The organism is Paenibacillus sp. FSL F4-0125, from assembly GCF_038008565.1.
In the GTDB taxonomy this organism is placed as follows: domain Bacteria; phylum Bacillota; class Bacilli; order Paenibacillales; family Paenibacillaceae; genus Paenibacillus_AQ.
On record NZ_JBBOZJ010000001.1, the window covers coordinates 3,863,991 to 3,921,661 of the forward strand.

Annotated in this window: 55 protein-coding genes, 1 pseudogene and 1 other annotated feature (2 of these 57 cut by a window edge); of the genes and pseudogenes, 6 read left to right on the forward strand and 50 right to left on the reverse strand. The window is 43.1% G+C overall.

Features of this window, described 5'->3' with window-relative positions:
- Together NST74_RS17045 and NST74_RS17050 are read right to left on the reverse strand one after the other, a co-directional pair.
- On the reverse strand, positions 1–604 hold the 5' portion of the coding sequence (locus NST74_RS17045) for a carbohydrate ABC transporter permease (protein WP_042128541.1). 296 nt of this gene lie to the left of the window's left edge; only the first 604 of its 900 coding nucleotides appear in the window; the start codon lies at positions 602–604; its stop codon lies beyond the left edge, outside the window.
- A gap of 24 nt (positions 605–628) precedes the next feature.
- The gene (locus tag NST74_RS17050) at positions 629–1,597 is read right to left on the reverse strand and encodes an ABC transporter permease (protein WP_341113436.1); all 969 of its coding nucleotides are present in this window, start codon (positions 1,595–1,597) and stop codon (positions 629–631) included.
- A gap of 250 nt (positions 1,598–1,847) precedes the next feature.
- Here NST74_RS17050 and NST74_RS17055 point away from each other — a divergent pair, with 250 nt between their 5' ends.
- Both NST74_RS17055 and NST74_RS17060 read left to right on the forward strand, forming a co-directional pair.
- A complete protein-coding gene (locus NST74_RS17055; RefSeq protein ID WP_341113438.1) occupies positions 1,848–3,287 on the forward strand; it encodes a response regulator in 1,440 nt (479 codons plus the stop codon).
- Positions 3,274–5,052, forward strand: coding sequence for a cache domain-containing sensor histidine kinase (locus tag NST74_RS17060; RefSeq protein WP_341113439.1), 1,779 nt, complete (start codon positions 3,274–3,276; stop codon positions 5,050–5,052). Before NST74_RS17055 ends, NST74_RS17060 begins: the two co-directional genes overlap by 14 nt.
- A 73-nt stretch (positions 5,053–5,125) precedes the next feature.
- Here NST74_RS17060 and NST74_RS17065 read toward each other — a convergent pair whose 3' ends face one another.
- The 5 genes from NST74_RS17065 to NST74_RS17085 all read right to left on the reverse strand — a co-directional run bounded on the left by NST74_RS17065 (position 5,126) and on the right by NST74_RS17085 (position 9,725).
- Positions 5,126–6,523, reverse strand: coding sequence for a sulfatase (locus NST74_RS17065; protein ID WP_341113440.1), 1,398 nt, complete (start codon positions 6,521–6,523; stop codon positions 5,126–5,128).
- A gap of 107 nt (positions 6,524–6,630) precedes the next feature.
- On the reverse strand, positions 6,631–7,464 hold the full coding sequence (locus NST74_RS17070; RefSeq protein ID WP_341113441.1) for an AraC family transcriptional regulator: 834 nt from the start codon (positions 7,462–7,464) through the stop codon (positions 6,631–6,633).
- Between the two features lie 39 nt (positions 7,465–7,503).
- Positions 7,504–8,481, reverse strand: coding sequence for a formylglycine-generating enzyme family protein (locus tag NST74_RS17075; RefSeq protein ID WP_341113442.1), 978 nt, complete (start codon positions 8,479–8,481; stop codon positions 7,504–7,506).
- Between the two features lie 36 nt (positions 8,482–8,517).
- On the reverse strand, positions 8,518–9,051 hold the full coding sequence (locus NST74_RS17080) for a chromate transporter (protein WP_341113445.1): 534 nt from the start codon (positions 9,049–9,051) through the stop codon (positions 8,518–8,520).
- 11 nt (positions 9,052–9,062) lie between these two features.
- Positions 9,063–9,725, reverse strand: a complete 663-nt coding sequence (locus tag NST74_RS17085; RefSeq protein WP_341113447.1) for a chromate transporter — start codon at positions 9,723–9,725, stop codon at positions 9,063–9,065.
- Positions 9,726–9,911: 186 nt separating this feature from the next.
- On the opposite strand from NST74_RS17085, the gene NST74_RS17090 reads away from it, so the two are divergent.
- Positions 9,912–11,111 (forward strand): ROK family protein, encoded by a 1,200-nt coding sequence (locus NST74_RS17090; RefSeq protein WP_341113448.1) that lies wholly within the window; start codon positions 9,912–9,914, stop codon positions 11,109–11,111.
- Between the two features lie 64 nt (positions 11,112–11,175).
- Here NST74_RS17090 and NST74_RS17095 read toward each other — a convergent pair whose 3' ends face one another.
- The 3 genes from NST74_RS17095 to tyrS form a co-directional block, all read right to left on the reverse strand.
- Positions 11,176–12,420: an anaerobic sulfatase maturase gene (locus tag NST74_RS17095; protein WP_341113450.1), complete on the reverse strand. Its 1,245-nt coding sequence runs from the start codon at positions 12,418–12,420 to the stop codon at positions 11,176–11,178.
- A 213-nt stretch (positions 12,421–12,633) separates the two neighbouring features.
- Positions 12,634–12,921, reverse strand: coding sequence for a hypothetical protein (locus NST74_RS17100; RefSeq protein WP_042128555.1), 288 nt, complete (start codon positions 12,919–12,921; stop codon positions 12,634–12,636).
- A 230-nt stretch (positions 12,922–13,151) separates the two neighbouring features.
- Positions 13,152–14,411 (reverse strand): tyrosine--tRNA ligase, encoded by a 1,260-nt coding sequence (tyrS, locus tag NST74_RS17105; protein ID WP_042128557.1) that lies wholly within the window; start codon positions 14,409–14,411, stop codon positions 13,152–13,154.
- A 100-nt stretch (positions 14,412–14,511) separates the two neighbouring features.
- Positions 14,512–14,741 (reverse strand) — a binding site (T-box leader).
- 152 nt (positions 14,742–14,893) lie between these two features.
- Between tyrS and NST74_RS17110 the strand changes: the two genes are divergently transcribed.
- Positions 14,894–15,340 carry an Lrp/AsnC family transcriptional regulator gene (locus NST74_RS17110; protein WP_042128559.1) on the forward strand — a complete coding sequence of 149 codons (447 nt, stop codon included), beginning with the start codon at positions 14,894–14,896 and terminating at the stop codon, positions 15,338–15,340.
- An 83-nt stretch (positions 15,341–15,423) separates the two neighbouring features.
- Here NST74_RS17110 and NST74_RS17115 read toward each other — a convergent pair whose 3' ends face one another.
- The 6 genes from NST74_RS17115 to NST74_RS17140 form a co-directional block, all read right to left on the reverse strand.
- Positions 15,424–16,974 carry an acetamidase/formamidase family protein gene (locus NST74_RS17115; RefSeq protein WP_341113453.1) on the reverse strand — a complete coding sequence of 517 codons (1,551 nt, stop codon included), beginning with the start codon at positions 16,972–16,974 and terminating at the stop codon, positions 15,424–15,426.
- Between the two features lie 277 nt (positions 16,975–17,251).
- On the reverse strand, positions 17,252–18,061 hold the full coding sequence (locus NST74_RS17120) for a DNA alkylation repair protein (protein ID WP_341113454.1): 810 nt from the start codon (positions 18,059–18,061) through the stop codon (positions 17,252–17,254).
- Positions 18,062–18,170: 109 nt separating this feature from the next.
- Complete coding sequence (locus NST74_RS17125; RefSeq protein ID WP_341113456.1) at positions 18,171–18,854, reverse strand: Crp/Fnr family transcriptional regulator; 684 nt, start codon at positions 18,852–18,854, stop codon at positions 18,171–18,173.
- An 80-nt stretch (positions 18,855–18,934) separates the two neighbouring features.
- Positions 18,935–19,990, reverse strand: coding sequence for an LLM class flavin-dependent oxidoreductase (locus NST74_RS17130; protein WP_341113457.1), 1,056 nt, complete (start codon positions 19,988–19,990; stop codon positions 18,935–18,937).
- A gap of 331 nt (positions 19,991–20,321) precedes the next feature.
- A complete protein-coding gene (locus tag NST74_RS17135) occupies positions 20,322–21,440 on the reverse strand; it encodes an acyltransferase family protein (protein WP_341113459.1) in 1,119 nt (372 codons plus the stop codon).
- A gap of 27 nt (positions 21,441–21,467) precedes the next feature.
- Positions 21,468–22,412 (reverse strand): NAD-dependent epimerase/dehydratase family protein, encoded by a 945-nt coding sequence (locus NST74_RS17140; protein ID WP_341113461.1) that lies wholly within the window; start codon positions 22,410–22,412, stop codon positions 21,468–21,470.
- A gap of 190 nt (positions 22,413–22,602) precedes the next feature.
- Between NST74_RS17140 and NST74_RS17145 the strand changes: the two genes are divergently transcribed.
- Positions 22,603–24,249 (forward strand): glycosyl hydrolase family 28-related protein, encoded by a 1,647-nt coding sequence (locus NST74_RS17145; protein ID WP_341113463.1) that lies wholly within the window; start codon positions 22,603–22,605, stop codon positions 24,247–24,249.
- A gap of 4 nt (positions 24,250–24,253) precedes the next feature.
- Here NST74_RS17145 and NST74_RS17150 read toward each other — a convergent pair whose 3' ends face one another.
- The 15 genes from NST74_RS17150 to NST74_RS17220 form a co-directional block, all read right to left on the reverse strand.
- A complete protein-coding gene (locus tag NST74_RS17150; RefSeq protein ID WP_339286930.1) occupies positions 24,254–25,420 on the reverse strand; it encodes an aminotransferase class I/II-fold pyridoxal phosphate-dependent enzyme in 1,167 nt (388 codons plus the stop codon).
- A 59-nt stretch (positions 25,421–25,479) separates the two neighbouring features.
- Positions 25,480–26,586, reverse strand: coding sequence for a GNAT family N-acetyltransferase (locus tag NST74_RS17155; protein ID WP_341113467.1), 1,107 nt, complete (start codon positions 26,584–26,586; stop codon positions 25,480–25,482).
- Between the two features lie 78 nt (positions 26,587–26,664).
- Positions 26,665–27,474, reverse strand: coding sequence for a GNAT family N-acetyltransferase (locus tag NST74_RS17160; protein WP_341113468.1), 810 nt, complete (start codon positions 27,472–27,474; stop codon positions 26,665–26,667).
- Complete coding sequence (locus tag NST74_RS17165) at positions 27,471–28,097, reverse strand: sugar transferase (RefSeq protein WP_341113470.1); 627 nt, start codon at positions 28,095–28,097, stop codon at positions 27,471–27,473. Before NST74_RS17165 ends, NST74_RS17160 begins: the two co-directional genes overlap by 4 nt.
- Positions 28,098–28,121: 24 nt before the next feature.
- Positions 28,122–29,240, reverse strand: coding sequence for an LCP family glycopolymer transferase (locus NST74_RS17170; protein ID WP_081954113.1), 1,119 nt, complete (start codon positions 29,238–29,240; stop codon positions 28,122–28,124).
- Positions 29,241–29,243: 3 nt separating this feature from the next.
- Complete coding sequence (locus tag NST74_RS17175) at positions 29,244–31,154, reverse strand: polysaccharide biosynthesis protein (protein WP_042128579.1); 1,911 nt, start codon at positions 31,152–31,154, stop codon at positions 29,244–29,246.
- Between the two features lie 62 nt (positions 31,155–31,216).
- Positions 31,217–32,530: a glycosyltransferase family 4 protein gene (locus NST74_RS17180; protein WP_341115914.1), complete on the reverse strand. Its 1,314-nt coding sequence runs from the start codon at positions 32,528–32,530 to the stop codon at positions 31,217–31,219.
- Complete coding sequence (locus tag NST74_RS17185; RefSeq protein ID WP_341113475.1) at positions 32,463–33,725, reverse strand: O-antigen ligase family protein; 1,263 nt, start codon at positions 33,723–33,725, stop codon at positions 32,463–32,465. Before NST74_RS17185 ends, NST74_RS17180 begins: the two co-directional genes overlap by 68 nt.
- A gap of 35 nt (positions 33,726–33,760) precedes the next feature.
- Positions 33,761–35,029 (reverse strand): oligosaccharide flippase family protein, encoded by a 1,269-nt coding sequence (locus NST74_RS17190; protein ID WP_341113477.1) that lies wholly within the window; start codon positions 35,027–35,029, stop codon positions 33,761–33,763.
- Positions 35,002–35,709, reverse strand: coding sequence for a CpsD/CapB family tyrosine-protein kinase (locus NST74_RS17195; RefSeq protein WP_341113479.1), 708 nt, complete (start codon positions 35,707–35,709; stop codon positions 35,002–35,004). The genes NST74_RS17190 and NST74_RS17195 overlap by 28 nt, the downstream gene beginning before the upstream one ends.
- Positions 35,657–36,415 carry a YveK family protein gene (locus NST74_RS17200; protein WP_341113482.1) on the reverse strand — a complete coding sequence of 253 codons (759 nt, stop codon included), beginning with the start codon at positions 36,413–36,415 and terminating at the stop codon, positions 35,657–35,659. Before NST74_RS17200 ends, NST74_RS17195 begins: the two co-directional genes overlap by 53 nt.
- Before the next feature lie 262 nt (positions 36,416–36,677).
- Entirely contained in the window at positions 36,678–37,649 is a 972-nt protein-coding gene (locus tag NST74_RS17205) for a permease prefix domain 1-containing protein (RefSeq protein WP_341113484.1), read from the reverse strand.
- A gap of 6 nt (positions 37,650–37,655) precedes the next feature.
- Complete coding sequence (locus NST74_RS17210) at positions 37,656–37,982, reverse strand: PadR family transcriptional regulator (protein WP_042128594.1); 327 nt, start codon at positions 37,980–37,982, stop codon at positions 37,656–37,658.
- A 249-nt stretch (positions 37,983–38,231) separates the two neighbouring features.
- Complete coding sequence (locus NST74_RS17215; RefSeq protein ID WP_341113486.1) at positions 38,232–38,951, reverse strand: SDR family NAD(P)-dependent oxidoreductase; 720 nt, start codon at positions 38,949–38,951, stop codon at positions 38,232–38,234.
- A gap of 148 nt (positions 38,952–39,099) precedes the next feature.
- Positions 39,100–39,885, reverse strand: coding sequence for an SDR family NAD(P)-dependent oxidoreductase (locus NST74_RS17220; protein ID WP_341115915.1), 786 nt, complete (start codon positions 39,883–39,885; stop codon positions 39,100–39,102).
- A gap of 198 nt (positions 39,886–40,083) precedes the next feature.
- Between NST74_RS17220 and NST74_RS17225 the strand changes: the two genes are divergently transcribed.
- On the forward strand, positions 40,084–40,734 hold the full coding sequence (locus tag NST74_RS17225; RefSeq protein WP_341113488.1) for a TetR/AcrR family transcriptional regulator: 651 nt from the start codon (positions 40,084–40,086) through the stop codon (positions 40,732–40,734).
- A gap of 64 nt (positions 40,735–40,798) precedes the next feature.
- Here NST74_RS17225 and NST74_RS17230 read toward each other — a convergent pair whose 3' ends face one another.
- The 19 genes and pseudogenes from NST74_RS17230 to NST74_RS17320 form a co-directional block, all read right to left on the reverse strand.
- Positions 40,799–41,614, reverse strand: a complete 816-nt coding sequence (locus NST74_RS17230; protein WP_341113489.1) for an ABC transporter permease — start codon at positions 41,612–41,614, stop codon at positions 40,799–40,801.
- Positions 41,611–42,642, reverse strand: a complete 1,032-nt coding sequence (locus NST74_RS17235; protein ID WP_341113491.1) for an ATP-binding cassette domain-containing protein — start codon at positions 42,640–42,642, stop codon at positions 41,611–41,613. Before NST74_RS17235 ends, NST74_RS17230 begins: the two co-directional genes overlap by 4 nt.
- Before the next feature lie 155 nt (positions 42,643–42,797).
- Positions 42,798–45,836, reverse strand: coding sequence for a peptidase domain-containing ABC transporter (locus tag NST74_RS17240; protein ID WP_341113494.1), 3,039 nt, complete (start codon positions 45,834–45,836; stop codon positions 42,798–42,800).
- A 24-nt stretch (positions 45,837–45,860) separates the two neighbouring features.
- The gene (locus NST74_RS17245) at positions 45,861–46,628 is read right to left on the reverse strand and encodes a peptidylprolyl isomerase (protein ID WP_341113496.1); all 768 of its coding nucleotides are present in this window, start codon (positions 46,626–46,628) and stop codon (positions 45,861–45,863) included.
- Positions 46,629–46,721: 93 nt separating this feature from the next.
- Positions 46,722–46,907: a hypothetical protein gene (locus NST74_RS17250; RefSeq protein WP_341113498.1), complete on the reverse strand. Its 186-nt coding sequence runs from the start codon at positions 46,905–46,907 to the stop codon at positions 46,722–46,724.
- Between the two features lie 179 nt (positions 46,908–47,086).
- Positions 47,087–47,281 (reverse strand): hypothetical protein, encoded by a 195-nt coding sequence (locus tag NST74_RS17255; protein WP_042128606.1) that lies wholly within the window; start codon positions 47,279–47,281, stop codon positions 47,087–47,089.
- Between the two features lie 169 nt (positions 47,282–47,450).
- Positions 47,451–47,783: an ArsR/SmtB family transcription factor gene (locus NST74_RS17260; RefSeq protein WP_042128608.1), complete on the reverse strand. Its 333-nt coding sequence runs from the start codon at positions 47,781–47,783 to the stop codon at positions 47,451–47,453.
- A gap of 1 nt (position 47,784) precedes the next feature.
- Positions 47,785–48,207, reverse strand: coding sequence for an SRPBCC family protein (locus NST74_RS17265; RefSeq protein WP_042128610.1), 423 nt, complete (start codon positions 48,205–48,207; stop codon positions 47,785–47,787).
- Between the two features lie 118 nt (positions 48,208–48,325).
- Positions 48,326–48,691 carry a cupin domain-containing protein gene (locus tag NST74_RS17270; RefSeq protein WP_341115916.1) on the reverse strand — a complete coding sequence of 122 codons (366 nt, stop codon included), beginning with the start codon at positions 48,689–48,691 and terminating at the stop codon, positions 48,326–48,328.
- A 29-nt stretch (positions 48,692–48,720) separates the two neighbouring features.
- Positions 48,721–49,286: pseudogene (locus NST74_RS17275) on the reverse strand (ABC transporter substrate-binding protein); the annotation flags it as partial.
- A gap of 32 nt (positions 49,287–49,318) precedes the next feature.
- A complete protein-coding gene (locus tag NST74_RS17280) occupies positions 49,319–49,939 on the reverse strand; it encodes a glycerol-3-phosphate acyltransferase (RefSeq protein WP_341113502.1) in 621 nt (206 codons plus the stop codon).
- On the reverse strand, positions 49,939–51,030 hold the full coding sequence (locus tag NST74_RS17285) for a glycosyltransferase (protein ID WP_341113503.1): 1,092 nt from the start codon (positions 51,028–51,030) through the stop codon (positions 49,939–49,941). The genes NST74_RS17280 and NST74_RS17285 overlap by 1 nt, the downstream gene beginning before the upstream one ends.
- A gap of 65 nt (positions 51,031–51,095) precedes the next feature.
- Positions 51,096–52,298, reverse strand: coding sequence for an MFS transporter (locus NST74_RS17290; protein WP_341113504.1), 1,203 nt, complete (start codon positions 52,296–52,298; stop codon positions 51,096–51,098).
- Between the two features lie 19 nt (positions 52,299–52,317).
- Positions 52,318–53,346, reverse strand: coding sequence for an ROK family transcriptional regulator (locus tag NST74_RS17295; protein ID WP_341113505.1), 1,029 nt, complete (start codon positions 53,344–53,346; stop codon positions 52,318–52,320).
- A 161-nt stretch (positions 53,347–53,507) separates the two neighbouring features.
- Positions 53,508–54,023, reverse strand: coding sequence for a GNAT family N-acetyltransferase (locus NST74_RS17300; RefSeq protein ID WP_341115917.1), 516 nt, complete (start codon positions 54,021–54,023; stop codon positions 53,508–53,510).
- 2 nt (positions 54,024–54,025) lie between these two features.
- Positions 54,026–55,228, reverse strand: coding sequence for a Gfo/Idh/MocA family protein (locus NST74_RS17305; protein WP_341113507.1), 1,203 nt, complete (start codon positions 55,226–55,228; stop codon positions 54,026–54,028).
- Positions 55,225–56,085 (reverse strand): metallophosphoesterase family protein, encoded by an 861-nt coding sequence (locus tag NST74_RS17310; protein ID WP_341113508.1) that lies wholly within the window; start codon positions 56,083–56,085, stop codon positions 55,225–55,227. Before NST74_RS17310 ends, NST74_RS17305 begins: the two co-directional genes overlap by 4 nt.
- Positions 56,086–56,097: 12 nt before the next feature.
- The gene (locus NST74_RS17315) at positions 56,098–57,006 is read right to left on the reverse strand and encodes a carbohydrate ABC transporter permease (protein WP_341113510.1); all 909 of its coding nucleotides are present in this window, start codon (positions 57,004–57,006) and stop codon (positions 56,098–56,100) included.
- Between the two features lie 12 nt (positions 57,007–57,018).
- Positions 57,019–57,671, reverse strand: partial view of a carbohydrate ABC transporter permease gene (locus tag NST74_RS17320; protein WP_341113512.1) — the 3' portion only. The gene runs 238 nt beyond the window's last position; the window shows 653 of its 891 coding nt (coding positions 239–891); the start codon falls outside the window, past its right edge; its stop codon occupies positions 57,019–57,021.

Here is a 57,671-nt window from a genome sequence, read left to right on the forward strand (position 1 = left end):
AGGTCGCCATAAATGGAGCAGAGATTGGAATAATGATTTTGTAAAGGATGTACAGATCATTTGCCCCATCCAGCTTAGCTGATTCTTCCAGACTTTCTGGAATCGTGTTGAAATAATTTTTCATAATGATTAGATAAAACGTATTGAGACCGGCGGGTATGATCATGACGAGTATATTGTTTACGAATCCTAAATCCTTTACGACTAGGTAAAAGGGGATTAAACCGCCATTGAAAAACATAGTGAACAAGATCAAGCTAAGCATTATGTTTCTTCCGGGCATTCCCCGCTTGGATAATGCGTATGCTCCTGCAACAGAGATCGTCATGCTGAACAACACGCCAACCACCGTTACGATGACTGAATTTAAAATTGAAGACCAAAACTTCATATCCTGTAGCAACAGCTTGTAGGCCGACAAGTCAAACGAAAGTGGAAAAATATAAAAGTCGCTTTTACTAATCGCTTCGAACCTTGCAACAGAGATAATAAGAACATTATAGAAGGGAAAAAATGTTACTAGTGCTAGAAGCCCCAGAACCACGAATGCGACGATATCGAAGACACTCCACTTTTTTCTCTTTTTAACCGTTGTGTCGGTCACTTGCTTCTCCCCTTTTCATGCAAATTAATACAGTCCTTCCTCGCCCATCTTCTTAGCGAACGTGTTGGCCGCCCATAAGAGAATCAGGCTGATAATGGATTTGACGACACCCACGGCGGTCATATAGCCAAAGTCGCTTCCTATCGTGAAAGAAGTCCGATAAATGTATGTATCGATCGTGTCGGCAACCGAATATACCGGTGAACTATACAGGTTAAAAATTTGCTCGAAGCTCGAACCTTGGGTTAGTAGTTGTCCAACTTGAAGGATTAGCAGGACTGCGACTGTACTCTTCAAGCCCGGCCATGCGATGTTAAGCAACCGGCGAAACCGGTTCGCTCCGTCCACTTCTGCCGCTTCAAACAACTCTGGATTGATCCCAGCAAGCGCCGCCAGGTAAATGATTGAATCCCAACCGATCTCTCTCCATACATGTGTGAGATACAGAACTGGCCTGAATGCACTTTCATCCACGAGCGGAGAATTCGGATCCCCGCCAAACAACATGATGATCTGGTTATAAATCCCGTCTTTGCTTAAAATATTGATGATAATCCCCGACAACACAACCCACGATATAAAATGCGGGAACGTTAGGATCGTCTGAAAAAATCGCTTCATTTGGGTCCTGGAAAACTCATATAAAACAATCGCCAGGATAATGGGCATTGGAAAATGAATGATCAACTTCATCAAGCTAATAATGACTGTATTCCAAAATGCCCTGCGAAAATCGGGGTCGGTCAACAGCGTTTGAAAATTCTCCAAGCCGATCCAGGGACTTCCCAGAATCCCTTTACTGTAATTAAATGACTTGAATGCTAACGTTACACCGTACATGGGAGCATAGCTGAAGAGGGCGTACCAGATTAACACCGGTAGAACCATGAGGTAAAAGTACTTGTACTGTAAAATCGTTTTTCCTAAGCTCTGCTTAGGCGTACGAGCTTTTAATCTTCGCTTAGGCGTACGAGCGGTTACAGAATCAGCCAATCTTCTCCCCACCTTTCTGTATGAGATTGTTTATGCGTGTAAGCGATTTATATGGTAAATTATATCGGGAGTGTAAATTCTCTTGTATAGAGAATACAACTCCGATCATGTGGATTTTTCACACTTTAGCGAGTGGCCTTCCGGTGACGCTTAATATCCGACATAGTGAGCGTAAGATAATCCATACCCCCCTTGGTCCACAATCGCTAGGATGAATTTAGGAGCACCATAGAGAAAGGGGGATTCACTTATGCGTTCAGTGATTATTGCAGATGATGAGAAGTGGATTGTAGAAGGAATTAAAGCAGGAGTGAATTGGAAGAAATACGGCTTTGAAGTGATCGACGATGCCGAAAACGGACAAGAAGCCCTTCAATTAATTCAATCGCTTCGCCCCACCCTTGTTCTAACAGATATTAAGATGCCTGTAATGAATGGACTGGAGCTCATACAACGTGGGAAGGCTGTCGCGCCTGATACCATTTTCATCGTACTCAGCGGACATGCAGAGTTCGCTTATGCTCAGAAAGCGATGAATTATGGCACTTTCGGATACTGCCTGAAACCTTTTGAAATCGAAGAAATTGAAGGCATGCTTAACCGAATAGCCCAGCAACACGAATCGAAGGCAGTTAAAGAAAATCCTGTCCACGTCTTCGAATTGTATGAAGCGGTTTGTTCCGGAGATCTTGAACGGATTAGCTTATGGTTGGATGAGAAGAGAATACCTTTGTCAATCGATACGCCTCATATCCCTATTGTTATCCAAGGATTAAGTTCACCATTAGAAGTCGGGCAGTTCTCTTCCCTGGTCTTCCCGATGAGCCGCCGTCGGTATGGCTATTTGTTAGAAGAGGGCCAATACGAAGTTTTCCTACGGGGTCTTGAACAAACTGAGGTTGTACAACAGTGCGGAGTCGGGATCGGTCCTCCTATTTCGGATATACACCAATTGGATGCGGCTTTAGAATCCGCTTCTCACGCTGCATTCAGTATGTTCGCGACGGGAATGCCTGGATGTTATCATGTGAATCAGCAACAAGAATGGCTGATCGACGAGAAGCTTAAAGAGATTTCCCGGATTCTTCATAGTAAAGACCGGCTCGGATTTATAGCAGCTATGGAATCGATAAAGAAGTTATTCAAAGAGGGAACGTTCACCATTAAAGAAGCCTATTTGCTCTACACCTCGATCCTGTACTTATTTCCTCGGGAAGGGACTCGGGTTAACGGTCGTTTTTTTGAGGGGTATGAACAGCTCTATTATCGCTACGGCACGGCTGAAGCTATGATCGATGATCTGATTCTTATGACGCTTGATATTTTTATGAACAGAAACGAAACTGATATTTCACGAATTTCCAATAGCAAAGTCAAAGAAATTATGTTATATATCCGCAACCATTTTAATCAAGAAATTTCCATCCAGCATTTAGCCAATCAGTTTTTTTTAAGTCCAAATTACTTATGCCAATTATTCAAAAAAGAGGTCGGCGAGACCATCATCGAACATATTAGTCGTTTACGGATTGAATACGCTTGTAAAATGCTTGTTGAAACCGATCTTTCCATATACCAAATCGGTGAGAAATGCGGTTTCCAGGATTATTTCTACTTCACACGGATTTTTAAGCGGCATATCAAAATGACACCAACGCAATATAGGGAAGAAAACAATGAAGACATTTAAGCGACTCTCCATCCGTACTCAGGTTCTGTTATTTGGACTGTTTATCGTTGCCATTATCCCAATCATCGTCTCAAAGGTTTATCAATTATCAAGCGAGACTATCATCAATCAGAATACGCAATATAATACAGAACTAGTTTCCCTCCTTAAGCAACGGATTTCTGACAACTATGCCAACGTTTCATCTATGATGATGAATGTAGGGTACGACTCCACCGTCCAAAAGTTTCTCGTTGAGAATGATAAGCTTCGGGAGTACGACCTCTCACAAAAGGTAGAGGGGCTATTGAGTATCGCCCGAAATATGAATACGGATATCCTGGATATTATTGTTATCGGACCCTCAAACACTCGTATTTCATTAGCAGGAAGAACGAAATATGCTGTCGATCTTATGAAGACTGCCGGGGAGGATGGAATCGTTCATTATCGCGGATACAGTCCTCCTGACAAGGTTATCGACAAGAGAAAGTTACTATTCGGGATGAACATCTTCGCTTCAGGTGACACGTCCTTATATGGAGAAAAAATCGGCTATATCGCAGTTATTGTAGATATGAAAGCCATTCAAACCGAAATTTCAGAGTACCCTCGTTTGGTTGGAACCAGTTTTTTTATGATGGATGATAAAGGGATGATCTACTCTAATAGTGATGAGCCGGAAGATATGCTCCAGCAGTTTCAAACTCGGGCAACGGGAAGTGACGGAGAGTCCACCGTAGAAACAGTCAACGGAAAAAAATATGCTATTCAATCCTTTCGCCTGCCTGAGATCTCTGGAAAAATCATTACCGCCGTTCCTGTCCATAATTTAATGAAGGAACTGGAGAAATTAAAGAAGGTCAGCTATGCTTTTCTGGCATTAATCTTGTTGGTCGTTTCTATTCCCTACTCTGTGCTCATGATGAATCTCTTAAGACCATTATCTAGGCTTATGCGTTATATGAATCAATTAAAGGGCGGGAGTCTGGGAATATTAAACAATAAGGTTGATTTAAAGGGCTACGCTGAGATTGAAATCATTTCTCGACAGTTCAACGATATGACAACACGGATTCATGATTTGACGGACCAATTAATCGATGCGTCCACTCAGCTTTACCAGACCGATCTGGAAAAGCAACGAGCCGAATACTCGTATTTGCAAAGTCAAATTAATCCCCATTTCTTAAGCAATACTTTAGATACAATCAAAGGCGTTGCAATCGTAAAAGGAAATCGGGATATCTTCGAGATGACTACCGCCTTAAGCACAATGCTCAAGTACAGCATCAAAGGTAAAGCGGAGGTAACCCTTGGAGAGGAACTGAAGATCGCAGAATCTTGTGTAAGGATTTATCAAGGCCGTTTCCCGGACAAATTCACATACAAGCTGTTCTGTCCACAGGAATGGTTACATATTCCCGTACCAAAAATGATCCTTCAACCCATTGTCGAAAATGCACTTGGTCATGGGCTTGAGGCTCAAGGTCAGGGCATCTTGCTGATCACAGTTGAGAAAAGTGCAGCGGGACTGCTTGAAATCGCTGTAGAAGATAATGGTGTAGGCATCGATCCTGCGAGATTGGAACAACTAACCGAGTTGCTGGCTGGTAAAAATATAGAATCAGGTGACCATATCGGGCTCCTAAACGTCAATAACCGTCTAAATCTAAAGTACGGTGATCCTTGTGGAGTTCTGCTGTTCAGTAAGGCAGGCAGTGGGACGAAGACCGTTTTGAGGCTTCCCGGATCTTTGATAGATCAACAAGAAGCCAGGACATAAATATGGAGGTTGCCCCTAGATGGGCAACCTCCATTTCATATGTTTTTAGTTCGCCGCTTTCACTAGGTTATCGCTAAGCATCCTGTGAAGATAAGTTCACATACTCTTTCGCATGATAGGGTCCGCCTTCTTTAAGTACCGTCCATAATGGATCAATATCACAATCCATGGAACCCATCATGTTGTCATGCCATTCATTCAATAGATAGACGGCATTCATACAGATGTCTTTACGCACTTCGGCGAGATTATGTTGTTCGTAAGGATCATGCTTCAAATCAAACAACATTTCTTTCGGGAATCCATGGTGTCCGTCATGATAGGTTCGTATATATAACCAATCCGCAAATCGGACGCTGCGTTGACACACATGCGCACATTGTGAGATTACGAGATAGTCACGCCCTCCCAATTGTCCCTCCAGAATGGCGCCAGCATAACTTTCTCCATCCCATGAAGGAGCCTTTTTCAAATTCAAAAGGCTTGCTAATGTGGGTCCAAGATCAAGGTGATAATGTAGCCCATCCTCCACGATTCCCTTCTTGCCCCCTGGCCAGCGAACTATCATCGGAATGCGGCAGGTCGCCTGGTCTGCCGTGCCGTGCTCAGAGTAAATCCCTAGCTCACCCAGGCTCTCACCGTGATCCGCAGAAATTATGATAGCCGTATCTTCCATCACGCCAAGTGCGCTCAGCTTAGAGAAGACTTTCCCGAGATGCTCATCCAGATACTTGACTCCAGCATCATAGTTGTCGAAGATAACACGGAGGTCCTCATGATTCACTATTTCCTGATTATGCCTGAAATGCTGATGATAATGCGATTTAGCGAGCGCATTCATATCTTCTATACTGTGCTGCCCTTTCTTATTTCGGTGAAGCTCAAACACGTCTTCAGTGATCCAATCGGGTAATGGCTCCTTCTCAAACGGATTACCGTAGCTCTCAGGCGTACGATAAGGCGTATGAGGATCCCAGAAATTCAGGTGCAGAAACCAATTCTCGGACTCCCCGTTATCCTCAAGCCATTTAAGTGCCACCGGAAGCACCTGCTCAGCCGTCTCATGCCCCCTTCCACCAACATTGAACACTTCTTGAAAACCGGCATTAAAGGTCCAGGCCGAGTGCCGTTCGGCGAAGGTGCTGATCGATGTAGTTTTCATGGCCGCTTGCCTTAATATAGCGGGAAGACTCTCCATTCCTAGTCGATCATTGAATTCACGTTTGGGCCCTTCTCTACGCATATCAGCAGCGGTTCCCCCATGTCCTACAATTCCATTATGAATGCCAAATCTCCCCGACATTAAAGCGGAACGAGACGGCAGACACGGAGCATCTGAACAATAATAGTTGGTAAAGGTAACCCCTTCTTTAGCGATTAAATCGATATTCGGGGAGGTATTCCGAGGATAGCCATAACATCCCAGATGGTCCGGGCGAAGCGAATCCAAATCCAAATATAAGATTCTCATGAGGTATTTTCCCTACCTTTCCTGTTGCTCGAATGATTACGTTCGATTCGGGCAGCTTAGAATGATCTGCTCATGCTTATAAGAGTAAATGAATATGGAACACTCCGCTATGGAGTGACGATGTTTGTTTTTGTAAATTCGATACTTTTTCGGTGCTCAGCCGGACCCTTGCCGTATTCGCCACGAAATACCTTGCTGAAGTGCGAGGCATCATAATAACCACATCTTTGGGAGATATGCTCGATGGTATAGTCTGTATATTCCAACATTTGTTTAGCTTGCTGCAGCCGCAATTTTCGAAGCATTTGCATAGGTGTCAGTTTATATATTTTCTGAAATGCCCGGCTAAAATAAACAGGATTCATATGATAGAGCTTGGAAAGCTCCTCTCTACTAATCTCCTGATCAAGTCTCTCTTCCATATATTGCAACGCCTCGTTAAAGCGGTCCGTGACATAGGGGTCTCGAGATGAGCGGCGCCCGCCAAGCTTGGTGCTCTCCATAACTTCATAAAGGAGAAAAAATGCCAATGAACCGACCTGAACATTTCTGAAATCCTCTTCCTCCTGCAACCACAGGCTTCGCAGCTCGTCAAACCTTCGCTCATATTCGCTTCGATCCCGGACCCGAATCACCTTGCCTAGAGGGAATAACTTAAAGAAATCATTTCCGTCTTTAACTTTAGCGTTAATATTAAACAGATAATGTACACCATCTGTTTTGGAGATCACATTAAAAGGTTCATTAGGACGGTGGATCATCACGTCTCCGGCAGAAGCAACATAATCACCCTCGGAGGATGTCGTCAATACCTCACCTTTTTGGATATAAGAGACGGTATAACAAGACTGGACGTAATCGAATAAGGCCCGCTTCTGATATTGAATTTTTATGACGTCCAGCACGGTGATCTCAAACTGACTATGAATGATAGAGGACAAAGAAGTTCCTCCTTCTAATGTAGTAGTCTTTATGTATTCTCAACCTGTAAAATCAGCCGCACATCGAAAGCCAATATTCCCTGCTGAGCTGTCTGGTGTATTTTTGCTTCTGGCTGCCACCCGATAACGGTTACAATAAGATTTATGACACAAATACGATCCACCTCGCATCGACCTTGATAGACCGCTTACCGGGCCTCTCGGATTCACAGATTCGGAAGACAAATGATAGTCCGCCGTAAACCAATCCTCGCACCATTCCCACGCATTTCCTGACATATTATAAAGGCCATATCCGTTAGGTTGATAGGACTTCACCGGTGCCGTACCTGCATAACCGTCGCTGGCATGATTTTTATCCGGGAACTTTCCTTGCCAAATATTGCAGCGATGCTCTCCACCCGGTTTTAACTCGTCACCCCAAGGATAACGTTTCTGAACCAGACCTCCTCGTGCGGCATACTCCCACTCCGCTTCCGTAGGAAGACGTTTGCCGGCCCAGCGACAATACGCATCCGCATCATTCCATGATATATGAATTGCAGGATGATCAAGGCGTTCGTCTACATGCGAATCCGGGCCTTCCGGATGCCTCCAATCCGCTCCGTCTACCACCCACCACCAGGGGGTTTGAGTGGCCACTTGGTTTACCTTTTCCCCAGTCTCTTTGGAAACAAAAGAATGAAACACGTAAGACCATCCAAAACGTTCCGCATCTGTAACGTAATTTGTTTCCTTGATAAATAAAGCAAACTGTTTATTCGTAACTGCCGTTGCATCGATTAAAAAGGTAGATAAAGTAACATTCCTTGCTGGCCCTTCTCCATCTGCCGGAAAACCTGCTTTGTCATCCGTCCCCATAAGAAAAGTACCTCCTGGAATAAGGATCATGTCCGATAAATCTTTATCCTCTTCTAGTCCTTGGACCGTTGTGTACTCCTTACAAATATCGACGGACCCTTGTTTCTCAATTTGATTTCTACTAGCTGAACAGCAAGCCCGTATATTCTCTGACATGTACTTACCTCCAATCTGGGATTGTCGCGGCTCTATCTAAAAAAAGGCTACACCAACAATACCAGAGGCAACAATAATGGTGAGCGGATGCAGCTTATATTTCATTAAACCATAAAGTGCAGCGAATACAATGATCAACGTACCAATGGTCTGCCAACTAATAAAAGCATGTTCCAGGCTATTTAAGCCAAACCGAATCGCAGCATAAGCAATCAAACCTGTAATCACTGGACGTAAACCATAGAATAACGTTTTAATCCATTGACTGTCTCTCACCCGATAAAAGAAGATGGAAATAACAATGATGATGATTAATGAAGGTAGAACCATGCCTAATGTGGACACAATCGCTCCTTCAATTCCAGCTACACGATATCCAATCAAGGTGGCACTGTTAGTTGCAACAGGGCCTGGTGACATCCCTGCGATGGAAACTACCTCTTGAAATTCCCTTTCGGATAACCAGCCGCCAGCCATAGCTTCATGCTGAATCATCGGAATGATGGCGTACCCTCCACCAAAGGAGAGCAGTCCAATTTTAATAAAAATAAAAAATAAATTCCAAATCACATCGCATCCCCCTAGATGTAATACTCCGGATAATTCGACTCTTCATCAGAATCATTCAAGGACTCCTTCTCCGTCCGAACCTGCAGCCCTAAGAGCTGTTTGATTGGTAAATAGACAAACCCGATAATTAATCCAATTGCGATCACGTAAACGGGATTGATTCCGGAAACTAATAAAACGACCGGTATAACTATCGCTGTAACAGCTGTAGTCTTGTCAAATATAGCGTTCTTGGCCATTCGATATGCAGCTACTAGGATCAAGGCAATAACAGCACCATGAATCCCCTTCATAGCGGCAATAACTTTTGGTTGATCGGCCAGTTGTGAGTATACAGCACTAAGCAAACAAACAATGATAAAGGTTGGAATCGTAATCCCTGCGATTGCAGCAATTGCACCTTTCACACCAGCAAGACGATAACCAATGAATGCCGCTGCATTTACACCTACACCACCTGGTGCAGCGCCAGCTAGAGATAGAATTTCATCCATCTCCTCTTCACCCAACCATTTCCGTTTAGCGGAAATTTCCCGTTCGATCATGGGGATCATTGCATAACCGCCCCCAAAAGTTACAGGACCGATTCGAACAAATACCCAAAACAACTGGAACAGTAAACTTACCCTGAGGTCTGTATTCGTCATCACATTTGTTTTCATAGTTGTTCTCATGAACTCCACCCTTATATATTCTGTAGTAATTTCATTATAACACTTTTTCCCAAAATGGAATTAAGTTTTTTGAAGGGTAAAATACAATCTATGGTTTATGAGTTATACTATATTAATGTTCATAAATACAAACTTTATTAAAAACGATCTTACTAGTTCATCCTATATATAGCTTGGAGGTATATCGTGGAAAAGCGCTCGACACACATTCCATCCCCAAAGAAACTCCTATATGACCGAATCGCCGAACAAGGTACTGTTTCCAAGTTGGACCTTCTGCAAACATTTTCACTGACCAAAAGCACAATGACTCGAATATTAGATGAAATGACGGAGGAAGGCTTGCTGATAGAATGCGGATTTGGGGAATCTAGCGGAGGAAGAAGACCTATTTTATACCAGATCAATCCTTCCTACGGTTACATCATCGGTTTAGAGATTTCCAGATTGTATTCTTCCCTTGGTTTATTTGATATGCAAATGAACCCAAAATCAATTGTTCATTGGAGAATGGATCAGGCATTCACACCTGAAAGATTTTTGGATCATGTAAGTAATCAAATACGCGCTTTCCTCAGGGATCATCAGTTAGTGGACAGTCAAATCATAGGGATAGGAATAGGGGCTGTGGGGCCACTTGACCGCGAAAATGGCTTGATCCTAAAACCGCTACACTTCCCTTCTCCAGGCTGGAACAATCTTCCGATTTGCAAGCTGGTAAAGGAACGGACAGGCTTCAAAGCTTTCTTGGACAACGGTGCTAATTCCGCACTGCTTGGGGAACGATGGTCAATTCGTCATACTAATATTCAACATATGCTTTATGTACATGCTGGAGCAGGACTCCGCTATGCGATGATGTCGCATGGAAGTATTGTTCATGGCACGATGGATATGGAAGATGCAATTGGTCAAATGATTATTCAGACTGACGGCCCCCGATTAAATAATGATGGTAACTACGGAGCTCTGGAAGCATTTGTATCCGTCCAGGCGCTGGAACAGAGTGCACGCTCGGAGGAGAACATGGACAATGACCTGATCCTCCAAAGATATAAAGTTTCGCCAGAGAAGCTGACTTATGATGTTCTTGTACAAGCCTTTAGAGATGGTAATCCACACGCACGTGAATTATTTACGCAAGCCGCCATTCACTTCGGTATTGGCCTCGCCAATGTCATCAATTTATTTCATCCTGAGACCATCATTCTAGGTGGTGCGCTCATCCACTCTCACGATTTGTTCTTCCAAACGGCAGTGGAGGTAGCCCAGAGAAACACTTATCGTTATCCTGAATACCAACCTCAATTTTCTCCAGGTACATTAAAAGAAGAAGCTGTGGTGACCGGTGCGGCTATAATGGTGAGAAATCACATGCTTCTCTAGCAACTCAAAAAGACCATCCCACAACCATTTACATGATTGTTGGGATGGCCTTTTTGAATCTGACCTATAATGGCTGACAGCAATTTTTGAATTTTTTCCCGCTTCCGCAGAGACATAGTTCATTTCGTCCCGGAAGTGATCTCGCACTTTTCCTGAACTCCATCACCTGCTCCGATCTAAGTCGGTTCGCAAGCATCATCATGCGTTCATAAGTATGTGAATAGAACATTTTGTAGCTGTGGCAAAAATAATCAACCTCATTACGATCCTTAACATCAAGCCAATTTCGGTTGCGCGGGCATCCCCCATTGCAAAAGCTAAGGTACTCACACTTATGACATGATTCTTTCATATCGGGCTTCATTAACAAAAAGTCATCATATACTGGGCTGGCAAGCAGTACTTCTAGATCGGTTTGGCTGATATTTCCTAACCTGTGCTCTTCATCGATAAAGAAATCGCAAGGGTAGGCATCCCCGTTCGTTTCAAGTACCATCATCTTCGGACAACATGAGTTGTGAACGCATAACTCCGGCTCACGATTCATGAGTACAAGAAGCATATTCTCGAAAATGCGAATGGGAAGCTCTGGATACCCCTCGTTGTACCACAAGTCAAATGTACGGCATAAAAACACTCCGTATTGTTCAGGTGTAATTCGGAAGCGTCCATGCATATCACTATTTTGTGAAACAAAATCCATGCAAGGGATAAACTGAATATAAGGAAATTTATGTTCTTGGTAAAATGACATCAACTCATCTGGTCTCGTCACGTTATCCTCATGAATCACCGTCAAAATGCTATACTCCACACCCTCATTCTGTAAATGACGAATTCCACGCATAACTAAATCATAACTTCCTTTTCCCGATCCCGTTATACGATGAGAATCATGAATAGGCTCAGGACCGTCCAGACTTATCCCGACCAAAAAGTTATACCGTTTAAAAAATTTCGCCCATTTCTCATTAATAAGCGTTCCGTTGGTCTGCAGCGCATTACTTATCATCGTATGAGGTGGAGCGTACTTCGCCTGCAGTGAAATCACTTGTTCAAAATACGGAAGTCCGGCTAATAGCGGCTCCCCTCCCTGCCAAGAGAAAGTCGCTATCCCTGAAGATCTACTCATGTACTGAGCGATAAACCGCTCTAAAAGATTCGTATCCATCACTCGGATCGGTTGATGAGGATGTCCTCCTGCTGTGCTGTAATAGCAATAATCACAGGCTAAATTACAATCCTCTGAGACGGTTTTCCACATGACATGAAGCGTCTCAGGCTTCGAGGTCTGTATGTATGTTGTCATACGATTTTGCCACTCCTATGTATTTTTTGTTAAAGCGCTTACTTATTGCTTCAATTAAATCATAGGTACGTATGTCAACGATGAGCAAAACATCATAGTTTGTCGAATATCCGGAGATAAAAAAACTGCACTCCCTATTGTCTGTTGAGACAAAGTAATGGAGGTGCAGTTTCTTTGAGGATGAGTCTAACGGTAGTTAGACACTACGTCTTATTAATTACGAACGTATTCCTTATTTGCTGTTTCCAACATTGATTTCCAATCCGCAAACTTCGTCTCCCTCACCACATGACGATCAAAAAGTTCATCAGGTATGTCATCAACATCTTCTTCTGACTTTACTTGAAAGTTCCCTTTGATTAGAAACTCATCGAAACTCTTGCAATTGGAATACTTACTCATAAACGCTTCATTAAACAACTTCTCAAAAGAGATGTGATTGGGATCTTCTTGATTCATTTTCTGACCTTGTAGCTCATTCATCAATTCTTCCATGGTCATTGGTTTTTGTCTTCTCAAATTACCACTCCTAATTTTCTAATATGGTTTCAGACTATCATGTTAATCCATAAATCACACGAATCCTAAGCTTAACATAATTTTCACTATTTTACCTTTCGATTTTCACTTTAATACGTCGAAAAAAAGTTCCTAATCACAGAATGAGAATATCAACCCTTACAAAAAGCCTCCCTTATACATATAAGGAAGGCTTTTTCGCACTATTTCCTCTAGGACAATTTCACCAAGCTGTAGTTTTTCTTCCCTTTACGGATAATGATAAACCGGCCACCGATAGCTTCGCTAGCTGTAACTTCAAGTCCAACATCGCTAACTTTCTCACCATTCATGGAGATTGCTCCTTTGGTGATATCCTCACGCGCTTGACGCTTGGATGGCTCAATACCGAGATCAACTAGCCATTCCACGATATTCTTGGATTCCAAAGTCGTTTCGTAAGTCGGCATTTCCTTGAAGCCTTGCTCGATCTCATCAGCAGTCAGGGACTTGATATCTCCACTGAACAAAGCAGCAGTAATGCGTTTAGCTTGCTCTAGTAATTCTTCACCATGCACGAATCTTGTCATTTCTTCGGCAAGTGTTTTTTGCGCTTCACGTTTATGCGGTTCGGTCTGTACTTTTTCAGCAAGCGCATCAATTTGCTCTTTAGACAGGAATGTAAAGTACTTCAAGTATTTCACAACATCACGGTCATCAGTGTTCGCCCAGAACTGGTAGAACTCAAATGCCGTCGTTTTGTTCGGATCCAGCCAAATGGCTCCCCCAGCTGATTTTCCGAATTTCGTACCATCGGCTTTCAACATCAGTGGGATAGTAAGTCCAAATGCTACAGCCTCAGAGCCTTCTTTTCTACGGATTAAATCCAGACCGCTTGTAATGTTCCCCCACTGATCCGAGCCACCAATTTGCAGCTGCACATCTTCATGTTTGTATAGATGCAGGTAATCTAGAGATTGCAGGATTTGGTAGGAGAATTCCGTAAAGGAAATTCCGCTGTCCAATCTGCTCGCTACAACATCTTTGGCAAGCATCGAATTGATGCTGAAGTTCTTCCCGTAGTCACGTAAAAATTCGATAACATTGATTTTATGCGTCCAATCGTAGTTGTTGACCATGCGGATTTGATTGTCGCCATCGGTCACGAACAGTTTTTTCATCTGAGCAGTAAGTGCATCAACATTCGCTTGCACTTGCTCCAATGTTTGCAAAGAGCGCTCGGACTGGCGTCCACTTGGATCACCGATCGTACCAGTAGCACCACCAATTAGAATTACTGGGCGGTGTCCCGCAAGTTGGAATCTCTTGAGTACCATGAACGGAATCAAGTGGCCGATATGCATACTGTCACCCGTTGGATCTACACCGCAGTACACTGAAACGGATTTCTGGTTGGTCAATTCTTTAAGCCCTTCGGCATCGGTTTGTTGATTGATGGCATCGCGCCATTCTAGTTCGTCGATAATATTCATTGCCTAACACCCCTTAAATTAGTAGATAACCTATTGATGAAGTGAAACAAATAAATCCTTATATTTATAAAACAAAAAATCGCCCCTTGTCTATTGTAGACATAGGGACGATTGAATAACCGTGTTACCACCCAGATTGCATCAATGAAACACTAAGCTAAAGCATAGCATTGATGCCACTCGTGACGAGATATCGTTCGCCATTCCGCTCGGGGTTAGCCGAGATACTCCAAAGTGTAATTCGTACTCTTAGTGTGTACCGGGTTTCATCGACCCCCGGCTTTCTGTAACAGGGACTAAGCTACTACTGAGCTTCTTCAACGTATATCGTTTATAAGATTACAGCCAGTATAGAGAAATAATTCTTCAATGTCAACTATCTTAAGCTGAGAATCCTAAGACACACTCCTGCTGTGATGCACTACTAGGCATTTCCATCTTTTTTCTGTTACAATTACGAAAAAAGAGGTGAACGAATCCGCATGCTTGATCCTATCGATAATCATATTTTGCAGCGGCTGGCCCAAAACAGCAGAATATCCTATACTGATCTGGCTAAAGAAGTTAATTTATCCAGTGTAGCGGTAAAAGACCGTATTGATCGGCTCGTCAATCAAGGAATCATTGAGCAATTCTCTATTGTCATTAGCGCGGAGAAGCTTGGTAAGAAAATTTCCGCTTATCTGGAACTTGAAGTAGAGCCTGCTCATTTAAATCATATTGTCGAAGTCCTGAAAGAAAACGAACGCGTAGCTGTACTTTATGAAATGACAGGTCCTTGCATTCTTCACATTCATATTCTGGTTGAGAATCTTGAAGAGATGGAACGGTTTATGCATGAATCAATCTACTGTCTGGATGGTCTAGTACGTGTAGAAAACCAGATTTTATTAAAGCGCCACAAAAATCAGGATGGTCTAAATATATAAAAAAAGAACCGGCTAAAAAAGACGGTTCTTTTTCTTAAATGGTTACTGAAGGATATAATCGAATAATTGCTAATAAATTCACTCTACTCTGTTTTAGATAGCTTAGCTTTATAAAAATTAGCAAAATATTCGCTGACCTCAATCTTCTCTTTTACAACTTCTATTGGAGCAACGAGTTTAACGATTTCACCATTGTACACTCCTGTCGTCGCCCCGACTCTCATCTCAAGAACATTGTTATTGTAGCTTATAGTAACTGTCTGAGTAGCCGGTTTCCAACTCACCTTCGCACCAAAACCTTCAAAGCTGCTACGTAATCCCACAGCCTTACGCTCCGAATCACCGAATTGACCTTTATCGATCAAAGCATGCACTCCCCAGTTTCCGTCCACTACTTGTGTGATTCCGAAATCCGTTGACACAGACATCAGGGAGTACGCTTCATCCTCGCTCAAATTCATTCCGTCCATTAAAAAATCTTTTGTTTTATGAGCAGCATCCTTCATCGCTTTGTCGATGGATGAGTTTTTGAAGATATCTTTTTGCGCACTAGCTCCAAGCGCCTCCAAATAATTCGCATAACTGAACCCATGTACGACCCATTCATTCTCATTTTCAAGTAATGGGAAACTTAATCCATTCAGTTTTTTGTTAAGCGTTGCTTTTTTATGAAGAACGACTTGAATATCACCCGTCACGGATGTCTCGATAGCAGTTCCGTTAATTTCGGCATCCCCTTGCCCGGCATGCGGATCACCAATCGACAGTAGCGCCCCTGGTACAGATACAGGATAATACATCGTTGCACCTTCAGTAATACGCCAATCATCTACGTTGCCACCATTGTAAGAAGGGGGTACTGAATCTACGATGTCCGCTTCTTTAGGTGCAACACCCATTGTACCGAAGTGTAGACGTACCGGAATTTTCACACCTTTCAATACATCAAAGTTCTTATCAATCGTATTATGGTCTACAATTACGCCTGGGTAGTCGATTGTCGGGTGCACTTGACCATCCGGATCAGTCTGAACAGTCCATTTATAATTATAAACAGCTGTTGCATAATCTGTTCCACCTTCTGTATCCATCTCATAGATGGTGACCACTTCACGTTTTTTCGGCTCTTCCACCATATCTCCGTACAGATAACCCCAGTTCGCCGCGGCATTCACGCCATAGGTTTTGCCAGCGTATTTGTCATTGCCATTAGGTCGTAGCTTCATGTCCAGAATTTTCACTTCCAGAACATCCCCTGGTTCAGCACCTTCTACAGCAATAGGTCCCGTCATAATATGTACGCCTGGCCCCCGAAGCGCTTCGTTCTTCTCCCCCTTTATCCAGTGAAAAATATCTTCGACTCCCACATCCCCCTTAATCATTCGATCGTAATCATCACCGGAATGATGGGTAATGGCTTCAACCGTTACAATGTCACCAGATTGTACCGTTAAAGCTGGATCACCCTTACCGATATTCCCCCACCGAACAGTCTCAGAATTCGCCTTCAGCACATGCGTTTTCGGTGTATTCTGACCTTTGTTTGTGTCAGCATACATAACATTAAATGATGTTCCCGCTAGTAAAACCGCTGATAAAATAACACTTGTTTTGCGAAAAGTTTGTTTTTTCATAATTTCATCCTCCTCAACTTATTTTAATGTTAGTTTATATAACATTTTGTGTTTTTGAGTATAACAGATGAATTAAGGATTAACAATATAAATATTTTCTTTATTTTTACTTTAAATAATAAATCACAATGATTATGTACCTTTAATAATCCAAGCCAACACCTTTGCGACAGCTTGTTTGATATTCTTGCCGTTCCCTTTTTTCGCAATAAAAAACGCCTTTACTTAGGAACAAAGTGTCGGCGTTTTATATCAATTAAAAGTGAACCTTTTTTCATTATTGATTAGTAATACTTCTTGTAGCCCGGGTTACGATCCGTTTCGTTGCCTTGGTATCTGAGGTCATCAACCAATTCTCACTAAGCTGCAGCACCCAATCCGGATTGCTTTTACTCGCATCGTTCAACCAATTACTTACAGAATCCTGAACGTATTTCACTGAATCTGACTTCAGTGGTTCTAATAGCGGAAGTGCAATTACCGGGTTTTCTTTAAGCGCAGTAATATGCTTCGCCCACACACCATGCGGCCGCGTCAATTCGATCGCATATCTCCTTATATTCGGATCTTGATCATGAACCCAGCGCTCTAATAACTTAATAGATTCGTTCAACTCTGTAATTACTGATTCTCTTAAAGCCATCCATGAAATCTCGCGTACCCCAAAATGATCATCCGCTGCAAAAGAACGGATAGCCGTTAGCTTTTGCGATAAACTTAAAGATTGATTTAGACCGATCATATAGGCAGCCCAACAGCGGACACTATCGGAAAGATGCTGCGCTAAAGCTGTGAATAAACGGGATTGTTCCCGCTCAGATTTACTCTCTAGTACCTGTTGTAACTCACGCGCAATGGCTGGTATCAGCTTCATGATTCTCTTTTCGGATAAATCGCTCAGCCTTTGCAAAATAGGGTTGGATTCGTGTCCAAAACCTAGCTCGTCCATTACATTTTCCAGCAGCACAAGATGATCCACAGCAAGCCATTCCGTTAAATTTACAGTCTGTAATTGTCCTTTATGTAACAGTTCAACAACCTCAGTTGGAATATCGCTAACTTTTCGAGCTCCCTTCCTATGCTCCATAGAAATCGTCCCTTCATCTATGATTTGAAAGCTTAAATCACCTTCATGTCATATTTAGGATACCGTTCTTTCTAAAAATAAAGCTGTAATCTCGTTTACATCTCGAATGCTATGTTATATTTCTTTCCAAAATCTTGTCTCGATGAACATAGATAGTTCTGAACCCTGTCTGAATCACCTCAGCTTTCACCAATTCTTGCAGCGCTACCGTAACCGCTTCTCTGCTCGAACCAATCAAATTAGCGATTTCTTGATGTGACAGCGGAACATCGATTCTGTATAAATTATCCTCATTCTTAACTCCTAACTGATCAGAAAGCTTTAAGAGAACGCACAATATTTTATCATGGAGATTTCCGATGGCTAGATTTTGCGATAACTGACTCATACTTTTTATTCGATCACTCAACACTTGCATTAAAGACATCAAGAATCTAGGTCGAGTAGCTACGAATTCTTCAAATCTTACAGGATCAATTGTACAGATATGACACTCTTCCATTGCTTCAATGTAATGATCTCTGGTTCCAAACGAAATCACATCCATTTCACCAAAAACATTACCCTCACTCAGAATATCCGACGTAAACTGCTTCCCATCTGAATTCAAGCGGTATAAGCGAACCTTTCCTTTTTTCACAAAAAATAATCCCTCAGAAAAGGTTGTCGGTGTTTGGATATATGTATTTTTCGGGACCACTGTTATGCGAGTTAACTCTTCCATTTCTATTAGATCTTCGAGCGCTAACGATTGAAGCAAATTAAATTGAGATAAATAATCAATAGTCTCCATTGCCCCTCCTGTGTCTTAAAACGTTACTCATTTAGTATACCTTACAAAAAAAGCCGCGTCCTAAGGACGCAGCTTACTCATTAACGATTACTTGCTTCCCAGCGCGCGATTTCTTCACGAACACGAGGGGCTACTTCCGTTCCCAACAGTCTAATGGCTTGCATAACATCCTCATGAGGCATCGTACCGTGGGGCACATGTAAAAAGAATCGCGTAATCCCCACCTCCTTGCGAAGATGAATGATTTTGTTAGCAACAGTTTCTGGATCACCTACGTACAGAGCACCGTCAAAGCTGCAAGCTGCATCATAATCAGAACGATGGTATGGAGGTGTCCCTTTTTCCTTCGCCCGCACATTGGTCCGAGCATGCGTTGAAGGGAAAAACTTCTCCAACGCTAATTCATTAGTCTCTGCAATAAACCCGTGAGAGTGTGAGGCAATAGGCAAGCTTGAGATATCGTACCCGGCTTCAGCCGCTGCTGTCTTGTAAAGCCGCACATGTGAAGCGTAATCAAGCGGTTGAACATTCCCAATAATCGCTAAAACAAAAGGTAATCCTAAGGCTCCTGTGCGGATTGCAGACTCTGGACTTCCGGCACTCCCAATCCAAATCGGCAACGGATCTTGAACCGGTCGCGGGAAAATCCCCAGATTGTTTATGGCTGCGCGATGTTTGCCGCTCCAGGTTACTTTTTCTGACTTTTGAATAGCTAGTAGCAATTCCAGCTTCTCATTGAACAGCTCTTCATAATCCTTCAGACCGTAACCGAATAAAGGAAAGGACTCTGTAAACGAACCACGGCCGATCATAATCTCCGCACGTCCGTTTGATATCCCGTCCAGCGTTGCAAAGTCTTGAAATACACGAACAGGATCTGCTGAAGACAATATCATTACCGCACTGGTCAATCGGATTTTCGAAGTCATCGATGCAGCCGCAGCTAACACAACTGCGGGTGATGAAGCCGCATAATCAGAACGATGATGCTCTCCCACTCCATATACATCTAGCCCCACCTCTTCGGCAAGTACAATTTCCTCCACTACTTCACGTAGTCGCTCTGCATGACTTATTGTCTCACCCGTATGGGCATCGGGGGTTGTCTCAACAAATGTGCTAACTCCAAGTTCCACTTTTCATTTCCTCCTATGTCTGCGCGCCCGCATTTTTCTCTGGATGTAATTGGTTAAATATTCATGATTACTGTGAATCAAGAAACCCATTATAATAGGATTCCCCAATAATTCCAACTATTTTAGATCCCCTCGATTATAGATCGGACAGTGGAGCGCTTATTTTTAATGATTTTGTCCATCATCCGAAGTAGCAGGGCAATACTCGATCTGGATACAACACATAATTAAACTGGGACTAAGCTACTAATTTGATGCATCGGCGATTTACCAAGAAAAAATAAAAGACCACTAAGCACCTGAAAACGGCATGTAGTGGTCAATTTTTAAGCTAATTTATGTTTCCAATACTCGAGCTTATGGGCTTATCCAGCGGTTTCGGAGGTTTTCTTTGATTGATTCCTATCCCGATTCTACCGAATACAAAGGCTCCGCCAGGAATGCGATTCGCTAGGTTCATGATGATCGCTGAGCCAACCACGCACCCGATAAACTGCAACAGAACACTGAATAGACCCAGATTTTGCAACCCGAATGAAGAAGGAAGCTTAACAAACAAAGCCAACAGCAACGGGTGAAGCAAGTATATACCAAAGGAGTATCTACTGCTCCACTCTAGCACGCGCGGCACTTTTTTCAATGAAGAAGCTACTGTGAAGAGTAGTAGAATCATACTCATAGCGAAAAGTAACATATCAATTCTCTTCGAACTATGCGCCGTAATCCAGCCTTGTCCGTTCACAAACAGCACAAGTGCCCCAGTTATAACCGGAAGCATGAAGACTGCTACTCGAAACTGTTTTAATTTTTCCCGGAACCAACTCTCATTTCGCCCCAAGTAATAAGCCAGAGTAAAGTAGAATATCCACCCCGGAGAGAAAACCCAATACAATTTATCCCAAATATATTGAGCAGCTACCGTATCTGCGGGTTTGGTAAAATTGAAGAAACCTAAGTACACTACGTTTATAACGAATGAGGCAATCAGTATGGAGCGTGGAGTAAACTTTTTGGCATGCTTTTGAAATAAGAGGAACAAGGCGTAAAACTGAAAAATAATGAGGATAAAGTAGCCATGAAAATCACCAAGTAACAAATGACGCCAAAGGAAATACCAAAAAGCTTGAAGAAGCGGAATCCCCTCACTGCTTGCCATATCCACTCCTTTTAACCCGGCGTACAAAGCTCCGAAAAAAAAGTAGGGAAGTAAAATATACTTGATTCGTTTCTCCCAAAATCTCACGGGTATTCCCTCAGGGTAAGCAAAAGACAATACGAATTGAGAGATAAATACGAATACCGGTGTGCCAAACGTAAGCAACAGACCCACCGACTCCACCCAAGGTGTATTTCCATCATCATAGACACGATATAAGGCATGTAGTAGCGCAATACTCAAGCAGGCTATACTACGCAGAACAAACATTTCAGAATTCAATTTCCGTTCCATGGGGATGACCCCTTTCAATATTTACGTTTAATGGTCCACAGCACTGCCTACAGTCAATCGGGCTGCAATCGTCTTTTTGAGTCCCTGGTGAAGGTTATGGTTAGGAGACCAGGACATCAACTCGTTTGCTTTCCTATTGTTCAAGTAGCTATGAAGAATATCTCCCGGCCGTGCCTGTTCATTAATCGTTTGGGATTCGCGACCTGTAATGCCGCCTATCATCTCCACAATCGTATTAATAGAGGTAGCCACTCCACAGCCTATATTTATGATCTGATTATCCACTCTGTCATTTGAACGAGCCGCATCTACAAACGCCTGTGCCACATCCTCAACAAAGACAAAATCTCTGGTTTGTTCCCCATCCCCATAGATCACAAGCTCCTTGCCTTGCTTCATGCGATCCAGAAAAATCGATACGACACCCGCTTCCCCATGTGAGCTTTGCCGGGGGCCATAAACATTCGCAAGACGGAGAATGGTATACTTCAGCCCATGCATGCTGGCAAACATTCGAATGTAGGACTCAGGGACACTTTTGGATACGCCATAGCAGGACTCAGGATTTAAGGGATGGCTCTCATCAATGCTCAAATATTCAGGATTACCATATACAGCAGCCGACGAGGCGTACACGATCTTTTCAACCTGATGGGCCTCACACATCCGCAGGACATTTAGTGTGCCAACAATATTCACATTCGCATCAAACAAAGGATTGCGCTGTGATTCTCTTACGTCGATCTGTGCAGCCAGATGAATGACCGCATCCGGTTTCTCTCGGCTAAAAACTTCACCCAATGTCTCATCTCGAATATCGTACGGATACAGAAGTGCAGAAGGGTTTCTATAGAACGAGCCGGAAGCACCCGATAAATTATCCACTATTACAGTTTCAACCCCCTCACTTATGAGCCGATCAACAACATGTGACCCAATAAAACCAAGCCCCCCGGTTACTAAAACCTTCAAATAAAAAACTCCTTTCGCCCTGTAAGGTGCTCTTTGTACCGTGCATCAGTAGAAAAGTTCACATAAAATACTTAAGAAGAAACGATGTTGTCATTCAATATGGACGACAACCGTTACTCGTAGAAATATAAGGATGTATATAACGATGACTTTCTTATATTTCAAATCAAAAAATAAAGGAGTGAAGTATATGGCAACTGCACCTATTCCAGATAATTCTGTAACAACGTCCGTGATTGCGGACGGCGCGGTCACTTCTATTAAATTAGACCCTGAAACTAACGGTTACGTGAATGTTCGATCCTATGGCGCTAAAGGGAATGGTACTAAAGATGACACCATCGCGATTCAAAATGCAATCAATGCCGGAAATGCCAAACGCAAGGTTGTTATTTTCCCGCCTGGTGTATATAAAGTATCTTCAGGCCGCATGCGTAATCCTTCCAGCCTTGAATGGTGGTGTCTTCGTATACCAACCGGAACTAATCTAAGCTTTGAACCAGGATCTAAGCTGTCACTGGCTTCGAACCCTCCTTCAGATACTAGAGTACTTGTCATCCTAAACGCCTCTGATATCACGATAACAGGCGATCTCGAAATTGATGGAAGTGCTTCGACTGTGAAAACAAACGTCAACGATCAGCTTCACGGCTTGTTCATTTCTTCTTCGCAAAATATATCCATCGAATCGGTATACTCCCATGATTGCTACGGTGACAATATTTTTATTGGAGGTACAGAAGCGATTCCATCCGTTAACGTTCAGATCGGGTATGCGCGCTGTGAAACGGCTGGACGCAAGAACTTCGTCATCCATTTTGTAGACCAACTTCATGTCAACAGTGCTGTCCTGAACAACAGTCGCGGCGGAGCACCTAGCTTCACTGGAGCCAACTCACTAGACTTGGAGCCCGATGAGTTCAAAGGTACTCGCAGCTTTTATCAACGATTTGATTCCTTGACTACTACTGGTTTCGGTAATGATCTCTCAGCAGGACTTACAGATGAAATCGCTAGACTCTGGACCCTCGACATCGGTTCACTTGATATGCGTGTTAGTGGATCGGCGAGTCCTGCTATACTCTCTTATGGACTAACGTTAAAAATCAGTAACTTATTTATTCGTTCTACCGATCATAAAGCTAGTTATGGTCTACAGACGATCTATTCACAATTTATTGATATCGCTAGTGCAAGCTTCGATGGCATCGGTGGTCCGGCTATCTTTGCTGCGTTTAATGCTGCTGGAGGTAAACCAAGATTGCATATCGGATCGTTAGGAGTGTACGGCTCAGGCTCCAGCTTAGCTAGCGGAGTCCGAATCGACGGAGGAGATCTTTATGTGGGGACTATGGATGCACAGGATCTAGTAGGGAGTTCTCTATACTTGTTCGCTACACAGTCAGACACCATGGTTACTGTTGACAATATGATCGTTCGTAACAGCGGGACCAATCAGGTAGTACTAGTCTCTTCTTATGGTTCGGCTAAGCCTTTCTTGCATTTGAACAATGTAGCGGTATTTGATACCCGTTCTGTGAAGGTAAAACGCATTCTAGAATTTGAAACATTGGTTGCCATGCAAGGCACTTCCCTTGGCACCGTGTATAATCCGTATGCTATTACTGAATGGTTCTCTACCTATGGCAACTTCAAACGGGCAGTCCGACTCGTTGGTGGAACACTGCTTCCTGCAGTATTTATCGTGGAAGGTTCGCCAGAGGGAACGATAACCGCTCCGATTGGCAGTCTGGCTATGCGAACAGATGGTGTAGCTAAAGCTACTTTTTACGTGAAGGAAAGCGGAACCGGTGCTAACGGTTGGGTTGCCAAGTAAACATTCAGCGGTTCTGAATGCATGACTCTATTGCATCCATTATACGAACCAGATCATCATCCGATAAGGAGCTTCCAGAGGGTAGACATACACCTTTTGTGAACAATTGATCAGATACACTATGTCCCTCCATGTATGGATAATAGAAGGCATTCTCGAACAGCGGCTGCAAATGCAGTGGTTTCCATACAGGTCTAGCTTCTATATTGTTAAATTCCAGGCACTTTAAAAGTTGATTAGAGGAGAAGCCCGCGATCTCTTCATCAATCGTTAGCGCACTTAACCAGCGTGTACTGCGACAATTAGGTGCTTCCGGCATAAAATGAAGACCTGGAACGGATCCCAATCGTTCTGAATATACTCGAGAAATATGTCTACGCCGTTCAACTCTTTCCTCTAGTAGCTCCAACTGACCGCGGCCTATTGCTGCCAACAGATTGCTGAGACGGTAGTTGTAACCCATTTCGGAATGCTGATAATGTGGTGCAGTGTCACGCGCTTGCGTAGACCAGAAACGAGCCTGTTCCAATGCTTCGGTATCATCCGATACAAGCATACCTCCACCTGAGGTTGTAATGATTTTATTACCGTTAAAAGAATAAATTCCAAAGCGCCCCCAAGTACCACTAGCCTTTCCATGATAAAAAGCACCTAGAGATTCAGCCGCATCTTCTATCAATGTAATACCATAACGATTCGCGATTTCTACAATCGGCTCCATGTCTGCGCTCTGCCCGTACAAATTGACAACAACGGCTGCTTTCGGCAGTAGCCCTCTGTCATTTAAATCCTGGCAGGCCCGCTGAAAGGCTAGTGGACACATATTCCATGTCTCCGGCTCTGAGTCTACGAATACAGGTGTAGCTCCTAAATATAGAATAGGATTGGCACTGGCTACGAACGTGAGCGTCGAACAAATCACGTAATCTCCTTGAGAAACACCGGCAAGACGCAGTGCAAGATGAATTGCCGCTGTTCCAGAGCTTAATGCAAGTGCACCCTTTGAACCTGTATAGTCGGCCATCTCCCGTTCGAAAGCATCGACTTGTGGTCCTATGGGAGCGATCCAGCCAGAGTGAATGGCATCCTCCAAATAAGCCTGTTCACGTCCACTCACATGCGGTGGAGATAACAAGATTCGTGGTAGAATGCTTGGTTGACGAATACTCATGCCTTGCTCCTTTCTCCATTTGGATGCTTTAATCCAGATGGATTACATATCTTATTGAATTACTTCAGAGCATGGTCCATGATATTTTGATTCAGAAAAGAGGGATGCCGGTAGAGTGGAAAGTAATTCCCCGCCCCCCCGGAGTCATAGAGCGACATTATTCGTTCATACACCTCGGGGAAAAATATTCGCTTACCTAGGTAATAGTCCAGTGGTTCTAGTTGAGTCGCAAATTTTAGTTTGAACTGAAATAGTTCGTCGTTACCTGTATATCCTCCACCGAGATGGAATTTTTCGTATCCATTCTCCATCCCCCACAACGCTGCTGAGTGGATGAGAAGTTTGGTGGGTGACCACTGCAGATAAGCTCGATCCCAACCACATAAGTGATAATGCATCCAAGGCCGATCAAGGAGCACAATACTTGCGGCTACCGCCTTTTCCCCATCCATCGCCTCGAACAGCGCTACCCGTCCCTCTGGCAAAAGGCTTGTATCTTCTATAAATTTTTGAGGAAAATAATAAAAGGGATCCGCTTGTAAATCATCTAACGTGCCGTAATATAATTCGGTGAAAGGCTCAATCCGATCCTTAAGCTCCGACTTTCGAATGGTAAATGGCGCTGACTTTAGTTTACGAATATTTCTTTTATGATTGCCGCCATAGTTCTGAATTAGTGCTGACTCTGAGCCAACGGTCAAATCTATATATGCTGTATTCCGATTCAACTCCGCAGTAAGCCCGTTTTGGGCTTCGGTGGCATTGCCTATGAAAGGATGAAATCTTACGAACTCGGTCATAATTCTTTTCTCTCTGCAATAATCTGTGAACGTTTCACTGAATTGTCGATAGAGCTCCGATCGTTCCGCTCCTCTAGGCACATTAGATATCGGTCCCCCGTATCCATAAGGTGTACTGATGTCGTACCATTCCCCTTCAAGTCCCAGTTGGATGAGTGCTGGAAGATGACTTATGGAACGTAGTAAATAAGGATAAATGATGAGCTTCTCACCCTGCTTAAAAACAAACAACTCTGCCTGTTGAAGATCATCCTCGAACATTCGAAAAAACTCTGCTGAGAAATAGATATCCTTCTTATCCATCTGAATCAAATAAGCATCCCATTCTTCAGAAAGCGAGCTGTTAAGTATAATGAAATTACTCATACGTCACCTCCTAAAAGTTAAGTTAGCGTATCCTTCCTTGAGGTACTTAGACAAAGCTTACTTCGGAAGCATTCGCTGCTAATCTAATATCTTGATCATACGTATGCTTTCAGTGCTTAAGCTTAGCGCAGGATCTCTCTCACGTAGAAATGCATCGGATGAGAGCAATAACAACTTTCTCTCACGGTCTAGGTCGAGTAACACATCGGTTAGTGATTCCCCGCCGTCCCACTCTCCACTTTGCAGTTGGATGCGAAAATACCGCTCGCCGAGCCGACCCACAACTGAAGTCTTCTGTTTCGTTCTAATCCTAAAAGAAGAGAATCCGTATTTTAGATGATGCGCCTCTGCCATCGGGTAATCATCAATGATGTACGCCACTTCCTCATCATCTATATGTGATCCAGCAGCAATAAAATCTGCACTACCCACGAATGAACGATCCAAATCCCTCACATACCAATAAGTACGTCCTTCTTCAACAAAACCTAGACGAAGATACCAAGCATGAGCCTGTTCATTCCATGAGAACACATCCAGCACCAACTTCTTAATGTCATCCCTTTTTGCTAATTTCTCTCCGTATGCCATGAGCATGCCGCCAATACCATCCTTACGATAAGCCGCATCCACATTTAAATTATTCAGAACCAACATTTGTTCCATTCTTCGCCATTCAGCGAATCCAATGAGCGCTTCTCCAATATAAGCTCCAATCAATAATGTGGCTGAATGTCCTCCACACTTACAAGCTGCTTGTAGATATGCCGGATAACCAGCACAAGCAAATATCGTTTGATTGTAAACATGCTCCGGTAAGTTGCTCTTTAAGAGCCGGCATGCATGATGTATATCGTCTTCATGCAGCGGTCTAAACTGCACATTCATGCCTGGCCCTCCTTTTTATTCAGCCTATACTCATCCAGAGGAAGGCTATGCCGACCTGGATTGGCTACAACATCATCTTGGCGAATCACCTTCAAGACGGTCTTACATAATATCAGCGCATCCAGTCTGAAGCTTAAATTCTCGACATAAGTGACATCATACGAAAGTCGGTCTTTCCATGACGAAGTATTGCGTCCTGACACCTGTGCTAATCCCGTAATTCCCGGTCTTACTGAGAAACGCAGCCTCTCCTGTTCGGAATAGTAAGGGCTGTACCGCATGAGCAAAGGTCTTGGACCAATCAGGCTCATTTCTCCCTTAACAACATTCACCAATTGCGGTAATTCATCCAGACTTAGCTTTCGGATGATTCCGCCAAACTTGATGTATCGTCGCTCATCAGGTAACGGCTGACCCTGCGTGTCATACAGTTCAGCCATGGTCCGGAATTTGTAGATGAAGAAGGGTTTCTCTCCCCGTCCAGGTCGCTGCTGCTTGAATAAGATTGGGCTTCCAAGCTTTATTCGAATCAACACCGCCACCACAGCCATGACTGGACTAAATATACATAACATAACGATCGCTCCCACAAGATCGAAGCCTCGTTTCATATGGCGATACATGTTAGTACTCCTCCCGCCTTTCTCTTAATCCGTAAAAAGACGTTCCTTAAGTGAATTCACCTGTTTTAAATCAGCACTCCAGTAGTACACCTTGGTTCCAACTAGCGGATCAGGACCAAAACTGTTGTTACCTGGTATCTGCTCGTATTGAAAGTCATCGGAAGTTATCCCCTTGAATAACCAAGCTAAGCTGAGCAAATCACTGTCGCTAAAGCTTGTATCGATAATGTCTTTCTTTTCATGGAGTAGTAATCCCGCCAGATCCGGAAGATGCTCAGGACTGAGTAGCTTATTGGCCACAGCTCTAACGATATTGAATTGCTCTTCTTGACGACTAAAGTCACCGTTCGGAGTAGAATACCGCTCCCTTGCAAGATAGAGTGCATGTACGCCATCTAGATGCTGTTCACCTTTTTTGATAGTAATCTCTGGCGTTATGGTCACGTCCTGATCGATCACCATATCAATCCCACCGATCGAATCGATGAAATCACGAACACCTGAGAAGTTCGTCTTGATGTAATGATGAATGGGGATATTCATAAAGTCGCTCACTGCTTGAATAAGCGTCAGTGTTCCTTGCTCATTCCCACCTTTGGATTCCCCAACAATATGAGCATGGTTAATTTTGGTATATCCGACATTTTGGACATAAACCCTTGTATCACGCGGCACAGAGACGATGTTCACCTTCCGCTGTTCCGGCATCACATGTACAACCATGATGGTGTCTGCACGCGAAATCTCCCCGCCCCACGTATCAGTTCCAATGAGTACAACATTGAAGGATGAAGTTTTTTTATCGGATGCAGATGTTGTCGCTGTTGGTTCAGATGATGGAGGTACCGTAATCTCCGTATTTACTGGGCTTTTCGAAGTCTCTTCCGACTGCGTTTTCCCCACAGGAACCACAGAAATTTTAGAGCTAGGTATCGTCAATGGATTAAGGACCGCCTTTTGAAAACGCTGTTCAGGATTTAACACCCCTCTAATCCAAATCCCACCAACGACAATCACAATTAGAAAACCAATCAGGGCGAATCTTCCGATTCGCCTCATGACTATTTGCTTTCTTGTGAATTTCCTGTCGCTCTTGCCACGCAAATGCAATCTCTTTTTCCAACTTCTCATAAACGACTTCATCGCTTAGATCCCCGCATGAACTTCGGATTTGATCCGTTCAAGCTCATGAGTAACAACCTGTGGTTCTTCTTGAAAGCCCGAATAGCTCGGAATAAGCTGCTTTAATAATTTCTTAATTTGATAACTGCTCGGCACAAATTCGTACCGTTTGCACAAATTCTCCAGAACTCCAAGAACCAAATTCAATTCAGATCTGGATACACTTTGAGGACGACTGATCATGATGCGATAGTTATTGGTAACCATCAACCCTTCCTCTTCCGTCAGGAGTTCCTCATATAATTTCTCTCCAGGACGAATACCTGTGATCACAATGGGGATATCTTTATCGGGTTCTAAGCCGGACAGACGTATTAAATCTCTTGCTAGATCGTATATCCGAACTGGCTTACCCATATCAAGCACGAACACCTCGCCGCCTTGTGCCAGTACACTCGCTTGAATAACCAATTGCACCGCTTCAGGAATCGTCATGAAATACCGCACCATATCCATGTGGGTGACTGTAACCGGGCCACCACTCTCAATCTGTCTTTTGAATAACGGAATAACACTTCCCCGGCTACCGAGTACATTTCCGAAACGGACAGCGGCAAAAACCGTCTTGCTGGATGAATTCTGATCATTAATAATCATTTCTGCAGCCCGCTTCGTAGCTCCCATGACACTGGTTGGATTAACCGCTTTGTCTGAAGAGATGAGAATGAACCGCTTTGCACCATATTTGGCGCTCGCCTCCGCAACATTCCTTGTTCCGATAACGTTGTTCTTAACCGCCTCGACCGGGTTCATCTCCATAAGTGGAACATGTTTATGCGCTGCGGCGTGATACACGATCGTAGGTCGGAAATTTTGAAATACACTATCGATCCGCGACACATCTTGAATATCCGCTATGATGGGTTGAATCTTCTGATCGGGATATAGCTGACGCAGCTCTTGTTCAATAAGGTAAATGCTGTTCTCACCATGCCCAAGAAGCAGCATTTCCTTCGGACGATATGCAGCTAGCTGCCGGCACAGTTCCGAACCGATGGAGCCTCCAGCACCCGTGATGAGGATACACTCACTCCCTAAATTCTCGCGAATCTCCTCCGTGTTAATCTCAACAGGAGTTCTTCCCAGCAAATCATTTACGGACACTTCACGGATTCGATTAACTGCCATTTTCCCGTCCAAAATTTCTGTCATACTAGGCATTAGCTTAACCTGTGCTTTGGTTGACTTGCAGATTTCGATAATCTCCATTAAGTCGTTTTGTGGTGCAGTCGGAAGGGCAATAATAATGAATGCAATATCCAGCTGATCCACGGCTTCTGGAATGAAATTTCGGTTACCCACAATCGGGAGCCCCATTACTTCCAGCTTTTGTTTGGATATATCATCATCAATGAAGGCGACCGGATTCATAAATTTGAATCTTGAATGCTTGATATCTTTCGTAACGAGGATTCCTGCCTTACCAGCCCCTACGATTAGAAGATTACCTTCGAAGGCCTCCTTCGTACCCGTTGTCTCAAACCCATCATTAAGAAGACGTTTAACCATTCGTAACCCAACAATGCCGAGGAACACATAACCCGCTGCAAAATAAATAGAAATCGGTAGTCGATAGGAAGGAACTACTGCATGTGCGGATACGTTGACAACAATCACGCCAACAAGTGTTAATACACTCACTTTCAGCAGCTGCAACAACTCTCTCATTCCCGTGTATCGCCAGATATTGTTATACACTTTGAATCCAAATGAGAAGGCCGCATACACCGCAATGTGAATCAATATAGCCCACGGAAGCATCCACACGTACATCTCAGGGATTTGAAAATCAAACCGAAGTAAAAACACAAGCCACACTGAAGCCGCAATAATCCCCGCATCCAACATGACCAAACGGACGATCCGCATTCTCATCACTTCTTTCTCCCTAATTAACTAAAAGTTCATTTACTCGACTTTTATGTGTGAGTGAATGATCAATCTCCCGACAGGCTAGGCTGCATTTCAGACGGAACTCTCTTTCTTTCCTTCTTATTCAATGCTTCTATATAGATCGAGTCCATTTCACGGAGTACTGCAGGCAATCCGTAGCGAATGATACTCTCCTTGTTTGTTTCTCCCATCGCTGTGGTTAATGCTGAATCATCTCGTAGTTGAATAAATGCCTTAGCGGTAGCGGCAATATCATCAACGGGAACTAACATGCCTGTTGACTCATGTTCGATCAAATCACGAATCCCCCGAATATGTGTACCGATAACAGGTTTTCCTACTGCCATCGCCTCCATAATCGCCCGAGGTAATCCCTCCCGATAGGACACAAGTGCAGCAACATCACAAGCTCTAAGCAGTTCAGGAATATCTCTACGATATCCAAGCATATGTACGCGATCGCTGACACCTAGCCGATTAGCAAGTTCCAATAGTGTCTGCTCAAGCGGCCCCGTACCCGCAAAAGCCAGATGAATATTAGCAGCTCGAGCCCCTAACTGACCCAGCGCTTCAATCAACTGCTTCTGATTCTTGTTGGCGTTAAGCTCAGCAACGCATAGGATGATGAAGGGCGGTTCATCATGCTCAATTTTTGGAAGATCAAATAGTTGGCGCCGCCTATCTGCCTTCTCTGTCTCAACTTCAGGATGATCACGTTCGCTGCTGTAAACCTGGAGATCGAGTCCTACACCACTCACATAGATCACTTTTTTCCGTACAGAAAATTTCTGGGCACGTGTATAATCTTCACTATTTATGGTGATCAGCACATCTGTCCAGCGTGCCATTAACCGCTCCAGCGGATAATAAAGCATCCAATTCACTAAAGGGGCTCCCTTGAAAAAATGAAAGCCGTGAGCTGTATACAATGTGCAAGGTATACCTGCTCTATAGGCTGCAAGCCGTCCGAGAATCGAAGCAACTGGCGTATGTACATGGACGAACTGAAACCCCTCCTTCTTGAAGCTTTCCGTTAACATCCTTAGAGCCGCCAAGTTCTGCATCTGCAAAGGACTGCGCTGGATGGGCACATCATGGCAGACGATTCCCTTCTCTTCTAACCGTAATCTCGCTTCACCAGGTTGTGCGTAAGCATGCACTTCACATCCCTTTTGCTGCAACAACTCCATGTAAGGTAGATGGAAACTCTCAAAATGCCCGAAAATGGAGGCTACAAAAGCGACTCTTACCGGCCCACAGTCTTCAGCAGCTTTACTCCCGAACCTCTTGTTATTGCGCTTGTTCTGCTTGTTGCCGTAGCTTTCGACCAGTTGACTTTTCGATGCCTTTGGTTCGATACCGCATCACTCCTTTCCACCCCGTTTTCGTTAATCGGATGCAAGCCGCGTTCATAGCCATCATGAACCACCAGTACCGCTGGAATAAGGCTTCAATGCCCATCGAAAGTCCAATCATCGCTGCGTGAGATAGCAGTAATGCCATAATGATCGGTCTGTTCACCTTATCTGCCGCGCGATAAGAACGGAGCCCGACGATGAAGAACCAGATCATGAATCCGCCATACACGATCAAGCCTAGTAAGCCAAATTCCGTCATAAACCAAATCGGAGTATTATGGATAATAATCCGCAATTCATAGTTATAGCTACCAAGTCCAATCCCTAATAATGGACTTTGGGCGATCCAATCTACTGCCTTCCCAATGATGTCAAGTCGTGATTGAATCTGCGAGGGTCTACTAGCCATATTCCCAAGTACATCCAGATAAGCAGTACCTTTATACAACAACAGTGCTCCAAACGCGACACTAAACCCCATGCCGATCTTTAGAAGTCGAGAAGGATTCGTCAGGAGAAGCGTAAGTAGAACAAGGAACAGACCAATCCATGACGATCGCGAAAAGGTCATCATGATTCCCCCGGCTAAGGTAATCGTCGCTAGCGTGCTCACCCATCCCCTAAGTAACTTCACTCCGTTCCCACTCGTCATGATATGAATGGCAAAAGCCGTTACTAGTAACCCGCCGTATGCATTCGGATCAATTAACATCCCGGAGAGACGACCATCTTGCACCATATATGGAACCTTAACTCCACTAAAGAAGTCGAACAAAGCTAGACTATTGAAGATCAGCACGCTGATCAGAAAAGCACGTAGCATTTTATATAACCGATCCCAGCTATCTATAGCTTGAACAAGCATGATATACGTCAGCAGCAGGAGTATAAACCCAAAATCTTTTTGCAATAGAGCGTATTGCGTAATGAATCCATTGCGCCAAATGGATACAAACGAAGCTAGGACGAAAATAAACAACATTCCCCAATGCCATGAACTAAACTGCCTACGGTCCAATTTGAGGTGTATACCAGCCGTAAACAAACCAAGCATCACGAAAAGATCAGAGGGTGCGATTCGAAAGGCGCCACCGAAGTCAATTTGGGCCGGAAGGCAGATGATGTAACCCATAACCGCAAACAGAAATAAATTACGCATGGTGTAGGGTTTCCCTACAACGGATACAGATGTCATACAAGCCCCTACTTTCGTATGAGAAATTGCCTCACTTATGCGGCCAATTCCCGTTGTACCTGTTTCCTTGCCTGACGAATTACCAAGTAAAGCACGATCACACTGCCAATCATCTGAACGAATAAAGCCAAACTAGCCCCCATCGCAGCACCTATCACCCCGAAAATGGGTACGAAGATCAGACAAGTAAGCCCATTAGTGATTACTGAACAAAGAAACAACGGAATCTGCGCTTTGTACTTGCCCGTAGCCGTTATGGCATACCACAGGTAAGACGATACAAACACCAACAAGGTAGAAACGAGCAACCAATGAAATAAACCTATCTCTGCAGCCACATCTGGACTGAATAAAAGGGTTAGCACCTGAGACCCAAATATCCACCCGATCAAACAAGCAACCGCACTAATTCCAACCCCCATTGCAATCATTCGACTGAGCAAAGTAACAAACTCCTTATGACGCCCAGCAGCATGCCAACGGGCAAGACGTGGCGTTATCGCTTCACCGAGCGCAGTAACAATAACGTTGCAGGCAACAATCATGTATGAGAGCGTAGCGTATATACCTAAATCATGTTCCCCTTTAAAGTAAGAGATTGCGTATAATGGAATATTGGTATTTAGCGACATTAACGCGAGCACAATGCCTAGGGGTGAACTGATGATCAGCAAGCCCCACAATTGTCTTTTGTTAAAAAGTGGCCTGAGCGATGTGAAGACTCTCGCTTTACGAGCATCGTATGCAATCGTTATTGCTAACCATCCGATGATCATGACTAACAATGCTAGAATGAGATTCTGAGTAGGGATAAATACGAGGGCGAAGGCAAGTATGGAGAATAATCCTTTAGCGGTTCTCGAGAAAGATATTTGATCTAACTTCTCTTGCTTCTGAACGATGCCCAACAAAATATCGCTGACCGACTCAACAATTCTATACAATCCGATGAAAAATATGACTATAGCTGTATTCCAATCAAAACCACCGACGATGCAACAACCTGCTGTAATCGTGAATGCAACAGCGGTTGTCACGAGTCGAAGGCCAAAAAAATCTCCGAAAATATATTTCCCAGAGGCATCAACTATCAAGACCGAGCGCAGGTGCAGATGCGACAACATGAAGATGGGAGCCGTCACAGCAAGACCTAACGAATATTGCCCAACAATTTCGGATGATCCAAACTTATTAAGCAGAATTACAATCACAAACTGAGCACCTGCATAAGTGATATTCCCGAATAAATATCGAAGAGAAGCAAAGGTCATATCCGTTAGACCATTCCAGAAGATGAAGCCCAATCGGCAAAATCTTCACCGCGAATCTTGTAACGCTTGCTACTTTTTCGATAATTCAGAACTGCTCCCAATACATGTGCACCTTGCTGCTCAAGCATCTGTTTGGCAGAGTTCGTATGCTTCAAGAGCACTTTCCCAGATTTAACTACTAACAGTACACCCTCTGTCATCTTTGCCAAGATAAGCGCATCCGAGAAGGGCATTAACACCGAAGAAGAATCGATAACAATCGTATCAAATCGCTCACTAAGCTCTGCAAATAACCTCTTCATTCCTGTTGATCCTAGTAAGTCCGCCGGATTCGGTGAGATTGGACCAGAGGTCAGTACTGAAAGCCCCTCTGAATCCTCAATAGAAAAAATACAATCCTCCAATCGGGTTTGATCCACTAGGATGCTACTTAACCCGACCCAATTGGGTAAATCGAATGCCTTATGCACAGTTGGCGTGCGCAAGTCTCCATCGATCAGCAGCACGGTTCTGCCCGTTTCCGCCATAGCTATGGCCAAGTTCATCGCTACTGTCGACTTCCCTTCATCTGGAAGAGAGCTTGTGACTAATAAAGATCGGATTTCTCCACCTACTCGGGTATAGCGAATATTGGAGCGAATCGTTCGGAATTGATCTCCATTAGATGATTTCGGTTGTTCCAGGCAATACAATTTTGGCGTTTTCTTCTTCATGTCTGGTGGCTCCTTCTACTGAATTGGATTTCGATTTCGCCCGCCGTTTCCGTGGCTTCAATTTCCCCACCGTTCCTAGCAGAGGAAGCTGCAAATCCAACTGAATGTTTTTGGCGCTCCTCACAGGTTTTTCTGCCAATTCCCGTAGAATGGAAAACGCGACCCCAGCAATCAATGCAAGTCCGAAAGCAACAACCATATTAAAGACAGGTTTGGGTGAGATCGCCTCAAAAGGAACTTTGGCTCGGTCGAGAAACACTACATTTTCTACCCCCATAATGGCTTGAATGTTCTCGTTGAAGGCCTCCCCAAAACCGTTTGCGATATCCGTAGCCCGCTGAGCATTAGAATCCGTAACAATTACCGTCGTCACTAATGACTCACTACTAGTTCTTGTCTTAACTTTTTCTAATAGTTTTTCAGGGGTCATATTTAATTGCAGCCTTCTAACGACCTCCTCAGCAATTCTGCTGCTTCGGATAATTTCCCCGTAAGTGGTTACTAGTTTTTGCCCAGCCATAATGTCATTGATTGCCTTCTGCTGCCTGTCCCCTTGAATAAGAATAGAAGCTGTCGCCTCATATTTCGGCTTCAAAACATAGTAGCTAACGAAGCTAGCGAGACCGACCGAAACAATACATAACACAATGATGAACAGCAGCTTACGTTTTACTAGCTTCAAAATGCTGCCCAGTTCAAATTCCATCGCTCATTTCTCCTAACCGTTAATGTATTTTCGTCTTCTTCAACAAGAGTATTATTGTATATTCATATTCTCGTCCGCCCAATATATGTCCAATATAAGCTGAAAATTTATTGGTCTACTGTTTTAATAGATCCACGAAAGCGCTCTATTAAACTTCAACACAAATAGGCAGCCTACCAGTTAGTTTTCATACTGGTAAACTGCCTATTTTATTCCTTGCGTTACTCTCCTATTTATTTAAATCATGATTGTTGAGAACCTCTTAGGAGACATTTTTACGTTTCGTAATATGATAGATATTGCTGAACATGCCAGAGAGAATGCCGGCAATCGGGAATACGGCCCAATTGACATCCCAGCGCTGATAGACAAATCCTGTGAACAAGAAGATCACTGTCGCCAAAGGCCACAATATCGCCCCCACAGCTCCTATAAATCGGTCCTCTTCCTTCTTTTGTGCAGTAATTATCGGCTCCTCCAGCAGCTTTGTATATGCACCTTGGATATTACCGTAATAGATGAACAGAAACACCGCCACTGCCGCGATCGGTAAAAAGGCAACAACTCCATATGGAGTATAGTCATCGTTAACAAATGAAGTTGCGAAGATAAAAGCTGGTGATAACACGCACAGGCAAACGCCTGTTATCAGTGAAAGGCGATAGGTCGGGGCATAAAGGGCTTGGCTGCGTTGAAGTGCCGCTTTGAGCGCATAAGGTAATTGAAAGCCCTGTTCCAGATGTTTGAAGCGCTCAAGCTTCATTCCGCTATAGATGAACATTCCCACCGCAACAGCAACCAGCATGAACATTCCTACAAGCCCTAACATCGAGCCTTTATCAGCCACAATAGCATTTTTATGTTCAAACAGTGTATCAAGACCAATCAAAAACGCCACTCCACATGCACAGAGAAAAACGCCGATACCAGTCCACATCCCTGCCCTACGTCTGGCAGCCACATAAGCATAAGCCTCATCTTCTGTTAGCACAGGAACATTCACAACCTGCTCCGATTCGACAGGCTGGATACCGAGCTCAGCGGTCAACTCTTCAATATTACCGAATTCCGAAATAACGACACCGATCGCTTCATTTTCCGACTTGCCATCATGTTTCAACTCCTGGTATTTCTCCTCCATACCATACAGCAGCTCCCGCTTCAAACGCTCCAGTTCCGGAGTTTTTGGAAGGTTAGCGAACATATTATCCAGATATACTACAATCGTCTCCATGCTCTATCACCACTCTCTGATAAATTGGTTAACAACTTCCTGAGTAACCTTCCACTCCTCACATTTCTCCTTATAATAGGCGAGACCTAGCGAAGTAATCCGATAATACGTACGCCGCTTACCGAGACTCTCATCCTGAAAAAAGGATTCAATGTAACCGTTCTTCTCTAACCTGGTAAAAGCGGAATACAAGGTTGTCTCCTTCATAATGTACTTCTCCTGCGTCAACTGCCTGATGTTTTTAGAAATTTCATACCCATAGGATTCTCCATCCAGCAACATGAAGAGGATCAGCGTATCATTGTAACCGCGTATAACATCACTGCTGATCAATAATGGTAGACCTCCTCGATTACTTCATCTGTCGTAGTAGTTGCAGTATAACATAATTACTACGACAGATGAAGTAGTTTAGGGAAAAATAGGAAAAAAAACCTAACCGGTTCTATGCTACAAATGAGCATGCTTTTTATGACCCTAATTGACATCCTATACAGCCTTATACCAGCAAAAAGCCGCTATCATAGAGTAATCCATAGATAGCGGCTTTTTATAAATTATGAACAGGGTAGCTAAGATTTATTATGCATTCAAATCAGACATTGCAGGAATTTGAATTTCTTTGACACAGGAAGCGCTAGAGAGGTTAACGACACATTTCACAATGGAGACAATGTCCTGAACAGGAATTCTTGTGCCGCTATATTCTGCAATGGCCTTTTCCACGCCATCTTCATAAGGAATTTCTGCTGCCAACTCACCCGGATTCACACAAGTAACAGCAATACCATCCTTGCGAACATGCTCTCGCAATGCATGAGTAATGCCACGCAGACCGAACTTAGAAGCTACAAAGGATACCTGGGCGTTATTGGTATGATCCAGACCTGCTGTGGAGCCAATTAGAATAATTTTCCCTGCCTCCGATTGACGAAGATTAGGCAGTACAGCCTGTATGCAGGTAATTGTTGAAGTTATATTCACATTTATAATGTTGGCTATGTCACTTGCCTCATCTTTGTCAAACGTATAGTGAGACTCAAAACCTTCTTTTTCCCAAATGCCTACGTTATAAACTAGAACATCCAGTTTCTCCGTTTGAATGCTCTTTGATAAGACTTGTGCGGCATCTGGCTGCGATAAATCTACTGCAATCCAGATTCTTTTTATACCATCATTAAGATTGAGACTGCCTGGCCTGCTTCTGGAAACGATCCAAACTTGATCGCCAGACTCAGGTAACCCTTTCACAAATGCATCTCCCAAACCTTTACTTGCCCCCAAAATCAGATAGTTTCTCATACTGTCTCCCTTTCCCATGTTTATCATTTTATTTTCATATCATATTACCATCGATGAACATGAAGATGTAGGGTTTTATGTGAACCTGTCTCATTTGGGTTAAGCGACAAACCCTGCGTTTACTTCATCGAAGCGAAATGCTGAGCTATTAATGTCGCGTACGGAGCATACGTCCTACAAAATAAAGCATTTGTTTACGTGTGAAAAGCCGTGACATTTGAGCTGAAATATAGTTTGTAAATCCTGGAACAGCAAATATTTTTCTAGCTTGAAGCGACCGAAGAGCGACTTGAACCACATTTTCTGGAGTATCTCGTTTCCCTACTGAAGCTTCATCGGCTCCCACAACATTAAAAAATTCTGTTTCCGTAGACCCTGGACATAACGCAAGAAATTGTACTCCCCGTTTCCGATTTTCCTCCCATAGTGCTTGTGTAAATGATAATACAAAAGCTTTTGTCGCTCCATATACAGCCATATTAGGGAGAGGTTGAAATGCTGCTGTTGATGCAACGTTTATAATCACTCCGCTTTTTCTTCTTAACATCTCTGGCAAAAATAAATGGGTCAGATCTACTACCGCCAAAACATTTAGCATCACCTCTTCATGTTGTCTTGGACCAGACAGTTGTTCAAAAAGCCCATAAGTAGCAAAACCTGCATTATTAATAAGAATATCAACGTTCAAACCACGTTCCATACATTGTTGATAGAGCCTGCTAGGAGAACCTTCTAGCGATAAATCAGCAACTAAAACCTCCGCTTGAATATGAAATTCTCTTCGTAATTTTTCCGCTAAAGCGATCAATTTATCTTCGGAACGGGCGACTAATATCAAATGACTTCCTTTGGCTGCAAGTTCTCGAGCAAACGCTTCACCTATTCCTGAAGAAGCACCCGTAATTAATGTCCATTTATTTTGAATAAGTATAATGGCTATCATCTCTCCTTTTAATGACCACTTAGAAACAGTGTTTCAATATGAATCATTGTATCCATGTGAGGTTGCGTTGTCAAATAAAGTTCTACATTTAATTATTGGCTATTTCTCTTCTACATCAGTAAAATAAGGTTTAGAATTAACGGCTATTTAAAAAAAAGCTAAAGTAAAGTTCTAAGGAAGTGAAACTACATGCAAAAATCCAAAATATCTTCTATAGATACTCAATCCGTTACAACCTACCCAAAAGCAAAACTACAGCATGCAGAAATATTAAGACTGAATATTATCGAAGCCGCTGCGGCCATTATGCATGAATCCGGACCTGAAGGTGTAACCATCCGCAAGGTTGCTGAAAAAATGGAATGTCCCACAAAAATCATTTATAACTTATTTGGAAACAAGGAAGGTTTAGCGAAGGAGCTTTTTCTGCAAGGGTGTAAATTGTTGGCTGCTGCCTTTCAAGCGGTCCCAAAACAAGACAATCTAAATTTATATCTTCGCGATCTTGGACAAGCTTATTGGGATTTCTCACGGAATCATACCAGCTATTATATGGTTATGTTCGGAGGAGCCTTTAGCGAATTCAAACCGGAGGAGGATAGTTTACATGCTATCTTTACGGCACTACAACAAGTGATAGCCCTTATTACAGAAGCCATCGAACAAGGGTTTATTAACGAGAAAGACCCCCTCCTTGTTGTGAACCTGGTGTGGGCGTCATTGCATGGCGTCATTCATCTGCATTTGGGGGGACATATTCAAAATGAAGAAACTGCTAAAACATTGTATGATAGATCAGTATCCAATTTAATTCATACGTTCTTTAGAAGCGATAATTAATAAAAGAGGATTTTTGCGGAGAATACAAAAAAACGGCATTTCTGCCGTTTTTTTTCGTTTCGAATTATGTCCGACGCATATAAGCACGTACCGTAATAGGTGCAAATATTGCGACGATGACAGCTGCTCCGATCAAAGAGATAGTGAAATCCCAACCTACGGTTCCAAAGTTAGTAAGTTGTCGTACGGCTGAAACGAGATGTGAGATTGGATTGACTTTAACAAACCATTGTAACCAGTTAGGCAGCGTATCGACAGGCACGAAGGCATTAGATAGAAACGTAAGTGGGAACAACACAATCATTGATATCCCCTGCACACTAGAAGCAGTCCGTGCAATCACACCGAAGAAAGCGAAAATCCAGCTAATCGACCAAGCACAAACAATAACAAGAAGCGCAGCGAATGCGACATGTTCCAGACCGCCATCAGGACGGTAACCCATAATGTAGCCCATGGTAAATGTAAGCACAGTAGCAATCGTGTATCTAATCGTGTCTGCCAACAAAGCTCCCGCTAACGGGGCTATTCGAGCTATTGGCAGTGATTTGAATCGGTCGAACACGCCTTTATCCATATCCTCACGTAATTGGACACCAGTAACGATGGAGGTAGTGATTACAGTCTGCACAAGAATGCCGGGGATAATAACAGGCAGATAACTTACCACGTCACCAGATATAGCCCCTCCAAAGATATAGGTAAACATCAGAGTGAAAATAATTGGCTGAAGTGTAACGTCGAACAATTGCTCAGGGGTACGTCGAATTTTCAGTATCCCACGATAAGCCATCGTTAACGAGTTGCGTACAGCTTGCCGAAAACTCGTATGATTTTTCAATGGGCGGTTAACACCCGAATTTATTGTAGTGGTTCTCATACTCTTACTGCCTCCTTAACAATTGACTCTTGGGACGCTGTTGACGCTTCATCCGTAGCACCATGACCTGTAATCGTTAGGAATACTTCATCAAGCGTCGGTTTCTGCACACTCATCTCAGCCAAGTGAATACCTTCCTCACGAAGTGCAATAAGTAAGTCTGTAACTAAATCAGCATCCGCCATCGGTGCCGTTATTTTCCCAGTTTCGTACGATACCACGGACTGAATTTGGAGCACATGTTCCACACGCTGACGGGCTAGTTCAATATCTTTTAGATGTTGAACCTTTAGGTGTAGTGATGTGGTACCCACTGACGCTTTCAAATCATCCGCTGTCCCCTCTGCAACGACTTGCCCACGATCGATAACTGCAATCCGATCAGCCAGTTGATCTGCTTCTTCAAGGTACTGTGTAGTCAGAAGAACCGTTGATCCCGTATTCACCAATCGACGGATGGTATCCCACATCTGTGAACGAGTGCGAGGATCAAGCCCTGTAGTTGGTTCATCTAGGAAAATTAAAGGTGGTTGTGCAATAAGGCTAGCTGCCAAATCCAGACGGCGACGCATACCCCCAGAGAAATTTCGAAGAGGCCGTTTAGCCGCCTCAGTCAGACCAAACTCTTCCAGTAATTCTGTTGCTTTTTTCCGCGACTCTGCGCGCCCAAGCCCTAATAGCCGAGAGAAGATAATAAGATTCTCTGTAGCACTTAATGACTCATCGACTGAGGCATATTGTCCTGTCACACCAATTAATTGCCTAACAATCTGCGACTCCTTCACCACATCATGCCCGAAGATTCGACCAGTACCTGCATCGGGACGAAGTAAGGTTGCCAGCATCCGAATGACGGTTGTCTTTCCTGCCCCATTCGGACCAAGTACGCCATAGATCGTACCTGCTTTCACTTTCAAATTCACGCCATCCACCGCGCGATTGTCTCCAAATGTTTTGACCAGTCCCCGCGCCTCGACGGCCCACTCGTTATGGTCTGGTGTTAGAATCTTATTCTGTACTTGCACCATAGTAATTCCCCCAACGTTTCAGATTATATGGTGATAGTAAACCCCATTTATAAACTGAATTTAAACGATGTTTTAAACGGAGTTAAACTTATCCATTTATTTTCTATGAAAACAAACAAAAAACCACGTTCAATGAACATGGCTAATCCAACACGTTATAGTTGCTGACTGACCAAATAATAATATAGACCTTGAGTCTGCAAAAGCTCTTCATGAGTTCCGTTTTCTACAACCACGCCTTGGTCGAGCACAATGATACGATCCGCATGCTTAACTGTACTTAAACGATGCGCGATGATCAGCGTCGTTCTATTTTTAATAATAAGCTCCATATTGTTCTGAATCTTTCTTTCCGATTCCGTGTCTAGTGCACTTGTCGCTTCATCAAATACCAATATCGGGGGATTGCCAAGTAGCGCTCGTGCAATCGCGATTCTTTGAGCTTGCCCACCGGATAATCTAATTCCACCTTCGCCGATCATCGTATCATAACGAAGTGGAAGTTCATTAATGAAATCATGTGCGCCGGCTAACATCGCAGAGGCTTCCACTTCACCAAAGGCGACATCCTGCTGTCCGAAGGCTATGTTTTCAAGAATCGTCCCCCGAAAAATCGCTGTATCTTGCTGTACAACCCCTATCTTTTGGCGCAAGGAAAGTGCATCTATCGTTCGCAGGTCATGTCCGTCCACACGTATCGTTCCACTTGAAGGAGAATACAAATTCATTAATAAATTCGCAATTGTTGATTTCCCCGACCCACTTCGTCCTACGATTGCAATAGTTTGTCCCGCCATCATCTCTAAGTTAATGTTCTGAATAATATTCTTCCCATCCACCTCATAACGGAAGGTAACATTCTCAAAAGAAACATGACCTTTCACATTCACTAGTGTTCTAAGCTGCGTTTGTTCGGACTGCTCAAGGCGTGATTGAAATACATCGTCTAATCTTTCCATAGAAATCCGTGCTTCCATCAGATCATCGAGCATGTGAATAATAAAGGAGATCGACTGAGTTACCGTTGATAACAAAACCGTAAAAGCAACCAGTTCCCCAGCAGACATATCGCCTTGTAATACATAGCGGGAGCCAAAATACAAAACTGTAATCGTCCCTAGCGTACGTATCCACTCTCCACCTGTTTCAGCAGTGACCCAAAGCAATGTTCCTTTCAATCGCAGCTTCGTCGCATTTTTAAATTTAGTTTTTAATTGATTAAACACGGCTCTTTCTGCAGTAAGTGTCTTAATTGATGCAATGAAATTGACAGCCTCCACCATCGTTGATTCTGATTCCGCCTCCGCTTGGAACTGTTTTCTACTGTTTTGGCGCATCCGCGGAGATACGAAATAAATTAGACCGATATATAGCGGAATAATAACTGCGGCCATGAAAAATAGCTTTGGATTGTAATACAGCATTAACGAGCTATAAACTCCAATGGTAACGAGATCAAGGATTAAATTAGTAGCCCCTGAGGTGAGGATTTGCCGTATTTTTTCATTCTCGTTCACCCTTGTAAGGATATCACCCACAGTACGTTCATTAAAAAAAGATAGGGGTAACCCAAGCAGATGCTTATAAAAAGCTTCTACCATATTCGTATCGATTTTGAGCGCGGTTTTAGAGGATATCCATTGCCTAACGAACATAAAAAGACCGTTAACTAAAGAAATCACTAGCATAGTGGACATTAATAGGATTAGCAGCTGCTCGTTACGGTGAACCAATACATTATCAATCACTGACTGAGTAATAATGGGCAAAGACAACGAAATTAGCTGAATTACAACAGACAGCAGCAAAATATTTGCTAGTACATGTTTATGCGGCTTCAGATAAGCGGCATATCTTTGTAAGGTGGAGCCGCGGGGAACAGAGTCTTTTAAAGCCATGGTTGGGGTAAGTGTCAAAAGCATACCTTTCCAATGTTGAGCAAATTGTTCATGCGTCAGCTTCTCTACACCAATTGCAGGATCTGCCACATATATATGCTCTTTCGTTACCTGATACACGACAATATAGTGATTCCCTTTCCAATGCGCAATGGCTGGAAGCTGGATATCAGATAGATTCGCCAGATGAATTCTTATTCCCTCAGCTTCAAATCCTAGAGATTGAGCGCTATCCATCATTTCCTGAAGTGACGTTCCCGATCTGGAGAGCTGCATATTGGACTTAATATAATTAATCGAAACAGATACACTATAATATTTACAGACCATACTTAAGCAGGTGGGGCCACAATCCATTTCACTTTGCTGCAAAATAAAAGGGAACCTTCGCCAAGGTTTTGCAGGCTTAGATTTGATTCGTCTCACAAAAGCTGATTTTTCTATCGGAATTGATACGCTTGGTTCCGGCACTGGCTCAGTGAAGTCTTCAACTTTCTGGTCGAGGGGATTACGGCCACTGTAATTTGAAGAAATTCGAAGGATCGCTTCCTTAATTTTCGGATATTCGCTTATGAGATGGTCAAAATCTTCTTTCGAAAGCCGAAAAAGCGTAGATTTTTCTGTTGTTCTAACCGTTGCTTTACGAGGTTCTCCTTTTAGCAGCGCTAATTCTCCGAAAAAATCACCCGTTTCCAGCTTATTTAGCAACACGCCCTGACCTTCTTTTACCACTTCTGCGTGCCCAGATCTTAATATGTAAAATGCGTCTCCTGTTTCACCCTCTGTTACAACTGAAGCACCGGCTGAGTATTCACAAACTGTAATTTTATCGAGCAGTGAACGAAGCACCTGATATTCAATGTTAGAAAAGATAGTAGAGCCCTTCAAAAAAATACGCATCGCATCAGATGCCATATATTGATTCATATATATGCTTAGATCAGGGCGCGTCTCCAGCATTAGAATAAAATCTTCCTTGGATAACTTCAACACCTGAAGCTCTGTGGACGCTCTAATCGTAATATCCGTTGTTTCATTGTTCAACAAAGCACTTTCTCCGAAATGCTCACCCGTATGGAGCAAACCCAGGTTCATCTCATTTCCATCAGGCAGTTCTTTAATTCGTCTAGCCTGTCCTGAAACGATGATATAGAAAGCATTCATCTGTTCCCCGGTATGAACAATCGTCTGTCCCATTTCAAAGTTAACTACTGTAAGTTGCTGCGACAAGAGAAGCTTTTCCTGTTCATTCATTACACCAAAAAGAGATACCTGATTTAACAGCCTCTCCACCATGCACACATCCCAACTTGGGTTTGCTTATATTTGATCCCACAAAGGGATCTCAATCTTGGCCAAGCTCAATTGCTCAGCGACCCATTCCTCAAATAGTAAGGATAGAATTTGTTCTCTCATTCTCTCATCCAGAACGCTGTGTTTCATCTCCTCTACTTTAATTAAATGATATCCTCGATTCGTCTTCACAGGTCCTACAATTTCACCAGGCTGGGCTCCAAACACGGAAGCCGCTACCACAGGAGATAAAGCTGCACGAGTTACTTCGCCGGTGTACCCTCCCGCAAGTCTAGTGGCTTCGTCCAAAGAATACTGACGGGCATAGGTGTAGAAATCCCCACCTTCCTCGATGCGATACATTAACTCCCGGATCGCTCCATACTCCGCCATAATAATCTGTGAGATTATGGCTGTGTCGAAGGAAAGTCGCTGCTCGTAATAATACTTTTCTACTTGAGCACTGCATACTATATGCATCAATTTGGATTCAATTAGCGTCTCACGAACATACTCTCCTAAATCATCAAGCGTCATTCGGTTGCGCTGAAGCCATTCCGTAGCTGCCGCTACTTGTAAAAGACCTTTCTTCCTCCTGAAATCATCGATTCCTTCTTGCAGCTCCTTTACGCTAACCTGAACGCCTTGGGTGTGTGCATATCGTTCAATTAGTATTTGTCTCGCCTTGTTATGCAAGGCTGAAAAAGCCTGACGGTTTCTAGCATAGCGTAAGACTTCATTTAGGCTAGTAGATTTCCCGTCTACCGTAAGTGCAACGATCGTTTGTAAAGACATATTTATAACCTCATTTGAAATTAATGAACAATCACCCCCTTCTATATGATTAGGGGGTGATTGTAAATATAAGCTGAGATTCTCGAGTTACAACTACCCCATTTTGTAGCCTTTCCCGTTTACCGCAGAACTTGGGATATGTAATAATTTCCCCGTTCCTGCTCCACCTGAGACTTCCTTCATCTCTGTGTCACTAAGAGATTTGTCTTCTTCCTGCAATTCTTCCAGACGCAGCTTTGCTTCTGGTTGAGTGCCATCTTGATTAACGTTTTCTGACATTAAACTCACCCCCAATAATTACCTTATAGATTAAAGGGAATAACGAGGTTTAACAAGCAACTATAGTTGTGTTGTTAAGTGTACGATGATTTCTTCTAAAGACATATCATAATAAAAAACCACCCCATATACAGCATCATGAAGTGGTTGTAATCAATGCTTAAATGCAAGAGATACAACTAACCATTAAAGATTGTTCTTCCATTTTTGATAGCACTAGATGTCGTAGTTTTCAATTGATCTCTATTCCCACCTAATCCACCAGAGACTTCCTTCATCTCTGCGTCACTAAGAGATTTGACTTCTTCCTGCAATTCTTCCAATTGCAGCTTTTCTTCTGGTTGAGTGCCATCTTGATTAACGTTTTCTGACATTAAACTCACCTCCAATAATTACCTTTTAGAATAAAGAGAATTATGAGGTTTAACAAGCAACTATAGTTGTGTTGTCTATTAAAATCCTTCACAAATCGGCGCTTCTTCTAATCTTCCGTGTTCAATAATCAAAAAAACCGGGAAGCGCGATCACACGCCTCTCGGTTTATCATTCATTGTTATGGTCTGCTTCAACATATTCTTTAAGCGCAAACAGTTTATTCGCCCAGTATTGTTCAAAAAAGGTAAGCCAATCTTGAAGCTCCAGTAAAGGCTCTGGCTGAAGCTTGTACCGAGTCTCCCGGCCGACTTTCTGACTGCTAACAAGCTGCGCATCGGACAATACTTGTAAGTGCTTGTTAACAGCAGTTCGGCTGATCGGGTAGCAGTCCGAGATAGATGCTATGGACATTTCCTTATTAGCAAGCAGCTTTAGCAGACTACGGCGGGTAGGATCTGCTATCGCTTGAAATACATCATGCCCAGATTCAGCGACTGGCATCTTAAGCCTCGATATAAGCAGGAAGTTTTTCTTGGACGATTTTCTCCCAGCCGCCGTTCATAAAGCCACGAACGATTGGATGCGGTTGACCAAATTCAGTTACCTTTTCAGGGTCCCATCCAGAGTGAATCACGGTGAACTCCGTCTTCCCATCAATTTCTTTCAATTCAAAGGCAAGATGCCAATCCTTCCCCCAATTAAAACCGACACGGTTCGGCTCATCAATCTCTGTAACTTTACAAGGGGAATCCCCGAATTGTCCAGCATGTAGAATGAACTCATGGCCTACCACCGGCTCGAATGTACTTGGCATCCACCAGGCAGCTATTCCTTCAGCAGTGGAAACAGCTTTCCATACTTTTTCAATGGGCGCATTGAGTGTAATTGTTTGACGAATATCTTGTAGTGGTCCTTGAGTTTGCATAAATTTCCTCCAAAATTCATTTTAATGTAACACCTTCTGGTTTCATTTTTATTATAACACCATTTGGTGTTATGTCAATTTTCAGAAACCTTAAGGGAATAGCGGAGGAAAGCCTTAACTAGATCCAAGTATCATTGGCTGCTGTTAATTCGGACTCAGTACCGCCAGTGTTTCCTACGCTTTTAGGCTCCACCAACATGATATGACATTCCTTTTCGGCGGATGGCTTCATCTCGACTCCTTTTGGGAGAATAAACATCTCACCCTTGGAGATTTTAACCTGACCATCACGGAAATCAATGATCATCTCCCCTTCGAGCGTGAAAAATACCTTATCGGTATCTTGATGAACATGCCATTCAAAATCCCCAATGATCTTAATAAGTTTAAATTGATTGTCAATCATTTCACCAATGACTTTGGGAGACCAAAGGTCGTTAAATTTAGATAACTTATCTTTCAGATTAATAGCTTGATAACGGATAATAATCACTACTAATCTTCCTCAGCTTATTAGCGCTTAAGCAAGGCGGATAATATATTTTGTAAAGCGTAATCAATAGCTAATGATCCACCAGTAATAGCGGAGTTATCCATTAAATAGACATTGCCTTTCTTTACGGCATTCATAGCATTCCACACATTACTTTGTTTTAAGTTATTCATTAATTCCTCCTTTTTTTGTAATGTCACCTATAAGGAAAATATGGTCTGCTTGAACAGCTGATATTCCTTCAAATGAAGTAAATTCATTATTTTTACTTGTATATGTATCATCCGGTGTAAGCCCCAGTCCCTTTTCTTTATCAAACGCAAGTTTATAGACCGGATTCCCTTCACCTAGAACATTAAAAGTTTTTCCATCCCAAGACAATATAAGCGCTACTGTCTCTCTTTCCATCGACTTTAATGTTTCACTCCCAGCTGTAATATCTTTCATCATTTTATCAATTACTTTTTCCGCTTCGTCTTCTTTGCCAATAATCTTGGCTACTGTACGGAGTCCATATTGCCAATCTTCATAAATGTCCTTGTATTTTAATGTAATGACTGGTGTTTTTTTCTAGTGAATCATACACGCTGCTGGGATACCCTTGTTTATACCAAGCCTTTATGTTCTTTTTCGTTCCCTTGTTGAATATTTCCGTAGCCACGTACGCCATTCAAATCTGTGCGTATAGACAAGGATCACAAAGCTCCCAAACCACACCCACAAAATAGGAGCAGACCACTTACTGATATACAGATAAACGGAAAGCAGCAGCATTCCGCTTACCACTTGTAAACCATCCGTTACAGGAGTTTTGACTCTGCGATTGTACCAACTACCGTTCACTTTCAGCACTGCTAAAATAACAGCTAACGCTAAGGAAGCTTTGAATCCTGTCAACGCACTCCATACCCCAAAGGTCACGGCGATCGCCTTCCCACCTTTTCCTTTAAGAAAGGGAGAAAAGGCATGACCCGCAATGGGAGCTAAAGCTAACGGAACAATGAGATAACTTTCACTATAATGACTTTCCATTACCCATAAAAGAGGCAAATATCCTTTTAGAAAATCCAAAATAATACCTAAAATGCCGAATTTATAACCGGACGACTTCCATAGATTCAAAGCCCCCGGATTACCGTCGCCTATGAATTTTAGATTCTTTTTACGCGCCAGCCCAAGCCAATAGGAAAACATAAGAGATCCCGACACAAATAAACCCGCGATCCACAATATGATCATTAGTCCCTATGGCCTCCCACCTGGATATGCCTTCCTTTCCAGCTTACATGCCTTAGAAAAACGACCTGATAAATCGAATATAGCATGATCAAGATAAAGAAAAGAGTAGCCACCACGTGAAATACAGGAATAACGATGCCGAATACCCCTACATACTTAATAAAATAAAAGAGCTGAAACATATAAAGAAGATAACCTATCAATAAAGGCATAAACCATGAAGTGTTCGCAAAGACAAATACGGTTTCTGAAACAATAAGTCCAACCACCCAAAGTGCAATTGGAACAATCGTCAGTGGACTTAATGTTGAGGTGCTTAAGACGGCCCCTTTACTGAAGCCTTCAATTTCACTTTTGATCCCCTTCGGATACATGCGAAACGATACTAAGCCATAACCGATAAAATTTCGAATCGGAACACCGGCCGAGATAAACTTCTCTCCTAAAGACAAATCATCCAGCACTTCAGATCTAATACTTAGATGGCCATTAACTTTTTCATAATCCTGCCTTAAAGCTAGAATACATGAGCCGTACAGTCCTTTTTTGGCGTTGTTCCGTTCAAAAACCGAAGTGAAGGTGAAGATCCCCAGCATATTCATGATTAAGGCGAGCTTCTCAAACAGCTTTTCTGTATGATGAAAAGGAACTACCGAAATGACACCTTTCGATAGCTCCCTTGCTGTTAATAATGACGCCAAAGCGTTAGGCTTTAATCGGATATCCGCATCCAAAAAAGCAAAGATATCGCCCGAGGCTTGTAAATATCCATTCCAGACTGCCCAGCTCTTCCCCGTCCATCCCTCAGGGAGAGTACTGTTCGTAATAACCTTAACCCCATAGCTCTCAGCAATTTCTTTGGTCCGATCCTCCGAGAAGTCATCAACCACAATAATTTCATAAGGTGTAATGGTTTGAGACTGAAGTGAATCGAGCAGAAAGCGCAAATTATATTCTTCATTCCTTGCGGGAATGATGATGGACAATTTCTCCCGTCCTTGCATAGGCTCATGAGAAGTGATCAAAGTATTCTTTCTAAACAAAATAAAACCGGAGAGACATCCAACGCCTATTACAATGAACAACCACATCTACAGTTCCCCCCTTCTACATCTATATATATGAAGGGTTAGTCCGTAATATATTCATTTCAAATTTAACCTACATTTACTTTAGCTGAATTTTGATTAAGCTTCTCTGTACATAAGAGCATGACTATTGCGAAAAAAACAATCATCGCAGGGAAAATACCCAGCGTAAAATTCGAGGCGAGTAAGCCGATAAAGGGCGGCATCAGCGTGGTACCTGTATAAGCCGTTGCCATCTGAAAGCCCATAATCGACTGGGCATGCTTCTTCCCGAAACGTACTGGGGTTTCATGTAGCATACATGGAAAAATAGGAGCTAACCCCAGACCTATAATCATAAATCCTACTAGTGAAACTATCGTTGGAAGCGGCAGTACTAACAATATTGTACCGATTAAAGCAATAAGTTGACCATATCGAATTAGCTGTTTATTACTCATTCTAAAAGTAATGAAGCCCGTCACCATTCTACCAAAAGTAATCCCTAGGTAAAAAAACGACACCCATGTAGCAGCAGTCGATGCAGGGACATCTTTGATATTCACAAGAAAACTGCTCCCCCATAACCCCATACTCGTTTCAATGGCAGAATAAAATAAGAAGGTTAACATCGCTAGTTTTACCCCTCTTAGTTTCCAAGGCTTTGTGTTCTCAGCTGCATGTTCTAGCTCAGACTGATTGAAGTCATGATCACTTTCAACATTTGGATTGCTATTGTTCCCAGCCACTTTTTTCCATAAAGGCAGCGTGACGAATAGAATAACCACTAAACTCAATTGAATATAAGCAACCGTAAGATAACCTTGTCGCCATAGACCTTCTCCAGAGATAAAAGATCCCATAATAATAGGCCCCAGTGTAGCGCCTACACCCCAGAAGCAATGTAACCAACTCATATGATGCGCTTTATAGTGCGTAGCAACATAACTGTTTAATCCGGCATCTACAGATCCTGCACCTAAACCTAGTGGAATCGCAGCAACAATTAACCAGACTAATGAAGGTGACCATGCAAAACCAAGCAACGCTACAGCAGTCATGATACAGCTTACAAGGGTCACTTTCCCCGTACCAAAACGTTTGAGGATTACACCACTCATCAAACTGGATACAATCGTGCCTACTGCAATAACCATCGAGAGGATTCCAGCAGTACCTAATGAAGCATTTAAATCCATTCTCATCACCGGCCATGCGGATCCAAGCAATGAATCTGGCAGTCCTAAACTAATAAATGCTAAATAAATAATAATTAGAAAAAAAGTTGCCATCGTTATCTCCTTAAGGGTTCTAATCTATTTGTTGTGAAACTAATAAACCTAATCCAAGACTCTGTAATCCATTCAGATAATCACGCTTCAAGTCACTTACCGCTAATTCCGGAAGATGTTCCTTAGGAACGTATGTAGCAGTTCGCTCAGCGATTTGATTAACCATAGCTGGAGCTAATTCATCCTCACAAAAAATAATATAATGCGGATTCAAAATAGAGGTCATAGTAGCCACTAACCGACTAATCGCATCTACTTTATGATCCGCCTGCATGCTTGATCCACCTTGATCTCCAGTTAATGCTTCTATGAAATTCCGATTGTCATACTGGGGCATATATTGAACTTCTCCTGAAAAAAACGTCTTTCCCCGAACAATTTCACCATTAACCGCTATCCCAGCTCCCGGACCATTTTTCCCTAAATACAGATACATCAGAGAAATATTCTCCTTCAAATTTCTTTGCGCCATATAACCGATTACAGCGGCATTCATATCATTTTCCACAATGGTCGGGATCGAGAGTTGATCTTCTATATAGCTTTTTAAATCTAGATTCTGATATTTCTTATAACCCGGGATCAGAAAAATCTTCCCATGATTCACTGCACCTGGAACACCAATCGCCACGGAATGAATCTTAAGGTTGGCCTTTTTTTCACCTTCAATAAGCGAGACGAGTGTACTAACGTCTTCCTCAAGAATACTAGGTAAATTCCCTTCTTTGATTACCTCACCAATGCAATTATAGATGGTATAGTTCGTTTCATGTTTTTCCAAAAAAATAGCCATTCCTAATCGATAATTCGGATTATAGGCGTATCTTATTGCCCTTCTTCCGCCACTAGACTCATCAAGGCCAATGACCGTTACTTCCCCTGCCTCTTCCATCTGCAATAGAAATTTACTAATCGTTGGGAAACTGTATTGTAATTTTTGGTTTAGCTCTGCTTTCGTTGCTCTTCCAAGTTCTAATAGTGCAGTTCGAATATCTCGAATAATCTCAGATTTCAATTGCTGTGAAGGAAGTCGTTTATCACTTGCCATGGCTCACCCACCTATAGTCATACTGACTTATTAAATGCATTTAATAAGTCAGTATGACTATAGCAGGAATACAACTTAACGACAACATAATTTTGGATGCGGCCCCTCTGAAGCTCCAACATGAATAAGGGGGCACGAAGCCCCCCTAATTATCAACAAATTTAAAGCCTTTTCAAGATTCGTTCCCATCTTCCAGGATGGCTTTCATCCAAGTACACAGGCTGAAATCCTAATTTCAAATAAATGCGGATGGCGGGCAGTCTGAAATCATCGGTTTCTAAACATGCCACCTTTCCCCCTGAATCTCTTATTTTGTGTAAGACAGCTAGACTCACAGCATAACCGAGTCCTTTACCGGAATATTCTGGAAGCACCCCAACCATATGCAAGTACCAGTTCTTATGGTCCTCACTACCCGACTCCCAGGCCGTAGCTGTCGCAACAGGCTGATTCCCACGGCAAATGAACAGCAAGCGCTCAGAATAAAGCGGTACATGATCACTGATTTTATGTTCAAATTTAACTTCCCTCGTAAAAGAATGGCGGATAAGCTCCTCCCAGTTCCGTTCATCATCCGGCTCGAAATGACGAATTAGATACCCGTTAGGACAGTGAAAAACAGGTAAGTCGGACAACATTTCTTTTTTCATTACAAGCTTGGAGAGGGCCTGATCCACCGTCAAATCCTCACCTTCGATTTAAAATCAGGAAAGGCTATTGCTTTCCCGTCATTCTCTACTGATTCCATAGACAATGTAAACACAGAGCTCCAAGTAACGGCATCATATACGTCCACTGAAGGCGTCCGATCCTCCTGAATAGCAGAAATGAATTCCTCAAGCACCATAAAATCACCTCCGCCGTGTTTCGTCCCAGCAGCATATTCGCCCCATTTTTTCCATGTTGGATGATCATAGAGTGGCTGATAGCTGCTTAACGGCTCCCACATTTCCTCTCCATCCGCTAGATTTTTGGGCGAGAGATTCTTGAACCAGATCAAATCCTCTTCGTACTGATGACGACCCGTAATATACGCTCCCTCAGTTCCTTGCAGCAAATAATGTGTTTTATTATGGGGTCTAACGGAGGACCAGTCTACGCGCAGTTCAATTAGCACGCCCTTTTCCGTTTCAATGACCGCAACCGCACTATCTCCTTGCCGCCAGAATCCTTCCCGTGCTGCCGGGTGATCTTTTCCATAATACTCTCCAAAATAATATTGTAAGGATCTAGATTTGGAAACAAAAGTCGAGACGCTTTTTAGGCGATCTCCATTAGGCTTATTGAGGTTAATCCAATGCGCTACTGGCCCTATAGAATGCGTCGGATAATTGATCCCGTTATACTGTTGATGTAATTGCCCCCGCCAAGTCAGAGAACCATCCGGATGATGAGTCAAATGACGTAAATCATGGATATAGCCGCCTTCCAGATAAGTAATTTCACCGAACATGCCTTGATCCGCCATATGTTTAATCGTTAGATTAGAGCGCGAGAAACAGTAATTTTCAGACATCATATATTTAAGTCCGGTTTGTTCAACAGTTTCTATAAGCTCCCAAGCTTCCTCTAAGGATTGGATCGAAATCACTTCGCTTAGGACATGTTTTCCTGCTTTTAAAGCATCAATAGATTGTCTGGCATGCAAATGCATGGGGCTTAAGATAAATACCGCATCAATCGCTGAATCTTTTAGCATTTCATGATAATCCCGATACGTTCGAATTTCCGGAAATTTCTCTTTCCATTGGTTAAGCACCCACTCATTCAAGTCACAAGTGGCGGTCAGATGTATCCGATCCGATAGAGAGTACAGTGCATTCATAAAACTGGCCCCGCGATTCCCACCTACGATCGCTAATCTTACTGGCTGACGATTCATTGCTGGTCCACCTGCCTTCTGTCCATTTGAACCCGATTGATGATTAGTTCCTGATCTCTTGTCTCTCCTTCAGCCTGCGGATATTTTTCATAATCAAAAATGCTGAAGGTAAATAATGAAGACCACTTACTCAATTGCTCGCTGGCCAGATTAACCATCTCTAACCTGATTTCATCTTCAAGCACAGTAAGGATTCGAGCAGCAGGAATATCCAGAATAGAGGCCGTTTGAATGAAATGCCAGTTTTCTTTACTTACGATGGAATGTACATGATTGTGGCCATTGAAATAGAAGCCCACACCTTGCCACTGCTTCAATATCGGCCAAATATCCAAGCTGGGATCCAGTGACATCATTGGCTCGGTGGATCTAGCTGTCGTATTATACAGAGGATGGTGGCCGAAAACGAATAAAGGCTTTTCCGATTTCCGCTTCATTTGTGCTTCGAGCCAGGCTAATTGTTCATCATCAAGGGTTCCGCTCCAATCATCTCGATTTTCCCGTGCGGTATCCAGCAATATAATGATCGCATTTGTTTCTTCGATAACACTGTATCGCTGCTGCCGAGTGACCGAGAGGATTTCTTGTTTAGGATAAGTGTACGTATCATGATTGCCAAGAACATGCAGAAAACGTCTAGGATGTTTGCTGTCTTTAATCTTACTCAGGATATAATTAAATTCGCTAAATTCTCCCGCATGAACCATATCCCCCACAGAAATATGATAATCAGCTGGAATGGACAAGAATAGATTCATAAATTGCTCGTAAAAAGCATCTCGTGCCTCTTTAATCAAAACCTTGTTGTTTAACAATTCGTCCGGATAGTGTAAGTCCCCGATAATCGCCAGCCTCATAAATGCCTCCTCCTAACCTTTAATGCCAGAGCTCATAAAACTTCCTATCACTTGCCGCTGGAACAATAAGAATCCAATCATTAAGGGTGCCGAAACAATTAGCGTAGCCGCGCAGACATCCGACCACTGTGCACCAGCTTCCGTGGCTTTTGCGAACATCGCCAAACCTACGGTTAATAAGCGATTCTCCTCTGAATTGGTTACAATAAGGGGCCACAAGAAATCATTCCAATGAAAGCTGACCGACACGATAGCAAAAGACACATAAATGGGGCGTGACAAAGGGACATAGATTCTTGAAAGAATATGCAGTCGTGAAGCGCCTTCCACCCGGGCGGCTTCATCGAGCTCATAAGGTAACTGCTTGAAGGACTGCCTTAACAGAAACACTCCAAAGGAGGAGGCAAAGTAAGGAAGCATAATCCCTAGCTTAGTATCCAGCAAACCCATTTCGTTCAACACCTGATAGTTGGAAAAGATAAGAACATCCGGTGGCACCATAATTTGCACTAAAAATAACATGAATAGCAGATCTTTTCCGAAGAAACATACCCGCGCGAACGCATAAGCAGCCATCGTCATCGTAACCAGCTGCACAGCAAGAACAACACCGCACACCAGCAATGTATTCATTAAAAACCGTCCAAAAGGTGCTCCATTCCAGACATGAATCAGATTCTCAAACGTGAAGCTCCAAGACCATCCCGAGTCAATAGCGATATCTTTGGGTAGAAAAGCCGTTCTTACCACCCATAGGAAAGGAATGATCCAGACCGCGGCAAAAGCAAATCCAACCGCATGCCACAGGATCTGCTGGATTCGGCGCTTCGTTCTTTCGGAGTTTAGAATGCGCTCCTCTTCTAAAGCTTTACTGCTATTCTGCCTTAATACTAAGGGCAGCTTTAGTGGATTATCCTCCATGGATTCCACCTCCTATTCATAATGGATTTTCCGATCCCAACCAAAAAACTGCAGGGAGGAAATAAGGAGCAGCAGTACGATCATGATCACCGTCATTGATGCGGCCATCCCTTGATCGTAGAAATTAAAGGTCGACTCATAGATATAATAAAGCAGCAGGTTACTCGCATTATTCGGACCGCCCTTTGTCATAATCCAGAGATGGTCTACCAGCTTAAAGGAATTCGTTATCGCTACAACGGCCACGAACAGTGTAGTCGGCATCGTGAGCGGAATTGTGATTCTACGAATGGCAGTGAACGTACCGACTCCGCTTACTGCAGCGGCTTCATATAAATCCTTGGGAATTTGCTGCATTCCTGCTAAGTAGAAAATCATAAAATATCCGGCTTCTTTCCAGATCATCATGATGACTAATGCGCCCATCACTGTATCAGGTGTTCCCAGCAAATTCACAGGCTGATCCACGATCCATGAAGCCAGTCTGGCAAAGAGCCCAAAATGAGGGGTATACAGAAACAACCAGATGTTCGCCACAGCGATCATCGGGATCATATTCGGATAGAAAAAGGAAAGACGTGCCAGTCCCCGCCCTTTTATCGCCTTATCAGCAAACAGTGCCATCAAGAAAGCCAAAGCCAATGAAGTGGGTACTGTGCCAATGG

What these genes read in the sequence shown, in the direction of transcription:
- NST74_RS17075 (WP_341113442.1), bottom strand. Translation starts at nt 8,481, where the DNA reads ATGTCAGAGAATATACGGGCTTGCTGTTCAGCTAGTAGAAATCAAATT.
- NST74_RS17260 (WP_042128608.1), bottom strand. Translation starts at nt 47,783, where the DNA reads ATGCCAGTCGCTGAATCTGGGCATGATGTATTTCAAGCGATAGCAGAT.
- NST74_RS17125 (WP_341113456.1), bottom strand. Translation starts at nt 18,854, where the DNA reads ATGGAGACTATTGATTATTTATCTCAATTTAATTTGCTTCAATCGTTA.
- NST74_RS17225 (WP_341113488.1), top strand. Translation starts at nt 40,084, where the DNA reads ATGCAAAAATCCAAAATATCTTCTATAGATACTCAATCCGTTACAACC.
- NST74_RS17285 (WP_341113503.1), bottom strand. Translation starts at nt 51,030, where the DNA reads ATGTGGTTGTTCATTGTAATAGGCGTTGGATGTCTCTCCGGTTTTATT.
- tyrS (WP_042128557.1), bottom strand. Translation starts at nt 14,411, where the DNA reads ATGAATATTATCGACGAACTAGAATGGCGCGATGCCATCAATCAACAA.
- NST74_RS17055 (WP_341113438.1), top strand. Translation starts at nt 1,848, where the DNA reads ATGCGTTCAGTGATTATTGCAGATGATGAGAAGTGGATTGTAGAAGGA.
- NST74_RS17060 (WP_341113439.1), top strand. Translation starts at nt 3,274, where the DNA reads ATGAAGACATTTAAGCGACTCTCCATCCGTACTCAGGTTCTGTTATTT.
- NST74_RS17245 (WP_341113496.1), bottom strand. Translation starts at nt 46,628, where the DNA reads ATGTCTTTACAAACGATCGTTGCACTTACGGTAGACGGGAAATCTACT.
- NST74_RS17135 (WP_341113459.1), bottom strand. Translation starts at nt 21,440, where the DNA reads ATGGAACGGAAATTGAATTCTGAAATGTTTGTTCTGCGTAGTATAGCC.
- NST74_RS17160 (WP_341113468.1), bottom strand. Translation starts at nt 27,474, where the DNA reads ATGAATGTGCAGTTTAGACCGCTGCATGAAGACGATATACATCATGCA.
- NST74_RS17110 (WP_042128559.1), top strand. Translation starts at nt 14,894, where the DNA reads ATGCTTGATCCTATCGATAATCATATTTTGCAGCGGCTGGCCCAAAAC.
- NST74_RS17065 (WP_341113440.1), bottom strand. Translation starts at nt 6,523, where the DNA reads ATGAGAATCTTATATTTGGATTTGGATTCGCTTCGCCCGGACCATCTG.
- NST74_RS17315 (WP_341113510.1), bottom strand. Translation starts at nt 57,006, where the DNA reads ATGGAGGATAATCCACTAAAGCTGCCCTTAGTATTAAGGCAGAATAGC.
- NST74_RS17170 (WP_081954113.1), bottom strand. Translation starts at nt 29,240, where the DNA reads ATGAAGTCGTTTATGAGAAGTTGGAAAAAGAGATTGCATTTGCGTGGC.
- NST74_RS17195 (WP_341113479.1), bottom strand. Translation starts at nt 35,709, where the DNA reads ATGAAGAAGAAAACGCCAAAATTGTATTGCCTGGAACAACCGAAATCA.
- NST74_RS17280 (WP_341113502.1), bottom strand. Translation starts at nt 49,939, where the DNA reads ATGATCATATTGTGGATCGCGGGTTTATTTGTGTCGGGATCTCTTATG.
- NST74_RS17240 (WP_341113494.1), bottom strand. Translation starts at nt 45,836, where the DNA reads ATGGTGGAGAGGCTGTTAAATCAGGTATCTCTTTTTGGTGTAATGAAT.
- NST74_RS17155 (WP_341113467.1), bottom strand. Translation starts at nt 26,586, where the DNA reads ATGAGTAATTTCATTATACTTAACAGCTCGCTTTCTGAAGAATGGGAT.
- NST74_RS17305 (WP_341113507.1), bottom strand. Translation starts at nt 55,228, where the DNA reads ATGAATCGTCAGCCAGTAAGATTAGCGATCGTAGGTGGGAATCGCGGG.
- NST74_RS17235 (WP_341113491.1), bottom strand. Translation starts at nt 42,642, where the DNA reads ATGGTGCAAGTACAGAATAAGATTCTAACACCAGACCATAACGAGTGG.
- NST74_RS17120 (WP_341113454.1), bottom strand. Translation starts at nt 18,061, where the DNA reads ATGGAGCATAGGAAGGGAGCTCGAAAAGTTAGCGATATTCCAACTGAG.
- NST74_RS17200 (WP_341113482.1), bottom strand. Translation starts at nt 36,415, where the DNA reads ATGGAATTTGAACTGGGCAGCATTTTGAAGCTAGTAAAACGTAAGCTG.
- NST74_RS17255 (WP_042128606.1), bottom strand. Translation starts at nt 47,281, where the DNA reads ATGTCAGAAAACGTTAATCAAGATGGCACTCAACCAGAAGAAAAGCTG.
- NST74_RS17085 (WP_341113447.1), bottom strand. Translation starts at nt 9,725, where the DNA reads ATGAGAACAACTATGAAAACAAATGTGATGACGAATACAGACCTCAGG.
- NST74_RS17175 (WP_042128579.1), bottom strand. Translation starts at nt 31,154, where the DNA reads ATGAGAATGCGGATCGTCCGTTTGGTCATGTTGGATGCGGGGATTATT.
- NST74_RS17310 (WP_341113508.1), bottom strand. Translation starts at nt 56,085, where the DNA reads ATGAGGCTGGCGATTATCGGGGACTTACACTATCCGGACGAATTGTTA.
- NST74_RS17095 (WP_341113450.1), bottom strand. Translation starts at nt 12,420, where the DNA reads ATGACAACATACATACAGACCTCGAAGCCTGAGACGCTTCATGTCATG.
- NST74_RS17290 (WP_341113504.1), bottom strand. Translation starts at nt 52,298, where the DNA reads ATGGCAACTTTTTTTCTAATTATTATTTATTTAGCATTTATTAGTTTA.
- NST74_RS17230 (WP_341113489.1), bottom strand. Translation starts at nt 41,614, where the DNA reads ATGAGAACCACTACAATAAATTCGGGTGTTAACCGCCCATTGAAAAAT.
- NST74_RS17250 (WP_341113498.1), bottom strand. Translation starts at nt 46,907, where the DNA reads ATGTCAGAAAACGTTAATCAAGATGGCACTCAACCAGAAGCAAAGCTG.
- NST74_RS17145 (WP_341113463.1), top strand. Translation starts at nt 22,603, where the DNA reads ATGGCAACTGCACCTATTCCAGATAATTCTGTAACAACGTCCGTGATT.
- NST74_RS17185 (WP_341113475.1), bottom strand. Translation starts at nt 33,725, where the DNA reads ATGACATCTGTATCCGTTGTAGGGAAACCCTACACCATGCGTAATTTA.
- NST74_RS17215 (WP_341113486.1), bottom strand. Translation starts at nt 38,951, where the DNA reads ATGAGAAACTATCTGATTTTGGGGGCAAGTAAAGGTTTGGGAGATGCA.
- NST74_RS17115 (WP_341113453.1), bottom strand. Translation starts at nt 16,974, where the DNA reads ATGAAAAAACAAACTTTTCGCAAAACAAGTGTTATTTTATCAGCGGTT.
- NST74_RS17295 (WP_341113505.1), bottom strand. Translation starts at nt 53,346, where the DNA reads ATGGCAAGTGATAAACGACTTCCTTCACAGCAATTGAAATCTGAGATT.
- NST74_RS17150 (WP_339286930.1), bottom strand. Translation starts at nt 25,420, where the DNA reads ATGAGTATTCGTCAACCAAGCATTCTACCACGAATCTTGTTATCTCCA.
- NST74_RS17265 (WP_042128610.1), bottom strand. Translation starts at nt 48,207, where the DNA reads ATGCAAACTCAAGGACCACTACAAGATATTCGTCAAACAATTACACTC.
- NST74_RS17165 (WP_341113470.1), bottom strand. Translation starts at nt 28,097, where the DNA reads ATGTATCGCCATATGAAACGAGGCTTCGATCTTGTGGGAGCGATCGTT.
- NST74_RS17100 (WP_042128555.1), bottom strand. Translation starts at nt 12,921, where the DNA reads ATGACCATGGAAGAATTGATGAATGAGCTACAAGGTCAGAAAATGAAT.
- NST74_RS17205 (WP_341113484.1), bottom strand. Translation starts at nt 37,649, where the DNA reads ATGGAGACGATTGTAGTATATCTGGATAATATGTTCGCTAACCTTCCA.